At 63.5% G+C, this 57671-nt stretch carries 48 protein-coding genes, 1 tRNA gene and 1 other RNA gene; 12 read left to right on the top strand and 38 right to left on the bottom strand.

The window, feature by feature from the left end; all coding sequences use genetic code 11:
• Nucleotides 1–80 precede the first annotated feature (80 nt).
• Nucleotides 81–157, top strand: a tRNA-Arg gene (locus tag ACFSJC_RS07245).
• Between the two features lie 40 nt (nucleotides 158–197).
• Here ACFSJC_RS07245 and ACFSJC_RS07250 read toward each other — a convergent pair.
• From ACFSJC_RS07250 to queA, 6 genes are all read right to left on the bottom strand, one after another.
• Nucleotides 198–935, bottom strand: a complete 738-nt coding sequence (locus tag ACFSJC_RS07250; RefSeq protein ID WP_386025220.1) for a type III pantothenate kinase — start codon at nucleotides 933–935, stop codon at nucleotides 198–200.
• 2 nt (nucleotides 936–937) lie between these two features.
• Nucleotides 938–1936, bottom strand: a complete 999-nt coding sequence (gene birA, locus ACFSJC_RS07255) for a bifunctional biotin--[acetyl-CoA-carboxylase] ligase/biotin operon repressor BirA (protein ID WP_386025222.1) — start codon at nucleotides 1934–1936, stop codon at nucleotides 938–940.
• Nucleotides 1933–3798 carry a M61 family metallopeptidase gene (locus tag ACFSJC_RS07260; RefSeq protein WP_386025224.1) on the bottom strand — a complete coding sequence of 622 codons (1866 nt, stop codon included), beginning with the start codon at nucleotides 3796–3798 and terminating at the stop codon, nucleotides 1933–1935. The genes birA and ACFSJC_RS07260 overlap by 4 nt, the downstream gene beginning before the upstream one ends.
• 122 nt (nucleotides 3799–3920) lie before the next feature.
• On the bottom strand, nucleotides 3921–4193 hold the full coding sequence (locus ACFSJC_RS07265; RefSeq protein WP_386025358.1) for an RNA recognition motif domain-containing protein: 273 nt from the start codon (nucleotides 4191–4193) through the stop codon (nucleotides 3921–3923).
• Between the two features lie 497 nt (nucleotides 4194–4690).
• Nucleotides 4691–5083, bottom strand: a complete 393-nt coding sequence (locus ACFSJC_RS07270; protein WP_386025226.1) for an H-NS histone family protein — start codon at nucleotides 5081–5083, stop codon at nucleotides 4691–4693.
• Between the two features lie 339 nt (nucleotides 5084–5422).
• Nucleotides 5423–6469, bottom strand: coding sequence for a tRNA preQ1(34) S-adenosylmethionine ribosyltransferase-isomerase QueA (gene queA, locus ACFSJC_RS07275; RefSeq protein ID WP_386025360.1), 1047 nt, complete (start codon nucleotides 6467–6469; stop codon nucleotides 5423–5425).
• A gap of 185 nt (nucleotides 6470–6654) precedes the next feature.
• Here queA and ACFSJC_RS07280 point away from each other — a divergent pair, with 185 nt between their 5' ends.
• On the top strand, nucleotides 6655–7863 hold the full coding sequence (locus ACFSJC_RS07280) for an exo-beta-N-acetylmuramidase NamZ family protein (protein ID WP_386025228.1): 1209 nt from the start codon (nucleotides 6655–6657) through the stop codon (nucleotides 7861–7863).
• Between the two features lie 156 nt (nucleotides 7864–8019).
• Here the strand turns inward: ACFSJC_RS07280 and ACFSJC_RS07285 are convergent, their stop codons facing one another.
• The 3 genes from ACFSJC_RS07285 to ACFSJC_RS07295 all read right to left on the bottom strand — a co-directional run bounded on the left by ACFSJC_RS07285 (nucleotide 8020) and on the right by ACFSJC_RS07295 (nucleotide 11799).
• Entirely contained in the window at nucleotides 8020–9456 is a 1437-nt protein-coding gene (locus ACFSJC_RS07285) for a sensor histidine kinase (RefSeq protein ID WP_386025230.1), read from the bottom strand.
• Nucleotides 9453–10127, bottom strand: coding sequence for a winged helix-turn-helix domain-containing protein (locus tag ACFSJC_RS07290; RefSeq protein WP_386025232.1), 675 nt, complete (start codon nucleotides 10125–10127; stop codon nucleotides 9453–9455). The genes ACFSJC_RS07285 and ACFSJC_RS07290 overlap by 4 nt, the downstream gene beginning before the upstream one ends.
• A 136-nt stretch (nucleotides 10128–10263) precedes the next feature.
• Nucleotides 10264–11799 (bottom strand): DegQ family serine endoprotease, encoded by a 1536-nt coding sequence (locus ACFSJC_RS07295; protein ID WP_386025234.1) that lies wholly within the window; start codon nucleotides 11797–11799, stop codon nucleotides 10264–10266.
• A 236-nt stretch (nucleotides 11800–12035) separates the two neighbouring features.
• On the opposite strand from ACFSJC_RS07295, the gene ACFSJC_RS07300 reads away from it, so the two are divergent.
• Together ACFSJC_RS07300 and ACFSJC_RS07305 are read left to right on the top strand one after the other, a co-directional pair.
• A complete protein-coding gene (locus ACFSJC_RS07300; RefSeq protein ID WP_386025236.1) occupies nucleotides 12036–12368 on the top strand; it encodes a hypothetical protein in 333 nt (110 codons plus the stop codon).
• Nucleotides 12369–12941: 573 nt separating this feature from the next.
• The gene (locus tag ACFSJC_RS07305) at nucleotides 12942–15371 is read left to right on the top strand and encodes a bifunctional diguanylate cyclase/phosphodiesterase (protein WP_386025238.1); all 2430 of its coding nucleotides are present in this window, start codon (nucleotides 12942–12944) and stop codon (nucleotides 15369–15371) included.
• Here the strand turns inward: ACFSJC_RS07305 and glcF are convergent.
• The 5 genes from glcF to ACFSJC_RS07330 all read right to left on the bottom strand — a co-directional run bounded on the left by glcF (nucleotide 15356) and on the right by ACFSJC_RS07330 (nucleotide 19871).
• On the bottom strand, nucleotides 15356–16597 hold the full coding sequence (glcF, locus tag ACFSJC_RS07310; protein WP_386025239.1) for a glycolate oxidase subunit GlcF: 1242 nt from the start codon (nucleotides 16595–16597) through the stop codon (nucleotides 15356–15358). The two genes, ACFSJC_RS07305 and glcF, sit on opposite strands and share 16 nt — an antisense overlap.
• 8 nt (nucleotides 16598–16605) lie before the next feature.
• Complete coding sequence (glcE, locus tag ACFSJC_RS07315) at nucleotides 16606–17691, bottom strand: glycolate oxidase subunit GlcE (protein WP_386025241.1); 1086 nt, start codon at nucleotides 17689–17691, stop codon at nucleotides 16606–16608.
• 230 nt (nucleotides 17692–17921) lie between these two features.
• A complete protein-coding gene (gene ruvA, locus ACFSJC_RS07320) occupies nucleotides 17922–18530 on the bottom strand; it encodes a Holliday junction branch migration protein RuvA (RefSeq protein ID WP_386025243.1) in 609 nt (202 codons plus the stop codon).
• 3 nt (nucleotides 18531–18533) lie between these two features.
• Nucleotides 18534–19082, bottom strand: coding sequence for a crossover junction endodeoxyribonuclease RuvC (gene ruvC / locus ACFSJC_RS07325; RefSeq protein ID WP_386025245.1), 549 nt, complete (start codon nucleotides 19080–19082; stop codon nucleotides 18534–18536).
• A 39-nt stretch (nucleotides 19083–19121) separates the two neighbouring features.
• Entirely contained in the window at nucleotides 19122–19871 is a 750-nt protein-coding gene (locus tag ACFSJC_RS07330) for a YebC/PmpR family DNA-binding transcriptional regulator (RefSeq protein WP_386025247.1), read from the bottom strand.
• A 344-nt stretch (nucleotides 19872–20215) separates the two neighbouring features.
• Between ACFSJC_RS07330 and ACFSJC_RS07335 the strand changes: the two genes are divergently transcribed.
• The 3 genes from ACFSJC_RS07335 to ACFSJC_RS07345 all read left to right on the top strand — a co-directional run bounded on the left by ACFSJC_RS07335 (nucleotide 20216) and on the right by ACFSJC_RS07345 (nucleotide 23392).
• Nucleotides 20216–22192 (top strand): LOG family protein, encoded by a 1977-nt coding sequence (locus ACFSJC_RS07335; protein ID WP_386025249.1) that lies wholly within the window; start codon nucleotides 20216–20218, stop codon nucleotides 22190–22192.
• Between the two features lie 211 nt (nucleotides 22193–22403).
• Nucleotides 22404–23171, top strand: a complete 768-nt coding sequence (gene zapD, locus ACFSJC_RS07340) for a cell division protein ZapD (protein WP_386025251.1) — start codon at nucleotides 22404–22406, stop codon at nucleotides 23169–23171.
• 20 nt (nucleotides 23172–23191) lie between these two features.
• Complete coding sequence (locus ACFSJC_RS07345; protein WP_386025253.1) at nucleotides 23192–23392, top strand: DNA gyrase inhibitor YacG; 201 nt, start codon at nucleotides 23192–23194, stop codon at nucleotides 23390–23392.
• Here the strand turns inward: ACFSJC_RS07345 and ACFSJC_RS07350 are convergent.
• From ACFSJC_RS07350 to ACFSJC_RS07365, 4 genes are all read right to left on the bottom strand, one after another.
• The gene (locus ACFSJC_RS07350) at nucleotides 23366–24358 is read right to left on the bottom strand and encodes a Nudix family hydrolase (protein WP_386025254.1); all 993 of its coding nucleotides are present in this window, start codon (nucleotides 24356–24358) and stop codon (nucleotides 23366–23368) included. The two genes, ACFSJC_RS07345 and ACFSJC_RS07350, sit on opposite strands and share 27 nt — an antisense overlap.
• Complete coding sequence (gene argJ / locus ACFSJC_RS07355) at nucleotides 24327–25538, bottom strand: bifunctional glutamate N-acetyltransferase/amino-acid acetyltransferase ArgJ (RefSeq protein ID WP_386025256.1); 1212 nt, start codon at nucleotides 25536–25538, stop codon at nucleotides 24327–24329. The genes ACFSJC_RS07350 and argJ overlap by 32 nt, the downstream gene beginning before the upstream one ends.
• 12 nt (nucleotides 25539–25550) lie before the next feature.
• Nucleotides 25551–28376, bottom strand: coding sequence for a preprotein translocase subunit SecA (gene secA / locus ACFSJC_RS07360; protein WP_386025258.1), 2826 nt, complete (start codon nucleotides 28374–28376; stop codon nucleotides 25551–25553).
• A 101-nt stretch (nucleotides 28377–28477) separates the two neighbouring features.
• Nucleotides 28478–29185, bottom strand: coding sequence for a M23 family metallopeptidase (locus ACFSJC_RS07365; protein ID WP_386025260.1), 708 nt, complete (start codon nucleotides 29183–29185; stop codon nucleotides 28478–28480).
• Between the two features lie 378 nt (nucleotides 29186–29563).
• On the opposite strand from ACFSJC_RS07365, the gene ACFSJC_RS07370 reads away from it, so the two are divergent.
• Nucleotides 29564–30028, top strand: a complete 465-nt coding sequence (locus ACFSJC_RS07370) for a DciA family protein (protein ID WP_386025262.1) — start codon at nucleotides 29564–29566, stop codon at nucleotides 30026–30028.
• Here the strand turns inward: ACFSJC_RS07370 and lpxC are convergent.
• From lpxC to rsmI, 19 genes are all read right to left on the bottom strand, one after another.
• The gene (gene lpxC / locus ACFSJC_RS07375) at nucleotides 30025–30936 is read right to left on the bottom strand and encodes a UDP-3-O-acyl-N-acetylglucosamine deacetylase (protein WP_386025264.1); all 912 of its coding nucleotides are present in this window, start codon (nucleotides 30934–30936) and stop codon (nucleotides 30025–30027) included. The two genes, ACFSJC_RS07370 and lpxC, sit on opposite strands and share 4 nt — an antisense overlap.
• Nucleotides 30937–31190: 254 nt before the next feature.
• Nucleotides 31191–32354, bottom strand: coding sequence for a cell division protein FtsZ (ftsZ, locus tag ACFSJC_RS07380; RefSeq protein ID WP_386025266.1), 1164 nt, complete (start codon nucleotides 32352–32354; stop codon nucleotides 31191–31193).
• Nucleotides 32355–32619: 265 nt separating this feature from the next.
• Nucleotides 32620–33855, bottom strand: coding sequence for a cell division protein FtsA (gene ftsA, locus ACFSJC_RS07385; protein WP_386025268.1), 1236 nt, complete (start codon nucleotides 33853–33855; stop codon nucleotides 32620–32622).
• A 6-nt stretch (nucleotides 33856–33861) separates the two neighbouring features.
• On the bottom strand, nucleotides 33862–34656 hold the full coding sequence (locus ACFSJC_RS07390; protein WP_386025270.1) for a cell division protein FtsQ/DivIB: 795 nt from the start codon (nucleotides 34654–34656) through the stop codon (nucleotides 33862–33864).
• Between the two features lies 1 nt (nucleotide 34657).
• Nucleotides 34658–35584 (bottom strand): D-alanine--D-alanine ligase, encoded by a 927-nt coding sequence (locus ACFSJC_RS07395; protein WP_386025272.1) that lies wholly within the window; start codon nucleotides 35582–35584, stop codon nucleotides 34658–34660.
• The gene (murB, locus tag ACFSJC_RS07400; protein WP_386025274.1) at nucleotides 35581–36480 is read right to left on the bottom strand and encodes a UDP-N-acetylmuramate dehydrogenase; all 900 of its coding nucleotides are present in this window, start codon (nucleotides 36478–36480) and stop codon (nucleotides 35581–35583) included. Before murB ends, ACFSJC_RS07395 begins: the two co-directional genes overlap by 4 nt.
• Before the next feature lie 207 nt (nucleotides 36481–36687).
• On the bottom strand, nucleotides 36688–38118 hold the full coding sequence (murC, locus tag ACFSJC_RS07405) for a UDP-N-acetylmuramate--L-alanine ligase (RefSeq protein WP_386025276.1): 1431 nt from the start codon (nucleotides 38116–38118) through the stop codon (nucleotides 36688–36690).
• Nucleotides 38115–39215, bottom strand: coding sequence for an undecaprenyldiphospho-muramoylpentapeptide beta-N-acetylglucosaminyltransferase (gene murG / locus ACFSJC_RS07410; RefSeq protein WP_386025278.1), 1101 nt, complete (start codon nucleotides 39213–39215; stop codon nucleotides 38115–38117). Before murG ends, murC begins: the two co-directional genes overlap by 4 nt.
• Entirely contained in the window at nucleotides 39200–40396 is a 1197-nt protein-coding gene (ftsW, locus tag ACFSJC_RS07415; RefSeq protein ID WP_386025280.1) for a putative lipid II flippase FtsW, read from the bottom strand. Before ftsW ends, murG begins: the two co-directional genes overlap by 16 nt.
• A complete protein-coding gene (gene murD / locus ACFSJC_RS07420; protein ID WP_386025282.1) occupies nucleotides 40393–41790 on the bottom strand; it encodes a UDP-N-acetylmuramoyl-L-alanine--D-glutamate ligase in 1398 nt (465 codons plus the stop codon). The genes ftsW and murD overlap by 4 nt, the downstream gene beginning before the upstream one ends.
• Nucleotides 41791–41795: 5 nt before the next feature.
• On the bottom strand, nucleotides 41796–42878 hold the full coding sequence (gene mraY, locus ACFSJC_RS07425; RefSeq protein WP_386025284.1) for a phospho-N-acetylmuramoyl-pentapeptide-transferase: 1083 nt from the start codon (nucleotides 42876–42878) through the stop codon (nucleotides 41796–41798).
• Nucleotide 42879: 1 nt separating this feature from the next.
• The gene (locus tag ACFSJC_RS07430) at nucleotides 42880–44241 is read right to left on the bottom strand and encodes a UDP-N-acetylmuramoyl-tripeptide--D-alanyl-D-alanine ligase (protein ID WP_386025286.1); all 1362 of its coding nucleotides are present in this window, start codon (nucleotides 44239–44241) and stop codon (nucleotides 42880–42882) included.
• The gene (locus ACFSJC_RS07435; protein ID WP_386025288.1) at nucleotides 44241–45809 is read right to left on the bottom strand and encodes a Mur ligase family protein; all 1569 of its coding nucleotides are present in this window, start codon (nucleotides 45807–45809) and stop codon (nucleotides 44241–44243) included. The genes ACFSJC_RS07430 and ACFSJC_RS07435 overlap by 1 nt, the downstream gene beginning before the upstream one ends.
• Nucleotides 45806–47569 carry a peptidoglycan D,D-transpeptidase FtsI family protein gene (locus ACFSJC_RS07440; protein ID WP_386025289.1) on the bottom strand — a complete coding sequence of 588 codons (1764 nt, stop codon included), beginning with the start codon at nucleotides 47567–47569 and terminating at the stop codon, nucleotides 45806–45808. The genes ACFSJC_RS07435 and ACFSJC_RS07440 overlap by 4 nt, the downstream gene beginning before the upstream one ends.
• Nucleotides 47556–47846, bottom strand: a complete 291-nt coding sequence (gene ftsL, locus ACFSJC_RS07445) for a cell division protein FtsL (protein WP_386025291.1) — start codon at nucleotides 47844–47846, stop codon at nucleotides 47556–47558. Before ftsL ends, ACFSJC_RS07440 begins: the two co-directional genes overlap by 14 nt.
• Nucleotides 47843–48781: a 16S rRNA (cytosine(1402)-N(4))-methyltransferase RsmH gene (rsmH, locus tag ACFSJC_RS07450; RefSeq protein WP_386025362.1), complete on the bottom strand. Its 939-nt coding sequence runs from the start codon at nucleotides 48779–48781 to the stop codon at nucleotides 47843–47845. The genes ftsL and rsmH overlap by 4 nt, the downstream gene beginning before the upstream one ends.
• Nucleotides 48782–48846: 65 nt before the next feature.
• Nucleotides 48847–49302: a division/cell wall cluster transcriptional repressor MraZ gene (gene mraZ, locus ACFSJC_RS07455; RefSeq protein ID WP_386025293.1), complete on the bottom strand. Its 456-nt coding sequence runs from the start codon at nucleotides 49300–49302 to the stop codon at nucleotides 48847–48849.
• Nucleotides 49303–49615: 313 nt separating this feature from the next.
• Nucleotides 49616–49983: RNase P RNA component class A (gene rnpB, locus ACFSJC_RS07460), an RNA gene on the bottom strand.
• Between the two features lie 93 nt (nucleotides 49984–50076).
• Nucleotides 50077–50937 carry a 16S rRNA (cytidine(1402)-2'-O)-methyltransferase gene (gene rsmI / locus ACFSJC_RS07465; protein ID WP_386025295.1) on the bottom strand — a complete coding sequence of 287 codons (861 nt, stop codon included), beginning with the start codon at nucleotides 50935–50937 and terminating at the stop codon, nucleotides 50077–50079.
• A gap of 36 nt (nucleotides 50938–50973) precedes the next feature.
• On the opposite strand from rsmI, the gene ACFSJC_RS07470 reads away from it, so the two are divergent.
• Genes ACFSJC_RS07470 through ACFSJC_RS07485 form a run of 4 tightly spaced genes read left to right on the top strand, consistent with a single transcriptional unit; the run spans nucleotide 50974 to nucleotide 55236 of the window.
• On the top strand, nucleotides 50974–52800 hold the full coding sequence (locus ACFSJC_RS07470; RefSeq protein WP_386025297.1) for a penicillin-binding protein activator: 1827 nt from the start codon (nucleotides 50974–50976) through the stop codon (nucleotides 52798–52800).
• Nucleotides 52801–52825: 25 nt separating this feature from the next.
• The gene (locus tag ACFSJC_RS07475) at nucleotides 52826–53191 is read left to right on the top strand and encodes a YraN family protein (protein ID WP_386025299.1); all 366 of its coding nucleotides are present in this window, start codon (nucleotides 52826–52828) and stop codon (nucleotides 53189–53191) included.
• A gap of 37 nt (nucleotides 53192–53228) precedes the next feature.
• Nucleotides 53229–53831 carry a BON domain-containing protein gene (locus tag ACFSJC_RS07480; RefSeq protein WP_386025301.1) on the top strand — a complete coding sequence of 201 codons (603 nt, stop codon included), beginning with the start codon at nucleotides 53229–53231 and terminating at the stop codon, nucleotides 53829–53831.
• The gene (locus ACFSJC_RS07485) at nucleotides 53785–55236 is read left to right on the top strand and encodes an FAD-binding oxidoreductase (protein WP_386025303.1); all 1452 of its coding nucleotides are present in this window, start codon (nucleotides 53785–53787) and stop codon (nucleotides 55234–55236) included. The genes ACFSJC_RS07480 and ACFSJC_RS07485 overlap by 47 nt, the downstream gene beginning before the upstream one ends.
• 42 nt (nucleotides 55237–55278) lie before the next feature.
• Here ACFSJC_RS07485 and ptsP read toward each other — a convergent pair whose 3' ends face one another.
• Entirely contained in the window at nucleotides 55279–57540 is a 2262-nt protein-coding gene (ptsP, locus tag ACFSJC_RS07490) for a phosphoenolpyruvate--protein phosphotransferase (RefSeq protein ID WP_386025305.1), read from the bottom strand.
• Nucleotides 57541–57671 lie beyond the last annotated feature (131 nt).

Consider the following 57671-nt stretch of genomic DNA (forward strand, 5'->3'; position numbering starts at 1 on the left):
CGCCCCGGGAATGGCCCCAGATGGCGCGCTGCGTTACACTGCTTCCATTAAGGCCATCCCAGCCTTCCCGCCTTTCACCCGCCCTCGTAGCTCAGCTGGATAGAGCGATCGCCTCCTAAGCGGTAGGTCACAGGTTCGAATCCTGTCGGGGGCACCATTTCGACATCCCCACCCTATTCCAGCGAAAGACCGCACTCTCATTCGTCACCCTGGGCGATTCGCATCAGGCCACGCAACACCAGATCGGGAACCCGTTCGCAAGGTCTCGATAGCGCGTCCTGAATGCGATCCGCATCGCCTCCGGTCAGAAGCAAACGCGGATCGCTTCCCGCCTCGACCGCAAGACGCTCGAATAGCCGGTCCGTCAGGGCGGCGACGGCCTGCACGCTCCCCGCAGCCACGGCGGTTCCGGTATCCGCTGCCCAGGGCTCGCCACTCGGCTCGGATTGGATGCGCGGAATCTGGGTGCCCGCCAACAGACTGTTCCGCATCATCTCGACGCCAGGCAGAATCAATCCGCCCAGATGGCGCCCGTCGCCGAGCATGAGATCGAAGGTGACGGCGGTACCGGCATCGACGATGAGCGCGGGCCGAGCACCCGAGGCATGGGCCTCGACCAGAGCCAACCAGCGATCGACGCCGAGACGACTGGGATCGACATAGACGGTCCGCAGCCCCCGCCACGACGCCCGCGAGCACACGAACTCGGGTTCGATACCCCAGTAGGCGCGTGCGACCCGGCACAAGGATTCGCCGACCTCCCCTCCACCAACGTTGCTGACGAGCATCCGCGACGGAGGCTCCAGGACCTCCCAACAGGCCAGCAGATCGAGCGGGATCGCACCGCCGTGACGAACGAGTTCCGGCTGAGACAAGCCCTCTGCGGTTGCACGACTCCAGCGCAGGTTCGTATTTCCGATATCGAGCAGCAACATGATCAAGACTCCTGAGCCCGAAGGCTTACCTCGCCGGCCTGGAACGGCACTCGCCCTTCGGACGTCTCCAGAATCAGGGAGCCGTCGGCCGCAATACCCGCGTGCGTACCCTGAATGACGCGATCTCCGAGGATCAGGCGCACCGGTTCGCCATGAAGCGTATCGAAACGACGCCAAAGATCGATGAACGGCGACAGACCTTCGCGTCCATAGCGATCCAACGCGCTCACCAACGCCTCCAGCAAGCGACCGGCGAGCGCGTTGCGGCAACGACCGAGCTCCGGCATCGCTTCCTCGATCGAGGCCCATGGCTGCTCGATCGACGCCCCCTGGGTCGGCTGCATGCGCAGATTGATCCCGAGACCGATCACCAGATGACTCGGCCCCTGGGATTCGCCGGACACCTCAAGCAATAGCCCGGCGAGCTTGCGACGGCGCCAGAGCAGATCGTTCGGCCATTTCAAGGAGAGATCCTCGACCCCCTCCGAACGCAACAGATCGGCAATGACCGCGCCAACGGCGAGGCTCATACCACCCAAGGCGGCGGGCGCCAACGGAAAGCGCCAGAGCAGGGACAGATAGAGATTGACCCCGAAGGGCGAGACCCACACACGTCCCCGGCGCCCACGCCCAGCGGTTTGACGCTCGGCGAGACAGGCCACGCCCGATGGCATGCCAAGCGCGGCCTCGCGCATCAGGTAGGCGCTGGTCGAATCGATCTGATCCTGGATCTCAAGGCGCGTCAAGCCGGCCCGCGCACGCTCCGACATGGCCGCCAGGATCGCCTCGCGATCGAGCAACTCCAGGGGCACCGGCAGCCGGTAGCCGCGACCGCGCACCGACTCGATCTCCAAACCGAATTGATCGGCCGTCCTGCGCAACGCCTTCCACACGGCGGCGCGCGTAACCCCGAGATGCTCGGCGATCGCCTCTCCAGAATGAAATTGACCATCCGCCAACATGCGGATCAATGCGAGATGACGCTCCATCGCTTGACTCATGCCAGACTCGCGAGCCAGGCCCGCCTGGCATGCTCGACTGCCTTGGTAGGCCGGTCAAGCCACATGAGCTCGCAGGTATCGGAGTCGGCGGGTTGCGGGTCGGCTCGCAGCACAAGCAGCTCGTCGCGCCGGAACAGATGCAGCGTGACGCCCGAGTCTTGGGTCGCCGCGCGCCCCAGGAGTCGCCCCAGATTCTCGGCAGTCGCTCGCAAGCCGTCCACGGCAATCAGGGTGTCGCCAGGCGCCAAGCCCGCGCGCTCACCGGCCCCTCCGGTCAGGACGCTCTGAACGACCGCCTCGGAGACACCTGAACGCAAACGGATGGACAGACCATTGCTTGGCACAATCGGGTCGAAGGATTCGACCACGCCGCCCAAATCCTTGTCGCCACGCGAAGGGCGCAAACGCATCCGGATACCGACGGTTTCGAGCAGCGGAGCCAGGTCCAAGTCCTGGGTCGAATCGAGGGCGAGCGCGAAGAACTCGCTCAGATCCAAGCCGGACACCGATTGGGCGATCGCCTCGACTCCACGCTCGGGAACGCCGATCCCAGTTTCGCCATGCTCGCGCCAGAGGGCACGCATGACATCGTCGAGCGAAACGGCACCCTGGGTGCGCTCACGCAAGGTGAGATCGAGCGCCAAGGCGACGAGGGCACCCTTGGCGTAGTAGCTGACGATGGCGTTGGGGGCGTTCTCGTCCTGCTTGTAGAACTTGGTCCAGGCATCGAAGCTCGACTCGGCCAGGGTCTGCACCCCTCGCCCGGGGCCGCGCATGACCCGAGTGATGGTCGTCGCCAACATGCCGAGGTAGGTCTTGGGATCGATGCAGCCGCAGCGGACCAGGGCCAACTCATCGTAGTAAGAAGTGACGCCCTCGAACGCCCAGAGCAAACGGGTATGCACCTCGCGATCGAGCCCGCCTTCCATCAAAGCGGCGGGGCGGATGCGCTTGACCATCCAAAGATGGAAGTATTCGTGGCTACAGAGCCCGAGTAATCGGCCATAGCCATCGGAAACCCCTTCGTCCATCGAACCGGCAAGATCGTCCCGCGCACACATCAGGCTGGTCGAATAACGGTGCTCGAGACCACCATAACCATCGCCGACCACCGTCAACAGAAACAGATAGCGATCGATCGGCAGCACACCGAAGAGCGCCGCGTGCTGGGCACAGATACGCTCCAGATCCTGGATCAGACGAGACTCGCTCACCCAATGGCGCCCGGTGATCGCCACGCCATGACGAATTCCGCCGACATCGAAGGAGAGGGATCTGAATCGCCCCATCTCGACCGGGTGATCGATCAGGTCGTCATAGCCATCGGCCGCATAGAGACCGAATCCATTCGCGTCGGCATTCAGAAGACGCAGACTCGTCGCCACCCGCCAATCCCCAAACCGATCAGAAGGAGGCGGAAGCAGCTCGATTCGACAGGGAAGATGATCGAGACCTTCGGCGCGCAACAACAACGCCGAGCCGTTGAAATAGGCATGGGTCGCATCGAGATGGGCCCCGCGCACGGAGAGATCCCATGCGAAGACCTGATACGACAGGACAAGCGGTTTTCCGAAAGTCTCGCAGAGCCAGGTCTGTTTGTCCGTTTTGTGTATAGGAAGCGCCGCATCCTTTTCATCGACGGCATCCAATTTCAACAGATTTCGGGCGAAATCACGAACCATGTAGCTACCCGGAATCCAGGCGGGCATGGATAGACACAACGGACCAAGCGGCGGATTCTGTATCCGCATCTCGATGCGAAACAGATGGGCATGGGGATTTTCAGGTCGAACCCGGTAACTAACCGCGAAGGAACCGGTAACCTGTTCTGAAGAGGCGCTTTCGGAATGGATATCGAGCATGAGAAGGCATCGGATGATAACAACCAGCCGATAGACTACCAGGCTCGAACGAACAAGATCGATCGGACATACAACACCCGATCGACGCCCCCGGATCAGACCATCCAGGGGCGCTCAACAGTCTACCAGCGAGGTGCGCGGGCCGGACGCGGGCTGCGCGGCTTCGCCTCGTTGACCTTCATGTTGCGCCCCTTGAGGGGAGTTTCGTTCAGTCCCTTGATCGCGGCATCAGCCTCGGCATTGTTAGACATCTCCACGAAGCCGAACCCCTTGGAATTACCGGTGAATTTATCGGTAATCAAGCTCGCGCTGGAGATCTCGCCATAGGCCGAGAACGCCGCGCGCAGGTCTTCTTCGGTGACACTGTAGGCCAAGTTGCCGACATAGATGTTCATCATTCAAATTCCATGGATCGCGCATTGAAGAAAAGTGAGAACGGTCGAAAAATCAATGCACAACTGATTCGACGGTCTTTGCCTCCAACCACTGGAGACGAAGTGTGCTTAGGACTCACGCGCCCGATCCCGCCTCATGATGAAGCCGGGAAAAAGCGGTACCTGAACAACTTGAAACCAGTTGCGGAGACAATGCAGCCTTTGAGGGACTGGAGATCCAGAAAAGGGCGTTCAGAGAGAGAGCCTGTATCTAGAGGAAAGATCTGACGCGACACCCAGAGCCGTCGCGATCGAGTTGGGCGGGAGTTTAAGTGCTCGCCAAACCAAAATCTAGTAGGGAAAAATACGTGACTGAGCGGAGCAACGGCCGGACCTGCCAAGATCGGATCTTGCCGTCTGACGATCGAAACCCCGCTCCAATCCATACCGCATCCATCACGGACGCCTAGCGTAAACCGAATAGGCGACACGGATGCTCAGGCCAGGACAGCCTGTCCTTAGATCTCGCGCAAAGAGTTCGCCTTGAACGCCTCACGGTCTTCTTTCGAAGAAGGATCATATCCCTGGTCCTGCATCTTCTTTTTCATCCAGCCCGGCAGAACACCGCGAACATAGATGTTCTCGGCGTTATCTGGATCCACATAACGCTTATACTGGCGATCACCAGACAGCTTGCGACCAGCGCCACGCCGCCGCTTAGGGGCGACGAGCGGAATGATCTCGTCGTAATCGTATCCGTTACTCTCGATCAAATCCCTGACCTGCTGAACGATATCATCCTTACCTTCCTCTCGACGCGTTTCCAGAAGACGCTTCAACGCGGTCTTTTTGGATTCTGCCTCGTCCAGCTGACGCTGGATCTCTTCGACGCTAAGATTAGCGTACTCCACTTGCGATACCTCCAATAGGTGGGACATAGACGGTCATTCAAAAGCACGACACCAATCGCGCTTCTGAATAATGTATGCATTAACGATTAGATGTCAAGGACACATCGCTTTATTTCGTGACGCATGACGAGAAATCACGCAAAACACCAAGAAAAGAACAACACGAAAGGACGACGGAAGAGATAACGGAGAAGACGACATCAATAATCGCAATGAACCGAGAAGCCAATACGTAAACATATAGATCGCCATTGGCGCGCCAACACGGCCAGGATCACCCCTCGAAAACGCGATAAGGAGAAAGGGAACGCGGGGCTATTCGACCTCGAACCCGAACGCTTAACCGGAGAGATCGCCCTCAACTTCGGCGCGGGTCAGAAACATCGCATCTCCATAGCTGAAGAAACGATATCCCTCGGCAATGGCATGGCGATAGGCGTTCATGATGGCGGCATAACCAGAGAACGCCGCCACGAGCATCAACAAAGTGGATTCGGGCAAATGGAAATTGGTCACCATTGCGTCGACGACTCGGAAACGATACCCGGGCCGAATAAAGAGACGACTCTCGCCCCTGAAAGGCGCCAGCGAACCACCCGCAGCAGCAGTTTCGAGACTCCGAACGCAGGTGGTACCGACCGCGATGACCCGCCCACCCCGCGAGCGCGTCCGCTCGATCTGCGCGCAAACCTCCTCGGACACATCCAGCCATTCGGCGTGCATCTGATGCTGATCGAGATCATCGGTCCGCACCGGCTGAAAGGTTCCTGCGCCGACATGGAGCGTCACCTCGGCCCGCTCGATCCCCATGTCCGCCAGACGCGCCAGCATCGCCTCGTCAAAATGCAGGCCCGCCGTCGGCGCCGCGACAGCACCCTCGTGGCGCGCGAACAGGGTCTGATAGCGAGCATCGTCGGTCTTGTCGTCCGGGCGTTGGATATAGGGCGGCAGAGGAAGATGCCCGTAGGCGTCCATCAGCTCCGCATACCCCAGATCGCACGCACGCAATCGAAACAAGGCGCCCTCTCGCCCCAGCACCTGCAACCAGATACCCTCGGCCAGACGAATACGACTACCTTCGCGCGGTGACTTGCTGGCACGCACATGGGCCAACGCTTCGTCAGGGGCGGTCAGACGCTCGATGAGCACCTCGACACGACCGCCGCTCTCTTTGTGACCGAACAAACGCGCACGCATCACCCGGGTGTTGTTGAACACCAGCAGATCGTTAGGGCGCAGCATCTGGGGCAGATCCCTGAACAGGCGATCGCGGGGCAGCATCGAAGCGCCTTCCAGCATCATGAGGCGCGCGCCGGCACGCTCGACCGGTGGTCGCTGCGCGATCAACTCAGAAGGGAGGTCGTAATGGAAATCGGATCGCCGCATCATTCTTCGCTGGAGTCAGCCAGCCACTCTAGTAGAAGCACTCCGCCCACCCCTAATGGGATTTGGCGAACCGCTCGATTCAATTGGAAAGGTATCCAGCATCATCACGCATTGAGTTGAGGCACGATTCAGGGAGACAATCCCGACCCCACTTGATCGATAGGTCCCGACACAGGTTCTGGAACATGATGAAACTCGGCATCGACCGCCTGCTGGAAAATCCGGAACTGCGCAAACCGCTCTGGGGGCGCCGTATCGCCCTGCTCGGCCATCCGAGCTCGGTCACGTCCCAAGGCCATCACAGCCTAGACGCCCTCATGGCCCTGAACGAGCTCAACATCGTCGCCGCCTTCGGACCCCAGCATGGCATGAGGGGCGACAAGCAAGACAACATGGTCGAGACCCCCAGCACACTCGACCCTCGCTACGGGATCCCCATCTACAGCCTCTACGGCGAGGTACGCCGCCCCACCCAGGAGATGCTCGACAGCTTCGACGTGCTGCTGGTCGACCTGCAGGACATCGGAACGCGGATCTATACCTACGTGACCACCCTGGGCTACCTCATCGACGCCTGTAGCGCGAACGACAAGGGGCTCTGGATTCTGGACCGCCCCAATCCGGCCGGACGCCCGATCGAAGGCAGTCTGCTGGAGTCTGGCTGGGAGAGCTTCGTCGGCGCGGGACCACTTGCCATGCGCCACGGCCTCACCTTCGGCGAACTGGCCAAATGGTTCGTCTCCGATCGCCAGCAGCAGTTGGACCTCCATCTGGTCGCCATGGAAGGCTACGCCCCCTCCGAGGCGCCGGGATACGGCTGGCCGCTTGCCGAGCTGGCCTGGGTCAACCCCAGCCCCAACGCGTCGAGCCTCAACATGGCCCGCTGTTTCCCCGGCACCGTGCTCCTCGAAGGAACCACCCTCTCCGAGGGCAGAGGCACCACGACCCCACTCGAAGTGGTCGGCGCTCCGGACGTCGATTTCGAGCGGGTACTTCGGCGCATGCGCCACGAATGGCCGTCCTGGACCGAAGGCGCCTTGATCCGTCCTTGCTGGTTCGAGCCGACCTTCCACAAGCACATCGGACAACACTGCTCGGGGCTGCAGATCCACACCGACCACGCGGGCTATCGACACGAGAGATTCAAGCCATACCGGCTGGTGGCGCTTCTGCTCAAAAGCCTACGCCTCGAGTATCCCGACTACCCGATCTGGCGAAACTTCCATTATGAGTACGAGACGGAACGTCTCGCGATCGACCTGCTGTCTGGAGGCACCTACCTTCGCGAATGGGTCGACGACCCCGAAGGCCAACCTGGAGACCTCGAACGGCGCCTGAAGGCGGACGAGGAACGCTGGGAAGAGACCACAGCGCCATTGAAGATCTACGCCTGAGAGAGAATCCAATCTCGGTCGATTCGATTCCACAGCATCCATTTGGAAATCGACCAAGCAGGGTAAAATACCCTATTCGCGGCTAAAGCGCACGCCCCGCGTTCATTTTCCGTTCCGGCACTCTCATTATGAGTATCGGCGAGGCGGGGTCCACGCTCATCCAATCTTTAGCGGCGACCGCTCGAAGCGCAGCAGAACCCGTAGACCAGGCGCATTGTCTTCCAACTCGATGGTCGCGTGATGGATCTGGACGATGGCACGCACCAGACTCAGCCCCAACCCACTGCCTGGCGTCGAGCGGCTGTCGTCGATGCGAAAGAAGCGGCGAAAGACCTGTTCGCGCAACGCGCTTGGAATACCCGGCCCATTATCCGAGACCAGTACCCGTATATCGTCGACCGCCTCGACGACCTCAAGATTCACCTGACCTCCGGTCGGGGTGTACTTGATCGCATTGTCGACCAGATTGGCGAATGCCTGAAACATCAGATCGCGATCCCCGAAAACAGGCGCCGCCCCGGCTCGGGTCAGGATAAGAGACTGATCCCGCTCGGCCGCAACCGGCTCATAGAGCTCGACCACATCCTCGATCAGCGGCACCAGATCCAATGTCGCGAATGCGGAGCGGCGACTACCGGATTCGATACGCGCAATCCGCAGCAGCGCATTAAAGGTCGTCAGCATCTCCTCCGCGTCCGAAATGGTCTCTTCCGCCAATGCGCGAGCGGATCCGGCAACCGGCAATTCGGCGCTGAGCAATTCGAGCTTGTTGCGCAGCCGAGTCAGTGGGGTACGAAGGTCGTGCGCGATATTGTCCGAGACCTGACGTACCCCGGCCATGAGCGCCTCGATTCGCTCCAGCATTCGATTGAGCGAGGCCGCGAGCTGATCGAAGTCGTCGCCGCTCCCGCTCAACGGAATACGCCGCGAGAGATCGCCCTCCATGATCTCGCGACTGGTCTGATTGATGGATTCGAGCCGCCTGACCAGACTCGCGCTCATCAGCCAGCCGCCCAGCAGGGCCAATCCGGCCGTGATGGCCAATCCCCAACCGAGCGCCTCAAGGATCACCGACCGAATCGCCTCCAGGTCGCGCACATCGCGCCCCACCAGAAGCCTCAGCCCACTGCGCAATCGGAAGACCTGGGCGCGCGCCTCATGCTCCTCCGAATGATCGGGGCCGCGCTCGCGCAGATGGAAGCTGATCCAACCCTCGGTGTCCGGTAGCTCGACCGGCCAGCGATCCAGATTGCCGACGATGCGGTGCAGGTCGCCGTCGACGAGCAGATAGACGCTGGAGCCCACCGGATCGCGCGCCACGCGCTCGCTGATCACGGCCGTCAGCCCGGTTAGTCCGCGTTGTCGGTATTGCTCGGCGAGACCTCGGATCTCGGCCTGGATGGTGGCCTCGATCTGACGATCCATGTAGCCGGCGGTCGACCAGTAGATGAACGCCAAGAGAATGGCGACCGAAACGCCGAGCAGAAAGACATAGAGCAGCGCCAACCGAAAGGTGGAACTGCGCAGGATGCGGGGCGTGCGCGAGCGCAATTCGCCCCAGGCACCGATGACGGCGCGTGCGGGGGACGTCATTCGGCGCGAATCATATAGCCAGCGCCGCGAACGGTATGCAGCAGAGGTGGGCCGAAGCCCTTGTCGATTTTGCCGCGCAAGCGGCTGATGTGCACGTCGATGACGTTGGTCTGAGGATCGAAGTGATAATCCCAAACCTGCTCCAACAACATGGTCCGGGTCACGACGCGCCCCGCCTGCTGCATCAGGCATTCGAGTAGACGAAACTCGCGCGGCTGGAGCTGAATCGACTGACCGGCACGCTGAACCTCGCGTTTGAGCAGATCCATTTCCAGGTCGGCGACACAGAGACGCGTCGCCGGGGCCTCGGCCGTGCCCCGCCGCAGCAACACCTCGACCCGGGCCTGGAGCTCGGAGAAGGCGAAGGGCTTGATCAGATAATCGTCGCCACCGGCGCGCAATCCCTCGACCCGGTCATCGACCTCGCCGAGGGCGCTCAGGAACAGCACCGGCGTGCGATTGCCCGAGGCGCGCAGGGTGCGCACGATGCCGAGCCCGTCGAGACCCGGCAGCATACGATCGAGGATGAGGATGTCGTAGTCACCGCTGGCCGCCATCAGCAGCCCTTCACGACCATCGCCGGCCAGATCGACCACCGCGCCGGACTCCACCAGCGCCTTGCGCAGATAATCCGCCATCTGACGATCATCTTCGACCAATAGGATACGCATCGACCCTCGACCTCCAACCTCGACCCACGAGAAAATGTCGAAAAGGCCCGTCCACGGACCTTTTCGACTCGAAATCGGGACATCAGGATGCCCCGACTCCTGCATCACGGAAGCTGTCGCTGTGCGCGACACCCGTTCAGGCCGTCAGCGGGACGGCCACGAACAATGCCCGACCATCGCGTTCGACCCGCATGATCACCGCCTTCTGCTTCTCGGCGCTCGCCTTGCGCACCGCCGCCTGAACCTGCGCAGGCGAACTGACCGGATCCGCCCCCACCATCGAAATCAGGCTGCCAGGCTCGATGCCTGCCTCGGCCGCCGGACTACCGGGATCGACCCTGGCGACCAAGACCCCAGCGCTCCCGTCGTCCAGTCCGCGACGCATCCGGAGTTCGGGCGTCAAGGGCGCCAGATAGAGACCCAGATGCGGATTCTCGCCCGACTGGTCGTCGGACCGAGACGCAGAGGCGACACGGTCGTTGTCAGGCATGGCTCCGACCTTGACGTCGATGCGGCGCGGCTTGCCGTCACGCATGATATCCAGCTCCATCTGGCTGCCCGACTTGAGGTCGGCCACCAATCTCGGGAGATCCTTGTAATTCTCGATCCGCTGACCGTCGGCGCTCAGAATGACGTCGCCCGCCCGCAACTCGGTCGCGCTTGCCGGTCCGCCCGGCACCACATCCGCGACCAGCACACCGCGCGCCTCGTCCAAGCCCAGACCTGCGGCCAAATCCTCGGTCACCGGCTGAATCTGGATACCCAGCCAACCGCGCTCGACGTGACCATTCTCGCGCAAATCGGCGATCACATGACTGACCGTCTCAGCAGGAATGGCGAATCCGATCCCCACATTGCCGCCGGTCGGCGAATAGATGGCGGTATTGACCCCGATCACCCGACCGCTGGTGTCGAACAATGGACCACCCGAATTGCCGCGATTGATGGCGGCATCGATCTGCAGATAGTCGTCATAGGGTCCCGAATGGATGTCGCGCCCACGCGCCGAGATGATGCCGGCATTCACCGAGCCGCCCAAGCCGAACGGATTGCCGACAGCCAGCACCCAATCACCGACACGCGCCTTGGCCGAATCGCCGAGCTCAACATAGGCGAGCGGATGATCCGTATCGATCTTCAGGAGCGCCAGATCGGTCTTGTCGTCCCGCCCAACGACCTTGGCCGTATGCGATGACCCATCGTTGAGCACGACCGTCACCTCCGTGGAGCCATCGATGACATGGTTATTGGTCACGATATAGCCATTCGGGTCCACCAGGAATCCGGAGCCTTGACCCTGAATACGATGCGGCACCCCCTGGACGCGCTCGTCGAAATAACGTCGAAAGAACTCGGGGAGCGGCATGTTCTCGGGCATCCCCGGAAGACCGCGCAGCACCATCCCGCCCCCTGCCGCCACCTCGGAGGTCACCTTGACGTTCACCACGGCCGGAGACACACGCTCTGCGACATCGGCGAAGCTGGGCAGCGCCATCGGCTGTCCCGTCGCCGAGTGAAGCGACACCGCCGGAGCTTCGGCGCGAACCATCATGGTTCCGCCCGCAACCAGGGCCAAGGTCACGGCCGTGGCGATGGCCGTGCGCGCCACCCGGCGAGACGCAACCGTCTTGCCCCTCTGCCTTTCGGATTCCATCGATCGATTCGAAGTCATGCTCGCGCTCCTCGTGAGATCAGTTGAATGGGGCAGGATGTCCAATCGGACAACGCAACCCAAGACGTCCACATCAAGGAGCAGTATCCTGGCAACCGCATGTCGGCCGACTTAACGGATTCTTAACTTTCCGTTAGGGAGCGCGCATTCTGGGCATGGGCACCTGGCCCAAGCCGCTGACAAAGAGTAGATGCGAAAAAACGACCACCAGCGATCAACCGACAGAGGACCCAACCATGCGTGCACGCCCCCCCCGCGAGCACCCTGACCGTGCGATCGCGGGCATCATATTGGTCGCCGCCCTGGCCCTGAGCGGATGCCAATCGGACGCCTCACGCGATGAGGATCGAACCTGCAACCTAGTACCCGGAATGACCACAGAGCAACTGGCGAACTGCGGCTGTTTTCCCATCAAGGCGGGCGGAGGCTATTCGGTCGGACTGAGCCAGAAGGATCTCGAGCGGCCCGTCCAGCAGATCAACGTCGTCAACTATCTCTGTCCCTCCAAGACCGCCGGCTTCACCAAGGTGGTCGAAATCAATGGCATCGCCAAGGACGTCTTCCGCTGAACGCCGCGACCGCAGCCTCAGATGCCGGAACACATGCGCCGCAAGCCGAGACGCCCGGCCCTCTCTGAAAGGGATCTCGTCGCAGCGCCCGAGCCTTGGTCTTTTTGATACGACCGATTAGACTGCGCCCCATTCGAAATCGCGCGGCACGCTGCGAGCCTAGTGCTTTCGCTGGATCCAGCGTGGTCCGCACGAAACACCATCGAGAAAAGAGCTGGATCGGCTTGCCATTCGCACTGCGGATCGCCGCATCCTCAGCTCCGGGGCCGGCGCTCACGAAGCGCCTCACGTCGCGAACGCGCCCCTCAATGATCAAGAGACGCTATCCGAGTATGCGCTTAACGCACTACCCGGATGGAACCCAAATCCTCACCGATACAGGACGCGTCCCTTTCCGGCCCACCCTGCGAGTGCGTTCAGCCAACGCACGGCAGCGATATCCGCTGCCATCGGATTTCCATTCAAGGACCTGGAAGACTGAGCGGCGTTAGGACCGACCGCCCAACCGACCTGATATTGCGTATGGAATATCGGCGACATCAGGTAATCAGGCGCGCTTCTGGGCGCAACAGCATGAGAGATATCGAGCAAACCTCGCCCAACCTTTTTCTCAGTCTGCGCTGGAAAGCGCTCATCGCCCTGAGTTTCATCCTGGTCGTGGTCAATGCCTCGCTCGCCTTCCTGGCCAATGCCCAGTCGATTCGACAGTTCGAGTTCCAGCAAACCCAGGTGCGCGCCCAGCAAGCCCGGCAACTGCGCGCCATGCTCAATGAGCGCACCCAGGAGATGTCCAAGCTCGCCAGCTTGGTTTCATTATTGGGTCCCGCGAACGCGCCCAACCTCACAGACAGGCTCGCCAAGGCACTCGACGCAAATGGAGCGATGCTCGATTTGGAATGGGACATCCGTTCGGTCCATTGGGTCGAGACCGACGGCCAGACGCGGCTCTCCTGGCCGCCACGCGGCACGGCCGAACTGCCGCACGCACTGCTGAGCCGAATCGAGCACTCGCCCGAGAGCACCTTCTCGCTGCTCTCCTGCGAATTCGGCTGTGCTCAGTATCTGGTGGCGCCAGAACTCTGGGAGGGACGCTTCGCCGGCTCGCTGGTGCTGGAGCGCTCGCTTTCCGACGCATTGCTGGCATTCAACGCCTTGACCGGCGCCGAGATCGCCATCGACCTGAACCAGAACGACCGACCAGCCGATCCGGCATCGCCAGAACAGGAATCGGAGCCGGTGCCGTCGCATCAGATTCGTTTCCCCGTCATCACCTATCCTGAACGCTCATTGCCCATCTTGCGAACCGCCTGGCCATCCCTGAGCAAGATGACGCTCACCCCGGTCCTGATCGAGATGGATCGGGAGTGGTTCGAGATCTACCGCATCAAAGGACTGTCCGAGGGCGTCAGCGCCTATATCATCAACGACGTCACGGCTCAACAGGAGAGCATCCAAAACGCCTGGCACGACAGCCTGCTGATCGCGATCTTCGGACTGCTGCTGTCCGAGTCGCTGCTTCTGGTGATCATGCAGCCCCCGCTCTACCGACTGCGCGACCTGGCATCCGCCCTGCCGCTGCTCGCCGAACGGCGTTACGCCGACCTGCGCGCGGCCCTTGCGCCCTTCATCCACCTGAACCTGCCACGCGACGAGATCGACCTCATGATCGAAACGGTCGAACATCTGACCGACCGTATGGAGTTGCTGCAACAGGATCGGGAACAGGCCGAAGAGCAACTCGTCTGGCTCGCCGACCACGACCCGCTCACACGCCAGATGAACCGACGCCGATTCAAGGAGGATTTCGGGCGCGTCGTCGACCAAGCCATGCGCTTTGGTCACAGCGGCGCACTGCTATACCTCGACCTCGACGAGTTCAAGGACGTCAACGATCTCAGTGGACATCAGGTGGGGGACACCCTGCTCAAACGTGTCGCCGAGCAACTGAGCGGCATCGTCCAATCGAGCGACCTGCTGGCGCGTCTCGGCGGCGACGAGTTCGCCTTGGTACTGCCCGAGGCCAGCCCCGACGAGGCGCTCGCCTGCGCCGAAACGGCACAGAAGGCCATTCGTGGCATCACCCTGCGAGAGCAGGGCCGCCAGCACCGCATCTCGGCCAGCATCGGCATCGTGATCTTTCCGGACCACGGACGGGACATCCCAGCGCTCATGGCAAACGCCGATCTGGCCATGTACCAGGCCAAGGATCGCGGACGCGGACGCTGGCACCTCTTCTCTCCGCTGGACCCAGGCCGCGAACAACTCAACGACCGTATCCTCTGGAAGGAGGAAATCGCCGAGGCCCTCCACCAAGACCGATTCGAACTCCATTTCCAGCCGATCATCGATCTGGCCACAGGCGCACCCTGCCATATGGAGGCCTTGCTGCGCATGCGCGACCGGGAGGGCGGCATGGTGTTCCCGGATCGCTTCATTCCCATCGCCGAGAAGACCGGGCAGATCCAAATCATCGATCATTGGGTTCTGAGCCAGGTGATCGAGGTTCTGGCCAGTCATCCAGGGCTTCGGATCGCGGTCAATCTCTCTGGGAACGCCATGGTCGATCCGACGATCCTCCGGGAGCTGAAGCGACTCATCCAACTGCACTCACTCACCCCGGAACGCCTCTCGTTCGAGATCACCGAGTCGGTCGCGATCGACAGTCTCACCAGCGCCACACGGCTCATGAAGAGCATCCAGGAGCTCGGCTGCCGCTTCGCCCTGGATGATTTTGGCAGCGGTTATGCTTCCTACGCCTATCTGCGCCAGCTCCCGGTCGACGACATCAAGATCGACGGGGCCTTCATCCGCGACCTGCCCAACAACCAAGAGGATCGCATCTTCGTCAAGGCCATCACCGACATGGCGCACGGCATGGGCAAGCGCGTCATCGCCGAATTCGTGGAAAGCGCGGAGATCCTCGATGTACTGGAAGACATCGGCGTGGACTGCGCCCAGGGCTATTTCTTCGCCCGTCCGGCGCCGCTTCAGGATCTGGAATGACCGGGATCCACGCGGTCCGGATCCAACAGCTCCAGCCAATGCACCACCGGGATCTCGGTCCCGGCATCGAGGTGCAGCTGACAGCCGATATTGGCTGTAGCGATCACCTCCGGCGCTCCGCTGACCAGCGCTGCAAGCTTGTCGTCGCGCAACCTCAGCGACAGCCCGGGCTGGGTGATCGAATAGGTTCCGGCCGAGCCGCAGCAGAGATGGGCATCTGGAATCTGGGTCGGAACGAATCCACAGCGCACCAGAATCGATTCGACGACCGAGCGAATACGCTGACCATGCTGCAGACTACAGGGGGCATGGAAGGCCACCCGGCGACCGCCGCCGGACACGCCGAGCGGCGACAGATCCTCGATCCCGGCCAACAGCTCGACCGGATCGCGGGCCAACGCGGACACTCGGGCCGCCTTGAGCGCATAGCTCGGGTCGTTGGCCAAAAGCTCACCATAGTCCTTCACCATGGCGCCACAGGCGCTGGCATTCACCAGGATCGCCTCGCACCCGGACGCAATCTCGGGCCACCAGGCATCGATATTGCGCTTCATGGCGCGCATCGCGTCCTCGCGGGCGTCCAAGTGATGGGCCACAGCCCCGCAGCACCCGGCCCCGGTCGGCTCGACGAGATCCATCCCGAACCGATCCAGGATGCGCGCAGCTGCAGCATTGGTCGCTGGGGTCGCGGCCGCCTGCACGCAGCCACCGAGGACCAGAACCCGTCGTCGACCGCGTGGACGCGGCCAATGACCGACCGGCCGCGACCGTGGAACCTTGGCCCTCAAGGCGGACGGCAGCAGCGGAGACAGCAGCCGAGCGAGCCCGATCAGGGCGCGAGCACGACCGGCATGCGACAGGGCGAAGACCAGCACACGCCTCAGCCAGCGCTCGAACAGGGGGCGACGCACCCGCTCCTCAACGAGATGTCGCCCGATATCCAGCAGGCGCGCATAGCGCACGCCCGAGGGACAGGTGGTCTCGCAGGAGCGGCAGGTCAGGCAGCGGTCCAGATGGAGCTGGGTCACCCGCGTCGGGAGCTCGCCCTCCAGGACCGATTTGATCTGATAGATGCGACCGCGCGGTCCGTCCAGTTCGTCGCCGAGAAGCTGATAGGTCGGACAGGTTGCCGTGCAGAAACCGCAATGGACGCAGTTGCGCAGAATGGCGTCGGCCTCGCGACCATCGGCCGTGTCGAGGAACTCGGGCAGGATCTCGGTTTGCATGGACCGCCCTAAAACTCGGCGTAGAGCCGGCCTGGATTGAGGATGCCCTCTGGATCGAATGCCTGCTTGACGCGCCGATGGAGTCGCATGGCAGTCTCCGACAACGGATGGAAGACCTCTCCTGAACGATCCCCGCCACGAAACAGGGTCGCGTGACCGCCGACGGCGGCGACCTGACGACGGATCTCCTCGGCCGACCGATCGCTACGCAGCCAACGCAGACATCCGCTCCATTCGATCAGCTGATCTCCAGAGAGCGGCAGCGCCGCCACGGCCGAGGGTAGAGACAATCGCCACAGCGACCCATCGCCGGCGAAGAACGGGTGGGCCTGATCGCGAATCTGATCGCGCCAGAGGATCTCGGCGGTCGACTCGTCCAAGGGATCGCCACCGATCGACTCGGCCGCCGAACTCACGCCCAGCCGCGCACCCGAGAGGCGTACCCACAGCCGCCCCCCGTACCAAGCAGTTGCGCTGATGGGCAATGGCCTGGCGGCCCAGGCTGTCATGCGTTCCAACGCCTCGTCGACACCGACCTCCAGCATCCGGGTGTGGCTGACGACGGGACGCGGCATCACCTTGACGCTGATGTCGAGCAGAATCCCCAGCGTTCCCATGGCACCGGCCATCAGCCGCGAGACGTCGTAACCGGCGACGTTCTTCATGACCTCGCCGCCGAACCTCAGCACCTCGCCGCGCCCGGTCAGAACCCGCACGCCCAGCACCAGATCGCGCGGCGCGCCGGCCTGAGGCCGAGCCGGACCGCCGAGCCCACAGGCGATCGCTCCACCCAGGGTCGCGCCCGCCGCACTCGGCCCGACACAGAAACGGGGCGGCTCGAACGGCAGGTGCTGGCCGTGCTCGGCCAGGGCCTGTTCGATCTCATCAAGCCTGGTCCCGGCGCGCGCGGTCAGCACCAACTCCTTCGGCTCATGATTGAGGATCCCCGCGTGAGCGGACAGATCGAGCGGCTCGCCACGGGGAGCCCGACCGTAGAAGGACTTGGTACCACCGCCGACGATGGACAGCGGGGTGCCATCGGCAATCGCGGCCCCTAGGCGCTCTCGAAGTTCGGTTGTCGAATCCCTACTCACCGCCTCCCCCACTCGTAGAAGATGACGCACGGCGAGACCCGTTCAGCACGATGAGCAGCAGATCTCATCATGACTCGGGTCTGGCCTCGATAGATCGCACTCAGTCGCCGCCAACGGCATGCGGTCGTCACGGCAAGGTGGAGGCTTCGATCCATTCGAACAAGCCACCGATCCGGCGTTCGACCTCGAAGCCGACGCGAGACGCTACCGGGATGGCCGGTATCCCTTCTTCAGGGCGCGCTGACGGAGCGCAATGCGGCGCGGATGATTTCCTCGGAGGTCTTGGCGCCATCGTCGGCGGCACGAGCCATCCGCGTGGCATCGGGCGGACGATAGCCGAGCGCGACCAGCGCACTGACCGCATCGCCGAGCGCCTGGTCCTGTTGGCTGACGGGCGCCGAGGAGGGAGTGAGAGCAACGCCCAGATCGGCCGACAGTCCGCCGAGCCGATCGCGCATCTCGATGATGAGTCGTTCGGCGGTCTTCTTTCCGATGCCGGGAATGCGGGTCAGCGCGGTCGTGTCTTCCTGTTCGACGCACTGGGAAAAGCGGGTCGCGTCCATGCCGGAGAGGATGGCCAATGCCATCTTTGCCCCCACACCGGTCACCTTGAGCAGTGAACGAAAGAGGGCGCGCTCCTGCTCGCGCAGGAAGCCGTAGAGGATATGGGCGTCTTCGCGCACGACCAGATGGGTGACCAGCGTCACCGTTTCGCCAACGGCTGGCAGGTCGAAGAAGGTGGACATGGGCGCCTCGACCTCGTACCCGACCCCGCCGACGTCCAGCAGCAGCAGCGGCGGCTGCTTGAGAATGAGCTGACCACGCAGACGACCGATCATGACTCAGGGTCTCCAATCGCGCCAGGAGGCCGCCGCACGCTTGCGCGCAGGGATCCCCATCGAGTGGGCATGACAGAGGGCGATGGCGAGCGCGTCCGCCTCGTCTTCGGCCGGAAGATAGGACAATGCGAGCAGCACGCGAACCATCTGCTGTACCTGGGATTTCTCGGCCGCGCCAGTGCCCACCACCGCAAGCTTGACCGATTTGGGGCTGTATTCGTGAACGCTCACGCCGCCCTTGAGTCCGGCGCAGAGCACCGCGCCCCTAGCCTGGCCGATCTTGAGCGCAGCGGTGGGATCGCGGGCGAAGATGAGCTGCTCGACCGCCATCTCGTGCGGTTGGTGCTCGGCGACGATCTCCGCCACCTGATCGAAGATGAGTCCGAGCCGGTCGGGCCAGGCATGCTCGCCCACCCGAATGCAGCCGCTGGCGACGCGCACGCTGCGGTGGCCGTCGGTGTCGATGACACCGAAGCCGGTCGTCCGCGATCCCGGATCGATCCCCAGGATGCGGTGACGCAGCGCGGCGGTCCCGGCCGGTCGATTCAGCATCGGTAAGATCGGCTGGGCAGGCGCTCGACTCGCCCCGGATCAGACATCCAGTGCGGCCATGATCTCGTCCGAGATATCGGCGTTGTGGTAGACCTCCTGCACGTCGTCCAGATCCTCCAGCATCTCGACCAGCTTCAGCAGCTTCTCGGCCGTCTCCTGATCGAGCTCGGCCTGGGTCGAGGCGTTGTAGGTGATCTCGGCGACCTCGGTATCGAATCCGGCCTGGGTCAGGGCATCCTTCACTGCGGAGAACTCCTCGGGCGTGGTGACGACATCGAGCGATCCGTCGTCGTTGACGACCACGTCCTCGGCACCCGCTTCGAGCGCGGCCTCCATCACGGAATCCTCGTCGGTTCCCGGCTGGAAGCTGATGATGCCCTGCTTGGTGAAGAGATAGCTGACCGATCCGTCCGTCCCCAGATTACCGCCGCGTTTGGTGAAGGCGTGTCGAACCTCGGAGGCGGTGCGATTGCGGTTGTCGCTCATGCAGTCGACCATGACCGCAACGCCGCCCGGACCATAGCCCTCGTAGCGGATCTCCTCGTAGTTGTCGCCCTCCATGCCGCCGGCACCACGCTTGATGGCGCGCTCGACCGTGTCGCGCGGCATGTTGGCGCCGAACGCCTTGTCCATGGCGAGCCGGAGTCTTGGGTTGGCTGCTGGATCTCCGCCAGCCTCACGGGCCGCGACCGTGACCTCGCGGATCAACTTGGTCCAGACCTTACCGCGCTGCTTATCCTGCGCGGCCTTGCGATGCTTGATATTGGCCCATTTACTGTGACCGGCCATGGGAAAGCTCTCCTCGTATGTGATGCTGTCTGGCGCCTCGCGCCGCAAGAGGTTGGCACGCAGCTGGGGGAAACTCCGCGATCCGCCCGCCGAGCCCCACGGGGACGCGAACGCAGCCGATCGAAAGCCGAGCCAGGCCGGAGACCATGAACCTGCACTGCCAGGTGGTTAGCCGCGCATTCTAGCATCGGCACGAAGCGCGAGGCGAAACCGGCTCGACGCCTCGATCGCGATGCCGCCACACCCCGCGCGGAACCCGAATCCGGTCCACGAACCTTGTGGTAACCTCGGCATCCTGAGGCCATGAGCCGGCCTGCCGCCGACAGGATCCCGAGAACGCCATCATGTACGCCACCCCTGAAACCGGAGACGGCTGGATCACGCGGATCGAGAGCCGTGACGACAGCGGTTTCACCGTCTCCGCCCGCTTCACGCTATCGCAGGGTTTTCGACGCCTGGTTGGAGGGCGCGAGTCGGACCTTGTCTTCGCCGCCCGTAGCCGACTCGCCCGCCTCGGCATCAACATCCTGCCGCTAGGCGCGCCGGATCTGAACGGCCAGTCTTGCGATATGCGCCTGCGGATCGTCGCAGCCATCGCCTCCTACGGCATCGGCGCGCACCTGGAGTGCATCCTCGTACCGGGACTGCGGATTGGCCGGCTGGTCTTCTGTCCGACCGACACCCGTCTCGGCTCATCGGACATCCATCGTCTGATCCGCGACAACCGCCTCCAGGTCCCGGAGGGCTTCTCGCTCGACGGCAACGGCTATCTGATCCTGCGTCCGCAGCGCCAAATCTTCCGCTTTCAGAAACCGCTGACCACCGAAGAGGTCACCGCCATCGCGACCCATGCCGATGGCAAGGACCTGCTCAACCGATTGCAGGTCCGCGAGGAGGTCGACCACATCGAGCTACCGCCGCGAGACGGGTTGGTCACCGCCTGCTCCATGTTCCTGCACAGCCACTATGTGGTGCTGCGCAACCTGGACGAGTCGCTGGGCTTCCATCTCCAGGCAACCGTCCTGGATCCGGTCACGACACGGGGCACCAACGTCTATCTGGAATTCATCAATCGCACCGAGCAGCTCATCATCAACCCGAGCATCGCCGCCTCGGTGCACGAGGCGATTCGCGTGGATCCACGTCCGCGCTATTGGCATGGCCACGAGATCGTCGAACCCTCGCCGCAAGAGGCCGGCGGCCCAGACGCCTGCCGGGCGCTCACCGAGGTCTTCGATCGACTGGAGGCGGCCCCGGTCCGCGATCGCTACTCGCACCGGATGATCGCGGTCTCCCAAAATCCGCACGCACTGCTGGCGGGCGCCGCACCCGACAGGATCTGGACCCAGCCGCTGAGCCCGCATGACCCCAGGGTCGGCACCGACCTCTCGGCGGGCCTGGTCGCCGAGGGCCTGCAATTGGACATTCCAGTCGAATGCGGCACACAGATCCTGGACAACCTCCCGGACGGCGCGCGCGCAACGCTCTTGCTGGGCTATTTTCCCAACCTGATCGAGCACACCCAGATTTGCGCCGCCGCGCTGCGTCAGCGGGTCGGTCGGATCGTCTTCCGCCGCGCCTCTTTCGAGCACGGCCCCTTTCTGTCGTCGCGCGACCACGGCCGGCTCGCCGATTACGAGGGATTGGGTTTGGAAGTCTTCTGGTGCAACGAGACACGCGGACAGGTGGTACGCCATGTCTTCCGTGGCATGCGCGGCTATTTCACCACCCCGGACAAGGTGGACCGTTTCGGCGCCAGTCTCATCTTCGCCATCTATGGTTCCACCAAGCCGCTCAGCGAACGCTCGGCGCACCAAACCGAGCGCCTGCTGAAAAATCTGTGCGGGCTCTTCGGCAGCGACATCGGTATCCTGACGGGCGGCGGTCCTGGCGCCATGCAACAGGTGACGGACATCGCCCAAGGCATGGGGCTCATGGCCGGATCCAGTTTCATCGAGACCATCGACCAGGAGCTCAACCAAACCGCCGAGTTCTATCAGACCTTCCAGGCACGCAGCCGGCAGGCCCGTCAGCGCTGGTTCGAGATCGCCAGCTTCCATCTGTTCCTGATCGGCGGCGTCGGCACCCTGGAAGAAGTCGGGCTCACCCTGACCGACATGAAGCTCGGGGTGATCGAACGCAGCCCGATCGTCTTCTTCGACGGCTCGGGAAACGGATTCTATTGGGAAGGGCTGCGCGAGCAGCTCGCCGAGATGGCCAGACAAGGCCGGGTACCGGCATGGCTGATCGATCAGGTCCTCATGACCACGGACCCCGACGCCGTTCCGAATTTCTACAAGCAGAAGTTGCGCCTGGGATGAAAACAACCGGACTCAAGCGGTCAATCCATATTGGGAGCGAACCGAAAAGGGACAGAGCAAAAACACGCGCACGGGTGACATCCCAGATCGAAACCGGGACAATTCACCAAGACATCCAGCCTACGCGCTCCAGATTCCATCATTTAATCACTTGATCGCCGTGCGGGATGCGTCCATGGGATGCTCATCTCGGCCGATTCGAGAGAAAGCCGTGTCCACACTGATCACTTACGAACATCCGCTCAACGAACGTATCCGCACCTTCCTGCGGCTCGAACACCAGTTCGGGCAGCTCGATCATTTCATTCACCAGGAAGACCCCAAAGCGACCCGCGCCGCCATCGCCGCATTGCTGGAGATCGTCTCCATCACGGCGCGCGCGGACGTCAAGAACGATATCCTCAAGGAGCTCGACCGCCATTCGGGCACGCTCAACCGGATGAACAATCAACGCGGCATCGACCCGCAGGCGCTCGAACAGGTATTGGCCGACATGCGCCGGGCAATTGAAGCCATCCAGAGCATTCCAGGCCCCATCGGACATACCGCGCGCGAAGACGAGTTCCTCAAGGGAATCGCGCAGCGCAGCAGCATCCCGGGCGCCACCTGTAGCTTCGACCTGCCGCATTTCCATCACTGGCTCACCCAGCCGAGCACGGTTCACCAGGAACGCTTCGACAGCTGGCTCCACGACCTGCGCCCAGCGATGGATGGTGTCCGATTGATTCTGATGCTGATCCGTTCGAGCGGTACTTCTCGCCGCATTCTGGCCGAGGGCGGATTCTTCCAGGAGGCGCTCGACGCGCAGCTCCCCGCCCAAATCCTGCGCGTGGGGATCGATGCCGAGACGGGGATCTTCCCCGAGATCAGCGGACACAAGAATCGCTTCAGCATCCGCTTCATGAACGCCGAGCCACGCGGACGCGCCTCTCAGCACAACGAGGACGTGAATTTTCGCCTGACCTACTGTGCCTTCTGACCGAATCCAGCTCCCGATCCATGACAACAATCGTGCCCTGCCCCAACTGCGAAGCCCCGGTGGAATGGAGCGACAGGTCGCCCTGGCGCCCCTTCTGCAGCGAGCGCTGCCGCCTGATCGACCTCGGCGAATGGCTGAACGAGACGCATCGCATCGCGGATCCCACCGACGCTCCGAGCGAAGATCCGCCGCCCTCAGACGATCGATCGACCCCGCATTGACCAGAGGCTGCGGATCGCCGCGACGCCTTGCGCGCCGTGGGCGATGGCCTCATCGAGATGCTCCGGTCCGAGCCCGCCCAGGGCATAGACCGGCAAGGGCGCCGGATCGACCAGTTCGGCGAACGCCGACCAGCCGAGCGGCGTGGTCTCGGGATGCGTCAGCGTGGCGAGCACTGGCGACAGCAGCGCGTAATCGAGCCCGAGGCGTGCGGCATGCGCCAGTTGCCCTGCATCGTGACAGGAGGCGCCGACCAGTTCTCCCGGACGTCCCGGCCGCCGGGTCGATCGCATCAGTCGCCCCGAGGTCAGGTGCAGACCATGACGCGGAAGGTCTTCGACCGCGTCTGGATCGCGGTTGAGCAGCAGACGGGCGCCATGCGGCTCGCACAGGGCGTGCGCGCGACGCGCCAGATCGACATAGCGATCGCGATCCAGATTCGGCGCCCGTAGCTGAACGAGCCGAATCCCCCGCGCGAGCGACTCCTCCAGACGATCCAGGAATACGTCCGGATCCAGCGGATCCGCACCCGTGATGAGAAGCAGCGGCGGCAGACGTAGCGCATTGATGATGGGACGGTCGGCCGCCGGAAACAGATCCGGATCCATCGCCTCGGGCGCAAGCCAGCGCAACGGCTGACCCTCGCGACCTTGCGGCACACCCTCATAGTCGTTGATACGCCGCACGTCGAGCAGGATGTAGCGATCACCGTAATCGTGATGCACCCGGATCAGCGGACGACTACCGAGGACCCGGATGCCTAGCTCCTCGTCCAACTCGCGCACCAATCCGGCCTCGGGCGACTCGCCCGGCTCCAGCTTGCCGCCCGGAAACTCCCACAGCCCGCCCTGATGCACCCGATCCGGACGCCGGGCCACCAGGATGCGGCCATCGGCGTCGGCGATGGCTCCGGCCATCACATGGATGAGCCTCGACTCAACTGCGATACTCGGCGTTGATGCGGACATAGTCGTAGGAGAAGTCGCAGGTCAACACCTGGGCGTCCAGGTCGCCACGTCCGAGCGAGACTCGAATCTCGATCTCGGATTCAGCCATGACGGCGGCTCCAGCTTCCTCGGTATAGCCGGCCGCACGCCCCCCGTCCTCGACGATCAGGACAGCGCCGAGATGGATGCGGATTCGCTCGATGTCCAGATCGGGAACGCCTGCGCGACCCACGGCCGCGAGGATACGCCCCCAGTTCGGGTCGGAGGCGAAGAGCGCGGTCTTGACCAGCGGCGAATGGGCAATGGTATAGGCCACCTGACGCGCCTCGTCCCGGTCGCGCGCCTCCTCGACCAGAACCCGCACCAGCTTGGTCGCACCCTCGCCGTCGCGGACGAGCTCGGTTGCCAAATCGACGCAGACCGTCTCGACCGCCGCCTGCAGCGCCGCGAAGTCCGCCCCGCTCGTCTCAGCGATCGCCGTATTCCCGAGGGCTCCAGTGGCAGCAAGGACGCAGGCGTCGTTGGTCGAGGTATCGCCATCGATGCTGATGGCATTGAAGGAACGATCGGCTGCGGCTTGCAGACAGGCCTGCAGCACCTCGGGTTCGACGGCGGCATCGGTCGCCAGAAAGGCGAGCATGGTCGCCATATTCGGGCAGATCATGCCCGCCCCCTTGGCCATTCCGGTGACCGTCGCCGTGCGTCCGTTCAGCTCGAACCGAACCGAGCGGAGCTTGGGTCGGGTATCGGTCGTCATGATGGCGCGGGCCGCGCGGGGCCAGGCGTCGGCATCGAGCGACTCCAGCAGGGCAGGCAGGGCCGAGGCGATGCGATCCACCGGCAGATGCTCGCCAATGACGCCGGTCGAGAACGGCAGAACCTGCTCGGCCTGACAGCCGGCCAGATCGGCCAACGTCTTGCAGGAAGCCCGAGCATCGGCGAGACCCCGCCGACCGGTCCCGGCGTTGGCATTGCCCGCGTTGATCAGCAAATAGCCGGGCATCGCGGTCTGCAAATGCTGGCGCGCCAGGGTCACGGGCGCGGCGCAAAAGGCGTTGCGGGTAAAGACGGCCGCGCAGTTGGTGCCCCGATCGAACGCCAGCACCACCAGATCGTCCCGTCCTTGATAGCGAATACCTGCCGGCCCGGCGGCGAGACGAACGCCAGCGACGGGCTCGAAGACCAGATCCGAGTCACTCATGAGGATCACCGCCTAACCCAGCTTGCCGTGACACTGTTTGTACTTCTTGCCCGAGCCGCACGGACAAGGCTCGTTGCGCCCGACCTTTCGACCGTCGCGAATGAAGGGCTGATGGGCATCGCTCCCCTCTTCGCCAGAGCCGGCCTGCTCGTCAGGGCCGGACTCGCTCGAACCGAAGCCCTTGAATGCCTCGTGCTTGAACTCGAAGGCGCTCTGAGACGCCCCGGAATCGCGGGCGACGAGCTCGGGGGCCTCCTGCACCTGGACCTCCAGCTTCGCCAACGTCGTGACCACGTCCTGCTTGATGCTGTCGAGCATGGCCGAGAACATCTCGAAGGCCTCGCGCTTGTATTCCTGCTTGGGGTTCTTCTGCGCATAGCCGCGCAGATGAATGCCTTGGCGCAGATAGTCCATCGCAGCCAAGTGATCCTTCCACTGGGTGTCCAGGGTCTGGAGCATCACCGCCTTCTCGATCTGACGCAGATTTTGGACGCCGACCATGGACTCCTTGGACTGATAGCGCTCGGCCAGCAGGTCGTGGATACGTTGGCGCAGCGTCTCCTCGTGCAGGTCGTGATCCTCGTCCAGCCAGCGCCGCAGCGGCCAATCGCCACCGAAATGCTGCGCCAGTGCCTCGCTGAGACCCGGCAGGTCCCACTGCTCCTCCAGGCTCTCGGGCGGGATGTAGCTATCGATCAGGCTCTTGAGCGTATCTTCGCGCATGGCCGTGACGGTCTCGGAGATATCCGTCACGTCCATCAGGTCGCGACGCTGGCGATAGATGACCTTGCGCTGATCGTTGGCGACGTCGTCGTATTCGAGCAGCTGTTTGCGGATGTCGAAGTTGCGTCCCTCGACCTTGCGCTGGGCGTTCTCGATGGCCTTTGTCACCCAGGGATGCTCGATCGCCTCACCCTTCTGCATGCCGAGACGCTGCATCATCCGGCCGATACGGTCGGAGGCGAAGATGCGCATCAGGTTGTCTTCGAGCGAGAGATAGAAGCGCGAGGAACCCGCATCGCCCTGACGCCCGGAGCGTCCGCGCAGCTGATTGTCGATACGCCGCGATTCGTGGCGCTCGGTGCCGACGACATGGAGACCGCCGGCCTTGAGGACGGTTTCGTGACGTTCCTTCCAAACGGCACGGATGGCGTCGCGGTCAACGTCCGGTCCGGCCTCTTCCAATTCGGCATCCAGGTTGCCGCCAAGCACGATGTCGGTTCCGCGGCCGGCCATGTTCGTGGCGATGGTCACGGCACCCGGGCGCCCAGCCTGGGCGATGATGCCGGCCTCACGCTCGTGCTGCTTGGCGTTCAGCACCTCGTGATCGATGCCTTCCTTCTTCAGCAGACCCGAGACCAGCTCGGAGGTATCGATCGAGGCCGTACCCACCAAGACCGGCTGACCGCGTTTCACGCAGTCCCGAATGTCGGCGATGATGGCGTCGTACTTTTCTTGCTGGGTGAGATAGACCAGATCGCCGCGATCGTCTCGAACCATCGGCTTGTTGGTGGGGATGACAACCACCTCCAGGCCGTAGATCTGCTGGAACTCGTAGGCCTCGGTATCCGCCGTTCCGGTCATGCCCGAGAGCTTGGGGTAGAGCCGGAAGAGGTTTTGGAAGGTGATGGAGGCCATGGTCTGGTTTTCAGACTGGATGGACACACCCTCCTTGGCCTCGACCGCCTGATGCAGGCCCTCCGACCAGCGCCGTCCAGGCATGGTCCGCCCGGTAAACTCGTCGACGATGACGACCTGACCGTCGCGCACGATGTATTCGACGTTCTTATGGAACAGCGCATGGGCGCGCAACGCCGCATACACATGATGCATGAGCGCGATGTTGCCTGGATCGTAGAGGCTCGCACCCTCCTCCAGCAGACCGATCTCGACCAGCATCCGCTCGACATTTTCATGACCCTCCTCGCTCAAGAAGGCCTGACGGGTCTTCTCGTCGACCGAGTAGTCGCCGGGACCAAAGTCGGGCTGCCCCTCTTCGTTGGTGATGGGCGCCTGGCGCGTGAGCCGAGGGATGAGGACATCGATCTGCTTGTAGAGATCCGTGTTGCCCTCGGACGGACCCGAGATGATGAGCGGGGTCCGGGCCTCGTCGATCAGGATGGAGTCGACCTCATCGACGATCGCGTAGAAGGGATCGCGCTGTACCCGCTGCTCCGGCGTGAAGGCCATATTGTCGCGCAGGTAGTCGAAACCGTATTCGTTGTTGGTGCCGTAGGTGATGTCGGCGGCATAGGTTTCGCGCCGGGTCGCCGGGCGTAGATGACGGTAGCCCTGAGCGGCGTCGGCCTCGTAGTCCGGATCGAAGACGTAGGAGGCCATATCCGGCCCCTGACCGCCCGAGGAATTGATGACGCCGACCGAGAGCCCCAGGGCGTGATAGAGGCGTCCCATCCAGGCCGCGTCGCGACGCGCCAGATAGTCGTTGACCGTCACCACATGCACGCCCTTTCCGGGCAGCGCGTTGAGATAGGCGGAGAGCGTCGCGACCAGGGTCTTACCCTCGCCGGTGCGCATCTCGGCGATCTTGCCGCTATTGAGCACCATGCCGCCGACCATCTGGACGTCGAAATGGCGCATCCCCAGGACGCGCTTGCCGGCCTCGCGAACCACGGCGAAGGCCTCGGGAAGAAGCGCGTCGAGCGCGGTACCGGCGTCCAGACGTTGACGGAATTCGTTCGTCTTCGCCGCGAGCGCCTGATCCGACAGTGACGCCATCGTCGGCTCGAGCGCGTTGATCTGCGCCACTGTCTTCATCAGCGACTTGACGAGCCGCTCGTTACGGCTACCAAAGATCTTTTGGAACAGATGAGTAACCATCGGATGAGCTAGGACCTGTCGAAGAAATCGGCGGATGATACCGGATTTCGAGGACCGGCGTTGCGGGGCATCCCGCGCCAGCGCCTCTCCGGGATAGGGGGTCAGCCAGACTGATCGGCCGTGTTCTCGGCCACCAAACGGCGCGGCCCGGCCTTCAGATAGGGCATGGGATCGACGTTCTTACCATCCTTCAAGACCTCGAAGTGGACATGGGGGCCGGTGGCCGCCCCCGATGAGCCCACGGAGGCAATCTTCTCGCCTTGATGGACCAGTTGTCCCTTTTTGACGAGGTTCCGGGAGTTGTGGGCGTATCGCGTCACCATGCCATCCAGATGACGGATTTCGATCATGCGACCATAGCCTCCCTTGCGTCCGCTGAAGGTCACGATGCCGTCGGCGACGGCCACGATCGAGGTTCCCCGAGGACTCGCGAGATCGATTCCCTCATGGAAGATACGGGTCTTGCGGATCGGGTGGATACGAAAACCATAGCGCGAGCTAATGTAGCCGGAATGCACCGGCCATCCAGCAGGAAAGGCCTTCGCCGAAAGTTTTTTGTCGAGGATGACGCCCTCAAGGACCTCGAGCTTGCGCTGGCGGTCCTGGACGAGATCGACTATGCCGCCGAGCTCGGTCGCCAGCTCCTTGATGGTGTAGTCGCGGACCGGCCCCGTCTCGGCGCCACCGCGAGGCGGCGAACTTTCGAAATCGAATTCATCGGGATCGAGACCCGACATCTGCACCAGACGCTCGCCGAGCGCATTGAGTCTCATAACCTCCGCCTGCATCTCTCCGAGACGGGCGGCCATCAGGTCCACTTCATCGGTCCCATGTGGCGCGGGTTGCGGCGAGGCAGAGCCCCCCCTCCCGCTGGGTGAGCTTGAAGCCCCGGAAGCTGCGGGGAGAAGGGCGAATTCAGGGAGCGAGGTACTAGCGAATACGAGAGGACCGGAGTATTTTCCAAGCCAGAAACCGAGACCGGCTCCGGCCATGGTGAAGGACAGAACGGCCAAGAGCGTGACAACAGCCTGCCCGCGAACGGCTTTTCTTCGATCGAGGTGCAACATCGTTTTTCTCTGCGGTTGACGTGGTCGAGCAGGCCCGTGCGGTAACGCAGACGAGAGGAGCTGGCAAGGCCGAAAGAGGTCGGATCCGGCTCGTGATGAGCGGCCAATGGGAGTGAAAAAATGCCTGCTGCCAGACTCGCGCACGTTCAGGACCTGCTGAACCAACATGCGACGATCCGCGCGCTAGTCGCCCAGCGCCGACGCGAGATCGAATTGCTGGATGCGGTACGGGCGCAACTGCCCACTCCGCTTCGAGAACACTGCCTGGATGTGAGCATCGCCGAAGACTGCATGACGCTCTTCCTCGACGCCCCGGTTTGGGCAACCCGGATCCGATTCCTGGCCGACGACATCATCGCATCCCTGAATCTCACACGAATCACGCGGATTCGGACGCAGATCCGCGTCGACCAACCCAAGAAACCGGCAGCCGAAAAAAAGACCGGACAGGCCCGGGGACTGACGGCCGACGCTGCACGACATCTGCTCGACGCAGCGGGGGACATGGAGGACCCGACCCTGCGAGAAACCTTCAGGCGGTTCGCGTTGCGGCATATCGAGCACACCGCAACGGACGAAGTTTAAACGACAGGCACCGGTTGCGCATAGCAGATCGGAGCCGCAGCCGAATCCTCGAACACGACCTCTTCCCAAGCCGCAGGCTCGGCAGCGAGCGTGCGCAGTAGCATATTGTTCAAGGCATGCCCGGACTTATGGGCGGTGAAGGCACCGATCAGTGTATGGCCAAGCAGATAGAGGTCGCCGATCGCATCGAGGATCTTGTGCTTGACGAACTCGTCCTCGTACCTGAGCCCTTCCTCGTTCAGCACCCGATACTCGTCCACCACGACCGCGTTGTCCAAACTACCGCCCAGCGCCAGATTCTGTTGACGCAGTGCCTCGATTTCTCTCAGGAAACCGAAGGTGCGAGCACGACTCACCTCGCGCACGAACGAGGATGTCGAGAAATCCACAGTCGCGCGGTTCGCACGCACATTGAATGCCGGGTGGTCGAAATCGATCGAAAACTCGACCTTGAAGCCATCGTAGGGCGTGAAGCGAGCAAGCTTATCGCCGTCGCGCACCTCGATGGGACGCTTGATTCGAATGAATCGTTTGGGACGCGCCTGTTCCTCGACTCCCGCAGACTGAAGCAGGAAGACGAATGGAGCTGCGCTACCGTCCATGATGGGCACCTCGGCGGCGCCGACATCGACATAGGCATTGTCTATGCCCAGCCCAGCGAACGCGGACAAGATATGCTCGATCGTCGAGACCCTCACCCCATTTTGGACCAGGGTCGTTGACAGGCGGGTATCGCCCACGTTAAAAGGCGTCGCCTTGATCTCGACCGGCTCCGCAAGATCCACCCGCCGGAACACGATACCCGTATCCGGCGCAGCCGGACGCAGGGTCAGTTCGACTTTCTCACCCGAGTGCAAGCCGACGCCAGTCGCCCGGATCGTCGTCTTTAAGGTGCGTTGCTTGAGCATCGGTCGGGTTCTCCAATCGCGGTCCACGGCGGCTGACGGCATCCATTGCCGGCTGATCGACTTACCGCTCATGATCCAGCAAACCTTTGCCGAGACCACGGTCGTTGTCCTTTAGCCAAATCGTTGCGCGTCCGCGTCTTTACCGAACGCGCAACGATAGCTTAGGGTTTTCCCGGACGATTTTCAAGCTTAACCTTGAATCAACCGAAAGATCTTTGTTTTTTAACGATTCCTCAACAAAGGGAAAATCCTGATTAATCTGCCTGGCGACGCAAAAACGCCGGAATGTCCAGGTAATCCAAGTCCTTTTCCTCGTTGCTCTCGGTGGTGTTCACGCCACCACCCTTGCGGTAAACCGCCGGGCGGCGCTCCATCTCCCGGTAGTCTGGCGCACCCTCATTCGCATCCGCCACGAGCCGCATCGCCGGCTCCGCCGCGCTCGGACGCTTGACCGTCAAGCGGCGCTCGCCCAGACCAGTCGCCACCACGGTGACACGCAGTTCGTCTTCGAGCTCCGAATCGACCACCGTTCCCACAACGACCGTCGCATCGTCGTCGGCGAAATCGCGCACCGTGTTGCCGACCTCGTCGAACTCACCGATCGTCAGGCTCAGGCCGGCGGTGATATTGACCAGAATGCCCTTGGCGCCAGCGAGATCGATATCCTCGAGCAACGGGCTCTTGATCGCCGCCTCGGCCGCCTCGCGCGCGCGGTTCTCACCAGTCGCGGAACCGGTCCCCATCATGGCCACGCCCATGTTGGACATGACGGTCTTGACGTCGGCGAAGTCGACGTTGATGAGACCACGGCAGGTGATGAGTTCGGCGATACCCTGAGTCGCGTTGAGCAGGACATCGTTGGCCGCCTTGAAGGCGTCGAGCAAACTCATGTCCTTACCCAGTACCGCGAGCAATTTCTCGTTCGGAATGGTGATGAGCGAATCGACATGCTGGGCCAGCTCGGCGATTCCCTCCTCCGCAACCCGGCGGCGCTTGGCGCCCTCGAACGGAAACGGCTTGGTGACGACGGCAACGGTCAGCACGCCCAGCTCCTTGGCGACCTGGGCGACCACGGGGGCCGCACCGGTGCCGGTTCCGCCACCCATGCCTGCGGTGATGAACACCATGTCGGATCCGTCCAGCGCCTCTTGGATCCGATCGCGATCCTCCATCGCGGCATGGCGCCCGACATCGGGATCGGCGCCTGCGCCGAGCCCTTTGGTGATTCCGGCGCCCAGCTGCAGGATGGTCTTGACGTTGGAGCTTTTGAGCGCCTGGGCATCGGTATTGGCGCAGATGAAGTCCACGCCCTCGATGGTCGACGCCACCATATGATTCACAGCGTTGCTGCCACCACCACCGACACCGATGACCTTGATGACTGCATTCTGACTATGGGTATCCATCAATTCGAACATTGATTTCTCTCCTCTAGCGCACGACGTGCGCCAACTGAAACCTCATTCAGCCGCACGCTCCAGCATGCGACCGCCCCCGACACGACCAATACGCCCGACACGTCCTGGCCCCTTGTTGGCCGCTGAGACTGCGCGACCAAACTTCCAGCAAGACCCATCGCGCATGCAATGCAGCCTTGCATTCGACAGCGCTCCGAGCGCCGCCGACCAACTCGATTGCCAGCGCGATGAGCCCGGCGAGATCGACGCTCTGACGTCCAATGCATCAAAAGTTGCCTTGAAACCAATTCCGCATGCGCGTCCAGGTTGCCTTGAGCCCGAGGTTCTCTGACAGCTCGGAACTCCGTGCGAAGCGATGCTGGCGCGCATACATCAGCAATCCGACTCCAGTCGAGTGTATCGGATTAGTGACAACCTCCTCCATACCGAGTACGTATTGAGGAATGCCGAGACGCACCGGGATGTGGAACACCTCCTCCGCCAGCTCGATCAGGCCCTGCATCTTGGCGCTACCACCCGTGATGACCACGCCCCCGGCGATCAGATCCTCAAAACCGCTGCGTCGCAGTTCATTGTGCAACAGCGTAAGAAGCTCCTCGTAGCGCGGTTCGACCACCTCGGCCAACGTCTGGCGAGAAAGATGCCGAGGCGGACGATCACCGATGCTCGGCACCTCGATGGACTCGCCATTGGCGGCCAATTGAGTCAGCGCGCAGGCATGCTGGACCTTGATCTGCTCGGCATGCTGGGTCGGCGTGCGCAAGGCGACGGCGATGTCGTTGGTCACCTGATCGCCCGCGATCGGAATGACCGCCGTGTGGCGGATGGCCCCGTCGGTGAAGACGGCCAGATCCGTGGTTCCGCCGCCGATGTCCACAACGCAGACGCCCAGCTCCTTCTCATCCTCGCCGAGAACGGCGTAGCTCGAACTCAGCTGGGCCAAAACCAGATCGTCGACCTCGAGCCCGCAGCGACGGATGCACTTGATGATGTTCTGTGCCGCGCTCACCGCACCCGTGACCATGTGCACCCGGGCCTCCAGGCGCACCCCGCACATACCGATCGGCTCGCGGATGCCCTCCTGGTCGTCGATGATGAATTCCTGCGGCAGGATGTGCAGGATCTTCTGATCCGCCGGAATCGCCACCGCGCGCGCCGCGTCGATGACGCGATCCACGTCGGACTGAGAGACCTCGACCTCCTTGATGGCCGTGATCCCGTGAGAATTGAGACTGCGCACATGGCTGCCGGCGATCCCCGCATGGACCGAATGGATCTCGCATCCAGCCATGAGCTCGGCCTCCTCGACCGCGCGCTGGATCGACTGGACGGTAGACTCGATATCCACCACCACGCCCTTCTTCAGGCCGCGCGAGGGATGGGTGCCGATGCCGATAATCTCGATCTGGTCGTCGTCCTTGAGTTCGCCCACCAACGCGGCGATCTTCGATGTACCAATGTCCAGGCCGACCAGTAGATTCTTGTCGTTACGTCGCGACATCCAGATTTATCCTCGATTGCCGGACCGCTTGGAGCGGTCCGAATTGGCGCGGACCTGCGGGCCCGCGTCAGATGCCCATTTCACGGCGAACCCATTGCTGTAACGCAGGTCCACCACCAGAGGCCGACCGGCGGCCTCGAGCTGCGGCGCGCTGGCGATGAATCGCGCGAGCCGCTCCTCGACGGGACCGGTGCCAAGCCGCAATTCGGTTCCCATGACCAACACAATGCGCCAATCGCCGCGCGGATCGACCGACAGGCTCTGAATCAGGTGGCCCGCCAGCATCAGGTCGTCGCGCCACTGCTGATAGCGCTTCGCCACCTCGGGCGCCCGCTTGTCGTCGCCTTCGAGCAGCGGCAAACCGGCCGGGATGGTCCGCGACAGCGGATGGAAGACGATCCCATCGGCCGTAACCAAACCATCGGCGTTCCAACGCGCGATCGGCCGATGTTCCTCGACCCGTACCAAAAGGCGATCGGGCCAAACCCTCCGCAAGTTGGCGTGCCCCACCCAGGGCAACTCCTCGGCTGCGGATTTGAGATCGTCCAGATCCGCAGTCAGGATCCCGCCGTGCAGGCGCTCGCTGATCGTCTGCTGCAGCAGCTCCGAGGAGTGGTGATGCAGCCCACCCTCGACCTCGATCACCAGGATCGGCAGCAGACGCGGCTCCCAATACCCGAACAGCCAGACGACAGCCCCCATACCACCAAACAGGGCCAGGCCGACGAAGGCGAGCAGGCGCGAGCGCCAGGGAGCGGGCTCGCTCGCCGATCCGGATTCGACTCGCCGCGTCGCTGTCACGTTAGAGGCTCGTTTCGAGAATGCGCCACACCAGGGTATCGAAATCGATCCCAGCGACACGGGCCGCCATCGGCACCAGGCTGTGATCGGTCATCCCCGGAACCGTATTGATTTCGAGCAGGAAGGGTCGGCCGTCCGCATCGACCATGAAATCGACGCGCCCCCAGCCGCTCGCCCCCACCGCGTCGAACGCGTCCAGCGCCAATTGACGCAGCCGCGCCTCCTCGCCCTCGGGAAGTCCGCAGGGACAATGATAGAGGGTGCTGTCGGCCCGATACTTCGCCTCGAAGTCGTAGAAGGCATGCGGGGTCTCCAGTCGAATCAAGGGCAATGCCTCGTGTCCCAGAATGGCGCAGGTATACTCGGCGCCCTGGATCCAGCGCTCGGCCAGCACCAGCGCATCGAACTCGGCCGCGTTGCGCCAAGCCTGCTCAAGCGCTTCGCGACACTCGACCCGGGCCATGCCAATGCTCGATCCCTCGTGGACCGGCTTGATCATGAGCGGAAAGCCCAACTCGGCGGCGGCCGGCAGATCGTCGGCGCCGCGCAGCAGCACGAAGTCGGCCGTCGGCAGACCACGCCCAGCCCAGAGCAGCTTGCAGCGGTATTTGTCCATTCCCAGCGCCGATCCCAGCACGCCGGCCCCCGTATAGGGCAGACCGATCGTCTCCAGGGCCCCCTGGATCTGACCGTCCTCGCCACCCCGACCGTGCAGGACGATGAAGGCACGATCATAGGCCCCGGCGCGCAAACGACTCAGCACCTCGCCATCGGGATCGAGCGGATGGGCGTCGACACCCGAGCGCAGCAGCGCATCGAGCACCGCCTGTCCGCTCTTGAGCGAAATCTCGCGCTCGGCCGCCGTCCCTCCCAACAGGACCGCGACCTTCCCGAACCGGGCTGCAGATCCAGCCGCATCAATCGTCATGCAGAGTCTCCAGCGACCCGTCGAACCTCGGGGACCAGACGGATTCCGGTGCGAGACTCGACGGCATCTTGTACGTGAGTAATGAGGCAGGCGATGTCCGCAGAGGTCGCTCCACCCGTGTTGATGATGAAATTGGCGTGCTTGTCCGATACCTGAGCGCCGCCGATCCGATATCCCTTGAGACCATGGGACTCGATGAGACGTGCCGCATGATCGCCCGGCGGATTGCGGAACACGGATCCGCAGCTCGGCAGCCCGGTCGGCTGGGTCGCGGCGCGACGCTCCAGGAGCTCGCGGATGCGCGCCATGGCGGCCGTGCCGTCTCCGGGTGTCAGCACCAGATCGACGTCGAGGAACCACTCGCCTTCGGGTCCCTGAACGTGCCGATAGCCGACGCTGAACGCCTCGGGTCCGCGCTCCCGGATTCGCCCCTGGCGATCGATGGTGCGCACGCGCGCCACATGGGACCAGGTTTCCCCGCCCCAGGCGCCCGCATTCATGGCGAGCGCACCGCCCATGGTGCCCGGGATTCCGGCCAGGAATTCGACACCGACCAGATCGAGACGCGCCGCGAACCGCGCCAGCTTCGCGCAAGCCGTACCCGCCTCGGCATAAATGCCCGTCTCGCCGCGACGCTCCAGGGCGGCCAGGCAGCCCTGGGTATGGATCACGGTTCCCGCAAACCCACGGTCGTCGATCAAGACGTTGCTCCCGAGCCCCAACCACAGCAGCGGCTCATCGGGATCCAGTTGCGACAGGAAGCGCGACAGATCCTCGGCGTCGGCCGGACGATAGAAGCGGCGCGCGGGGCCGCCGACCCGCCAGGTGGTATGGCTAGCCAGCGGCTCGTCGAGCCGCAGCTCGCCTCTCAGTCCAGTCGGAGCGGTCGGCGTCATTTCAGAGCCCCCCGTCCAGGGCACGGACCCGTGGGCGAGCGATGCGACACGGTTCCGGACGCGGAGCGCACGAGCGAGACGCCAGCGAGGCACCGCGCTGAGTTGTCGGCGGTTGCCGCGCGCAGGGACTCTCCGCAGCCCATGAACAGACGTCGTATCAGGGACCGTTCGATCATGACCCTCTCCTGCAACGACAACGGCTGGCGCTCATCCGAGTCCCTCCTCCAGCATGGCCGGCAGACGCGCAGCCACGCCACCGATATCGCCGGCCCCGGCCACCAGCAGGATGTCGCCATCCTGGATCAGATTGGCCAGCAGGCCGGGTACCGCATCGATCGTCTGAGCGAAGATGGGCTCCAACTCGCCACGCATGCGAATCGCTCGACTCAGCGAACGTCCATCGGCCCCGGCGATGGGCGTCTCGCCGGCCGGGTAGACGTCGCACAGGATCAAGGCATCCGGGGTCGAGAGCACCTCGACGAAGTCCTCGAACTGCTCCTGGGTGCGCGAATAGCGGTGCGGTTGGAACACCAACGCCAGACGCCGCTCCGGCCAGCCCGCACGGGCCGCCGCCAGGGTTGCTGCCAGCTCGCGCGGATGATGGCCGTAGTCGTCCACCACCAACAGACTGCGCCCCTGGGGATCCGTCACCTCGTTCACGACGAAGCGCCGACCCACGCCCTGGAATCCGTCGAGCGCCCGACGGATCGCCTCCTCATCGACACCCAACTCCAGGGCGACGCAGATGGCCGCCAGTGCGTTCAATACGTTGTGTCGGCCCGGCAGATTCATGTCGACGGTCAGGGGCCGCTCGAATTCGGCGCAATGCACGCGAAAGATCGTCCGCATGCCTTCCTGATGGATATCGGTCGCACGGACGTCCGCCTCTTCGCGGGTGCCATAGGTACGCACCGGACGCGCGACCGTGGGCAGCAGCGAACGGACCTCGTCGTCATCGATACAGAGCACCGCCAGACCATAGAAGGGCAGGTGATGCAGGAATTCCATGAAGGTCTGGCGCAATCGCGCGAAATCGTTCCCGTAGGTAACCATATGATCTGCATCGATATTGGTCACAACGGCGATCATCGGCTGGAGATAGAGGAAGGAGGCGTCGCTCTCGTCCGCCTCGGCGACCAGATACTTAGTGGTTCCCAGCTTGGCATTGGTACCCGCGCTCGTGAGGCGGCCACCGATGACGAAGGTCGGATCCAGACCGCCCTCGGTCAGGATGCTGGCCACCAGACTGGTCGTGGTCGTCTTGCCGTGGGTGCCGGCGATCGCGACCCCGTAATAGAAGCGCATCAGCTCGGCCAGCATCTCGGCGCGGCGCACGATGGGGATACGCAACTCCCTGGCCTGCTGGATCTCCGGGTTGGTCTCATCGATAGCGGTCGAAACCACCACCGCATCGGCGTCGACCACCTGCTCGGCCCGATGTCCGATGAAGATGTCGATGCCCAACCCCTGAAGCCGACGTGTGACATCGCTGGCGCGCAGATCCGAGCCGGCCACCTCGTAGCCCAGGTTGGCCATGAGTTCGGCGATTCCGCTCATGCCGGAACCGCCGATACCGATGAAGTGCAGACGTCGCACACGCCCCATCCGGGCCGCCGTATGTTGCAGGTGAGCGTTCATCGACCAACACCTCCAACGCCCCGCGTCGAAAAATCCAGACAGGTTGCAGCGATCCGCTCGGCCGCTTCCGGCTGCGCCAAACCACGCGCCTTTTCGGCCATGCCGAGCAGCATGGAGCGATCGCCGAGAAGTTCGGCGAGCTGAACGGTCAATCCAGCCGCAGTCAGATCACGCTGAATGATGAGGCGTGCGGCACCAGAATCGACGAGATAACGCGCGTTTCCGACCTGATGGTCGTCCACGGCGAAGGGATAGGGGACCAGGACAGAGGGAACGCCGGCGGCGGCCAGCTCGGACACGGTCAGGGCACCAGAACGGCATACCACGAGATCGGCCCAGGCATAGGCCTCGGCCATATCGCGAATGAAAGGCACCACATCGGCCGCGACCCCGGCCGATCGATAGGCCTCGCGCGCGGTTTCCAGCGTTCGCTCGCCCGCCTGATGGCGAATCTCAGGACGCATCCCGGCCGGCAGACCGGCCACGGCGAGCGGCACCGTTTCGTTCAGCGCCTTGGCGCCCAGAGAACCGCCCAGAATCAGCAGGCGTGGCGCGCCCTCGCGACCGGCGAAACGCGCTCGGGGCTCGGGGAGGTCCAGGATGGACTGGCGCACCGGATTGCCCGTCGCGATCGCGCGACGCCCTGCCGCGAAGCTGCCGGGGAATGCCTCGAAGACCCGATTGGCAACGCGCGCCAGCCACTGGTTGGTCATGCCGGGGACGAAATTCTGCTCATGGATCACCAGCGGCAGACCCAGGGCGCGCGCGGCCAGACCGCCCGGACCGGAAACGAATCCACCCATGCCGAGCACGAGATCGGCCTCGCGCCGCTTGAGTATGCGACGGGCCTGCAACAGCGCACGGGTCAGACGGAATGGTGCACGCAGCATCTGGCCGAGCGACTTGCCCCGCACGCCCTCGATGCCGACCCATTCCATCTCGAAGCCATGGTCCGGAACCAGACGCGACTCCATGCCGCAGTGCGTGCCGATCCAGAACACACGAGCGCCTTGGGCGCGCAGCGTCTCGGCCACCGCCAGGGCCGGAAAGACATGCCCACCGGTTCCTCCGGCCATGACACCTATGCACGGACCCATTTCACCCCCCGTTTCGATTTGGCGTCCGACTCCTGCTCGCGGACGGTGACATCGATGCGCAGCAGGATCGCGATCGCCATACAGCCGACGATGAGGCTGTTACTGCCATAACTGAGAAAGGGCAGGGTCAACCCCTTGGTGGGAAGCAAACCGACGTTCACCCCGATGTTGACGAAGGCCTGCATACCGAGCCACAGCCCGATGCCCTGCGCGACATAGGAGGCGAAACGGCGTTCCAGCACCTCGGCCCGAACGCCGATCGCGAAGGCCCGCCAGACGATAAAGACGAAGGCCGCAATCAGGACCATCATGCCGACCAAGCCGAACTCCTCGCCGATCACGGAGGCGAGAAAGTCGGTGTGCGCCTCCGGGAGAAAGAACTGTTTCTGGATCCCATTGCCGAGCCCCACGCCGAACCATTCGCCGCGCCCGAAGGCGATCAGCGCCTGACTGAGCTGATAGCCGGAATTGAAGGGATCCTCCCAGGGATTGAGGAAGGAGGTCACACGCGCCCAGCGATAGGGCGAAAAGATGACGAGCGCGACCAGTCCGACACCCACGACACCGATGAGAAAGGCGAATGGCAGGATGCTCACCCCCCCCAGGAACAGAAGACCCATGACGGTCGCCAACATGACGGCCGTGGTACCGAAATCGGGCTGCATGAGGATCAGCGCGGCCGCCACGCCAATCAGAAGCATCGGCCGGATGAAGCCGGAGAGATAGTTGGCGACCGAATCCGCGTGACGGACCAGATAGCCCGAGACATAGATGATGGCGAACAGCTTGACGAACTCGGAGGGCTGAATGTTCAGCGGCCCCAGCGGAATCCAACGGGTCGCGCCATTGACGGTACGTCCGATTCCCGGAACCAGCACCAGCACCAGTACCAGCATGCTGATGAGGAAAAGCACCGTTCCTCGACGCTCCCAGGTTTCGAGCGGAATCTGATAGACCAAGAGCCCAGCCGCCAGCGCCAAACCCAAGGCCAGGGCATGACGTGTCACGTAGAAGAAGGGATCGTGGCAACAGTTCTCGGCGATCGACATGGAGGCCGAGGCGACCATCACGAAGCCGAAGGCAAGCAACCCCAGGGCGCAGACCAGCAGCGGGTAGTCCATCGGCGGAACCCGTTCTCGGCGACGCGGTGACGCACGGCGGGTGCGGGCGGCGGCGGTCATGACACAAGCCTCCGAACCTCATCGGCGAAGACTCGCCCACGGTGCTCATAGTTGTCGAACATGTCGAAACTGGCACAGGCGGGAGACAGGAGGACGCAATCCCCAGGCTGAGCGAGCGCGGCGGCCTGCCCCACCGCTTCGGCCATGTCGGAGGCATGAACCAAAGGCACGGCGCCAGCCAGCACGGCCTCGATCAGCGGTGCGTCGCGCCCGATCAGCACCACCGCCCGAGCGGCCCGCTTCACCGCAGGCAGCAACGGCTGGAAATCGGCCCCCTTACCGACCCCGCCCGCGATCAAAACGGCCCGGGCCGAGGTCCCCTCTGCAATGAGCCCGTCGAGCGCCGCGACGGTCGCACCCGGATTGGTTCCCTTGGAATCGTCGTACCAGCGGACCCCATCGCGCTCGCCGACCAGTTCGCTGCGATGCGGAAGCCCCGGGAAGGTTCGAAGCGCCTCGCACGCGGGCTCTCTCGGAATGCCGCAGGCCAGCGCCAGCGCCAAGGCAGCCAAGGCATTGGCGAGATTGTGGCGCCCCGGTATCGCCACCTCGGAGGCCGGCATCAGAGGCTCGTCGCCATGACAGATCCAGAGCGTCTCGGGCTCGGACGCCGATGCGGCAAGCCGACGCAACCCCAGATCGTCCGAGCCGGGCGCGCCGAGGGTGAAACCGATCTCCCGTTTGGACGCGCGCGGCATGGCGAGGACCAGCGGATCGTCCCGATTGACCACGGCGACGCCCGCCCCGCGATAGACCGCAGACTTGGTTTCGGCATAGGCCGCAAGGTCGGGATACCGGTCGAGATGATCCGCCGAGACATTGAGCACCACCGAAACATCGGCCCGCAATCCAGGCGTGGTCTCCAGCTGGAAGCTCGACAGCTCGACCACATAGAGGTCGGCCTGCTGTTCGAGCAGGTCGAGAACCGGCTCGCCGAGATTGCCCCCGACCGCAACACGACGACCGGCCAGCCGCGCCATGAGTCCGACCAGGGTCGTCACGGTGCTCTTGCCGTTGGAGCCGGTGATGGCGCAGATCGGCGCCCGTGCGGCACGCACGAAGAGTTCCACGTCACCGATGACAGGCACACCGCGCGCGATCGCCGCCTGAATCAAGGGCTCGGCAACCGGTACCCCAGGACTCACCACCAGCTGGGTCGCCGCCGCAAACACCTCGGGGTCGAAGCCTCCGACGAAGATCGCCAGCTCCGGCATCTGCGCACGCAAGGTGTCGAGTCCGGGCGGCTGGGAGCGCGAATCGGTCACGGCGGCCATCACACCCCGCGCGCGCAAATGACGCGCGCAGGACAGCCCCGTCTTGCCAAGCCCCACGACGAGGGTCTTGCTCTGGTGTCCCGGCGCCCGATCCATGTCCATCCGCTGTTCGGCGTGCATCTCGATCACCGAATCTTCAGACTTGCCAGACCGATGAGGACCAACACCACGGTCACGATCCAGAAACGCACGATGACACGCGGCTCGGGCCAACCCTTGAGCTCGAAATGGTGATGCAGCGGGGCCATGCGGAAGACGCGCTTGCCGGTCAGTTTGAAGGACATCACCTGCAGCATTACGGACAACGTCTCGGCCACGAAGACGCCGCCCATGATGAAGAGCACCAGCTCCTGCCGCACGGCGACCGCAACCACGCCGAGCGCGGCACCCAGGGCCAGAGCCCCGACATCGCCCATGAAGACCTGGGCCGGATAGGCGTTGAACCACAGGAATCCAAGCCCCGCACCGACCAGCGCGCCACAGAAGATGACCAGTTCACCGACCTCGGGCAGGTGAGGAATCAGCAGGTAGTTGGCGATCTGGGCATGTCCGGACGCATAGACGAAGATGGCCAAGGCGCCAGCGACCAGGACGGTCGGCATGATCGCCAGGCCATCGAGCCCGTCGGTCAGGTTCACCGCATTGCTCGACCCCACGATCACGAAATAGGTCAGGAGGATGAACCAAGGCCCGAGCTGAATCGCGAAATTCTTCGTATAGGGAATCAGCAGTGCCGTCTCCGCCGGGGAAGCGGCCGTCGCATAGAGCGCCACAGCGGCGGCGAAGCCGGCGAGCGTCTGCCAGAAATACTTCCAGCGCGCCGGAAGACCGCGCGGATCCCGCTTGACCAGCTTCTTGTAGTCGTCGACCAGACCGATGCACCCGAACGCCAGGGTGGTCAGCAGCACGATCCAGACGTAATGATTGCTCAGATCGGCCCAGAGCAGGGTCGAAATGCCGACCGCCACCAGGATGAGCGCCCCGCCCATGGTCGGCGTGCCGGACTTGGAGAGATGGCTCTGGGGGCCATCGTCGCGCACCGTCTGGCCGATCTTGTAGACCCGCAGACGACGGATCATGGGACGACCGACCAATAGGGCGATCGACAGGGCGGTCAGGACGCCGAGAATCGCGCGCAAGGTCAGATAGCGGAAGACATCGAATCCGCTATAGATCTCGGCAAGCCATTCAGTCAATAACAACAACATCCTAACGCCCCACCTCGGCGCACAGCGCCTCTACGACCAATTCCATCCGCGCCAAGCGCGAACCCTTGACCAGGACCCGATCATCCGGACCTAGCTCCGAACGCAGGAAGTCGACCAGCGACTCCCGCTGCGAAAAATGCCGTGCCCCCGACCCGAACGCCTCGCTGGCCCCGGCCGTCAAGGTCCCCAGGGTCGCCAGACGCTCGACGCCAGCGGCCAAGGCCATGCGCCCCAGTTCGCGATGCAGATGCTCGGCCTCGGGACCCAACTCGCCGAGATCGCCGAGCACCAGCCAACCGCGCCCGCCGAGCCCAACCAGCACCTCGATCGCAGCCGCGATCGAATCGGGATTGGCGTTGTAGGTGTCGTCAATCAACGAGAGACCACCGCAGGAGTGCGGACAGAGCCGCCCCTTGACCGGGGACAAGGACGCCAGACCTTCGCGAATGGCCGTCTCGTCGATGCCAAGCGCCAGGGCGACCGAGGCGGCGGCCAACGCATTGCGGACATTGTGCCGCCCCGCCAACTGAAGCCGGATGGGGATCGGCACCGAACCCAGCAGTGCGCCGAACTCGGTGCGAAATCCGTCAGCGTCCCAGGCGACGCGAATGGAGGACGGGTCGGCGCACAGATCGGCCGCGCCCGGCGCCATCCCGAAAGCGAAGAGTCGGCGTCCCTCGGCCAGTTCGCGCCATAGCGGCGTGAAGGGCGAGTCGCCGGGTACCACGAAGGTGCCCCCGGACGCCAGACCGCGCGCGATCTCGCCTTTGGCCCGAGCGACACCCTCTAGACTGCCGAATCCTTCCAGGTGCGCACGACCGGCGTTGGTGATGAGCGCCACATCGGGCCGTGCGATCTCGGTCATGTAGCCGATCTCGCCGTGATGATTGGCGCCCATCTCCAGAACCAAAAAGTCCTCGTCACGCGCCCGCAGCAGAGTCAGGGGCATGCCGATATCGTTGTTCAGATTGCCCTGCGTGGCCCGCACCCGACCGGCGCGTTCAAGAATCGCCGCGACCATTTCCTTGACGGTGGTCTTGCCGTTGCTCCCGGTGATGGAGACGACCCGTCCGGTGAAACGGTCCCGCCAGGCGGCGGCCAGGCGACCGAGGCCCAGACGGGTATCCGGCACGACCCATTGCGGCAGATCGAGCGGCAGCGGATGGTCGACCATCGCCGCCACGGCGCCCGAGCGCTGTGCGGCCTCGACATATTGATGTCCGTCGAATCGATCGCCGCGCAAGGCGATGAATAGCTGCCCGGAGCAGTCGGCACGCGAATCCGTGCCGACACTAGTAAAGGATCGGTCCTCTCCCTGGAGGGTTCCGCCCGCCTGGGCGATGGCATCGGCGAGAGTCCACATCAGTGGTGCCCCTCCCGCCATTCGCGCAAGGCCTCGACGACCTGCGCGCGATCGCTGAAATGCACCTTGAGCTCGCCCATATCCTGAATGATTTCATGCCCCTTGCCGGCAACCAGCACGGCGTCCTCGGTGCTCGCCAAGGCGATGGCCCGCCGAATGGCCAGGCCGCGTTGACGCTCCAGTCTCACCTCATCCGGAGCGGACAGCCCGGCGAGAATATCGGCGAGGATGGCATCCCCCGATTCATGGCGCGGATTGTCGTCGGTCAGGATGATGCGATCGCTCAGCTGCTCGGCGATGGCACCCATGCGGGCGCGCTTGGCGCGATCACGGCTGCCGTCGCAGCCAAAGACGCTGATGATCCGCCGATAACCGTGCAGGCGCAGATTCAACAGCACCCGCTCCAGCGCCTCCGGCGTATTGGCGCCATCGACCACGACCTGCGGCGTGGAGTCGGTGCCGAAACACTCCATGCGGCCGGGCACGGGACGCACGCGCGCAACCTCGCGCACCGCACGATCGAGTGAGCCACCACGCGAGCGCAGGACGGCGAGCACGGCCATAAGGTTCGCGGCGTTGAAACGACCGAGCAGGCCCACCTCAAGCACGGCCTCCTCCAGCCCAGAATCATCCGTGCACTGGACACGCATGCGCAGACCGCGCGGCAGGGTCTCGATCGCACGGGCCTGGAGCCAGAGATCGCAGCGCCCCGGCGGATGGGCATCCGGTCGCAGACTGTAGGCCGCAACCGAAACATCAGGGGCCAGGCTGTCCAGAATCTCGTCCGACAAGGAATCGTCGAGGTTCAGCACGGCCCACGCCAAACCGGGAGACGCGAACAGCGCGCGCACGGCCTCGACCTCGACGGAGGCACCGTCATGCGCGACGCGTTGGTTCCGATCCAGGTTGGTAAAGAGGGCATGCGAGACACGCACCGCCGACAAGGAGGAACGCGCAGGCGCATGGCTGGGCATCTCCAGAGTAATACCCCGAGCACCGCGCGAACGCAGGTCCTCCAGCGTCCATTGCAGAGTGAGCGGATCCGATGTCGCGCTCGGCCCGACATGCAGATCCCCGGGAAAACCGTTTCCGATCGACCCGATCAGTGCACAGGAGAACTCGGCCGAACACGCCTGAGCCAGCAGATGACCGAGACTCGTCTTGCCGCTCGCCCCAGCGATGCCAAAGACCTCAAGACGCGCGCTGGGGGTGCCATGGAATCGGTCGGCGATGGCGGCGAGACGCGAGGACAGGGCCGCGACAGGGATCACCGGCAGACCGAGACGCCCCTCCAGATGACGCATCACCTCGACCGGCCACTCGTCGGTGGATTCGGCGAGAATCGCGATCGCACCACGTCGGCGCGCCTCGTCGGCGAAGGAGAGCGCATGAACGCAACGTCCCTGACAGGCGAGAAACAGCGCGCCTGGAATCAGCGTTCGGCTGTCCAGGGCAAGCCCCGAGACCCGAAGGTCCAAGGCCGACTCCGACTCGGGCGGCAGATCGAAAAGTCCCCCGATCAGATCGCCGAGACGCCAGACGTAACCGGGCTGCGCCAATGCCATCATGGCGCCACCTCCTTGCGAGCGAGCAGCATGGAGGACGCAGGGTCGTCGGGCGGCACATTGAACAGACGCAAGGCCCCTTCCATCACCCGCTGAAAGACGGGCGCTGCCACGAGGCCACCGTAATAGGACTTGCCACCCGGCTCGTCGACCATCACCACCATGACGAGCCGAGGCTTGCCTGCGGGCACGAAGCCGGCGAAGACCGCCTGATAGCGATGGCCACCATAGCCTCGGGAACCGGCCTTCTTGGCCGTCCCCGTCTTGCCACCGACGCGGTAGCCGGGAATCTCGGCGCGCTTGGCGGTGCCCTTGTCCGAGACCACGGTCTCCATCATGGCCCGCACCTTGCGCGCGGTCTCCACGCTCAGGACCCGTGTCTCGCCCTCGATCGGATCGCTCGGATCCCGCTTCAGCAGGGTCACCGGACGCTTGATACCATCGGCGGCCAGCACGCCATAGGCCTGGGCGAGCTGCAATGCCGTCACAGAGAGGCTATAGCCGAACGCCATGGTCGCATGCTCGAAGGGCCGCCATTGAGAGTAGTGGCGGAGGCTGCCTCGGATCTCGCCCGGAAAACCGACGCCCGTCGGCTGACCGAACCCGACCTCGCGATACATGTTCCAGAGGCCCGCATAGTCCATCATCTGGGCGATCTTGACCGCTCCGACATTGCTCGATTTGGTGATGACGCCCGTTACGTCGAGCGTCCCGTAGTTGTGCACGTCCTTGACCAGGTTGCGGCCCACCCGCAGGAATCCCGGGCCGGTCGCGATCCGGGTCGTCGGCGCGACCAGCCCCTTCTCCAGCGCGGCCGCGACCACCAGGGGCTTGACGGTCGAACCCGGCTCCATGACGTCGGTCACGGCGCGGTTGCGTCGACGGTCGCTGCTGCCGTCACGATCGCCATTGGGGTTGTAGCCAGGCTGGTTGACCATGGCCAACACCTCGCCAGTAGCCACGTCCAACACCACGGCGGTACCGCCCTTGGCCTTGTTCTCTTTCACCGCCTTCAGGAGCTCGCGATAGGCGAGAAACTGCAGCCGGCGATCGAGACTCAGCTCCAGATCCTTGCCGGGATGCGGGGGACGAATCTGCTCGACCTCTTGGACGATGCGATGACGCCCGTCGCGAATGACCCGATGCAGCCCCGGAACGGCCTTGAGCTGGTCGTCGTATTCGAGTTCCAGCCCCTCCTGTCCTCGGTCCTCGATATTGGTGAAGCCGATGACGTGCCCGAAGACCTCGGCCCCCGGGTAGAAGCGCCGATACTCGGTCTCGAAATCGACACCCTCGATATCATGTTCCGCGATCGCTTCACGGACGGCGCGCGCCTCGCCGAAGGAGATCCGGCGTTTGATGTAGAGGAAACCGCGCTCGCGATTGTCGAGGATCTTCTGACGCAGACCGGCTGCGTCGAGCTTGAGCGCTGTGGCGAGCGGCCCGATCGCATCCAGATTCAGAACGAGCTTGCGCGGCTCCGCCCATACCGTCTCGACCGGCGTGCTCACGGCCAGCGGCTCGGCGTTGCGATCGGTGATCATGCCGCGACGCGCAGCGATCTCGCCGTCACGCAGATAACGCCGCTCGCCCTCGGTGCGCAGGAAATCCGTTTCGATGACCTGACGGAAGAACACGGCCCCCGCCAGCACGACGAAGGCAACCGACAGCGCCCCCACGAGCAACTGACGGCGCAGTCGCAGATTCGGCTTTGCCTTGGGTGTCGGCGCGGTCCGCCGCGTGCGGCGATTACGGCTGGCCATGACCCGCCCCCTCGATCAGAAGTACATCGCTCAAGCGAGGAGTGAACATTCCCAGCTGCTGATGCGCCTTACTTTCGACGCGTGCATGCGTGGACAACGCCGCCTCTTCGAGGCGCAGCCGGTTCCACTCCACATCGATCGCGTCGCGCTGTGCTCGCAGGTCCTGCAAATGGGCGAATTGGATCCTCGTCAGATACTTGACGTGCACCACCTCGACCGCAGAAAGGATCACCACCAGCGTGAGTAGCGCGAGCATGACGACACCGTTGCGGCTCATGACAGACGCTCGGCGATGCGCATCACGGCGCTTCGGGCGCGCGGATTCGCAGCCACCTCCTCATCGCTGGAACGAATCTGCTTACCGACCGCGCACAGACGCCCCCGAGTTGCGACCGCCTGGACCGGCAAACCCTTGGGCAGTTGAGGACCGCGTGACTCATCGCGGATGAAACGCTTGACGATCCGATCCTCCAGCGAATGGAAACTGATGACGACCAAGTGTCCGGCAACCGCGAGAAGGTCACAGACCTGATCGAGGCAGAGACGCACCTCGTCCAGCTCCTCGTTGACGCGAATGCGCAGCGCCTGGAAGGTCCGGGTCGCCGGGTGTTTTCCCGGTTCACGGGTGCGCACGCTGCGGGCGACCAGATCGGCGAGCTGGCTGGTCGAGAGGATGGGCGTCTCAGCACGCGTCGTGACGATGGCGCGCGCGATCCGCCTGGAAAAACGCTCCTCGCCCAATTCATGGAGCACGCTGGCGATTTCAGACTCGTCCGCCCTAGCGAGCCAATCGGCTGCGGACAACCCTCGCTCGGGATCCATGCGCATATCGAGCGGACCATCCGCGCCAAAGCTGAAACCGCGTTCAGGCGAATCCAGCTGCGGCGAGGACACACCGAGGTCCAAGAGGATTCCGCTCAGCTTGCCCGCAACACCGGCCTGACGCGCGACCTCGCCGATGGAGGAGAAGCGGCCATGGTGGATGCTGAAGCGCGGATCCCGCGCGGCCAGCAATTTGCCCTCGGCGACGGCCTCCGGATCGCGATCGATCCCGATCAGGCGACCGGCACGACCGAGTCGAGCAAGAACGGCACGACTGTGCCCACCCCGACCAAAGGTGCAATCGATATAGACGCCATCCGGATTCCAAACCAGGGCGGACACGCTTTCCTCCAGCAGGACTGGCAGATGCAGCGGAAGATCGCCAGACAAATCGTTGCGAAGCACGTCGGTCATTATTGAGTTTCAAGTGGGCTAACAATTGCGCCGCATCGAACCTAAAGCGTCAGTGAGCCGAGCCCGTTCGCCTGGGCCAAGTCGCCGATCGCCGCATCGTTCAATGCCGCTTCGTTTCGCGTCGTCCAGGCGTCTTCGTCCCAGAGTTCGAATTTGATGCCTTGCCCCACGAAAGCGACCCGCTTATCCAGAGTGGCGAAATCGCGGAGATACTGGGGAATCAGAATTCGACCTTGGGCGTCAACGTCCACATCCTGTGCGTTTCCGACATACAGACGCTGGAGAGAACGTGCTGTGGGATCAAGCGCGGGGAGCGCGGCGAACTTGCGCTCGATGATTTCCCATTCGGGCTCTGGATAGAGGAGAAGACAACGGTCGCGGTCTACCGTGATGACCAGATGCGAACCGCAGGCCTCCTGCAAACGCTCACGATGCTTGGACGGAATCGCGAGACGCCCCTTGGCATCCAGATTGACGATGGAAACCCCCCGAAACACCGGCATCCCCCTGGCCAGTCGCCGCCTGGTGGTTTTCCCCCCCCGACTACCCACTCAACCCCACGCACTCCCACTTGCCGACCATGTTAGAGGTGCCCCTGGACATCGTCAAGAAACCACTGACCTTTATTCTTGACAGTCAGCAACTTAGAGGCGGAAGTTATGCAGACATGACAACTTCGGCAAAGCGTCTACTTTTCAAGGATATGGGAAAGAAAGCTCAAGTTATGAGCGAACCAGCGAGACCAAGTCGCAGATGGACTTCGATGGCATGCGGTGAAGCGAGGGGAGGGAAATGACTGCGGAGGAAGGAGAAGAGAGTCAGCCGATAAGCCGGGTTCTGTCGAGGACAGCCATTCATCTGGGACATGCGTCACCGCATGCCTCAAGCGACCTACCCGGGAACACACGCGGGCCGCGTGCTGCAGAGTGAACTGCGCGTTCCCCTATTTGGTCTTGCTCCGGGTGGGGTTTACCCTGCCACTGATGTTGCCACCAGCGCGGTGCGCTCTTACCGCACCATTTCACCCTTACCGCCCGCCGCGAGGCGGGGTTGGCGGTATCTTTTCTGCGGCACTTTCCGTGGACTCGCGCCCCCCAGGCGTTACCTGGCACCCTGCCCTATGGAGCCCGGACTTTCCTCCCCTTCCATACGCAAGGAGCGGCTGCCTGGCTGACTCTCAAGCCGACCATTATACATGGGTTACGCAACCATGACGTCGCCCGAATTCGATGCCAAACGAAGAAAGGAATGAGTGTTTTGCGAGGCGAGAGTCAATCTCCCTCCCCGCCAAGCCCCAGTTCAAGACCCAACCGATAGAGCGGATTCTTCTTGGCGCCGGTCAGTCGAGCGGCCAACGCCGCCGCCTGACTCAGAGGCAACGACTCAGCGAGGACGCGAAGAACCCGTTCCTGCTCCTCGCATCCATCCGCGTCACCCCCAACACCCCGTCCCTGGATCAGGATCACCAACTCACCGAGTTGCTGCTCCGCGTCCTCATCGACCCGACGCATGAGTTCGGCGGCCGAACCAAAGAGAAAGGTTTCGAACCGCTTGGTCAGCTCGCGGGCCAGAACGACGCGCCGCGCATCGCCCAGGGTCTCGGCGATATCGGAGAGCGTTGCCACCGTACGCTTGCCGCTTTCGTAGAGGATCAGGGTTCCTGGCTCACGGGCAACGTCCTTCAGCCACGCCTGCCGCTGCGATCTTGAGCGCGGGGGGAAACCGAGAAAGAGAAAACGGTCGCTGGGAAGTCCTGCGGCAGAGAGTGCGCAGATCAGGGCGCTCGGACCCGGAATCGGAACGACGGCGAAACCTTGCTCCCGAGCCGCCGAGACCAGACTGTAACCGGGGTCGCTGATGAGCGGCGTTCCCGCATCCGACACCAGGGCGACATCCCGCCCATCCTCCAGCGCGCTCAGCAGACGGCGCGAAACGCTCGCCTCGTTGTGATCGTGACAGGCGATCAGGTTCGCTGAAATCCCGAAATGATTGAGCAAGCGCAGGGTTTGCCGCGTATCCTCGGCGGCGATCAAATCCACATCCGTCAGGACCTTGCGTGCACGCTCCGTCATGTCCGCGAGATTGCCGATCGGCGTCGCGACCACGTATAGTACCCCACCAGATTGCTGCATCTTGCGCTCCTGACAGCCTTCGAACGGAACGGAATCATGCCCAAGCATTGCGTTGCCCGCACCTCCCTGTCCATCACCTATTGGTTGACGGCCATTCTGGCCGCAGGTCTTCTGACCGCCTGCGCGGTCAATCCGACCTTCGACGAGGCCCAGATCCTGGCTCCAGTCGCTCAGTCGGACCTGGAGCGCGCAGCCACTGCGGAGCACCAAGGCAAACAACGAGAAGCGGCCGAAACCTATCTGCAACTCGCGACCCAGGCGCCGCAACCCGCACGCGCCCAGTTGCAGCTGAAGGCGCTCCACGCCTATCTGTCCGCCGGGCGGACAAATGAAGCCGCAAAGCTGGTCGCAACGCTCTCCGCCAGCCCCCTGACACCCCTGCAACAGCAATTGCTTCTGCTCGAACAGGCGGACCTCGCCCTCTTGTCGGATCATCCAAAGGAGGCGATCGCACATCTCGAACGGATGCAGCCGCGCGCGCTCCCCAAGACATTCCAGGTGCGCCGACTGGGCACCCTAGCCTTCGCGCAACGCCTCGCCGATCGGCCGATCGCAGCCGCCGAATCGCTGGCCCAGCTCGACCGGGTGCTCGACGGCGAGAACGCGCGCCTGTCCAATCAGGTCTCGCTCGTCTCGGCGCTCGCATCGCTGCCCCAATCGCAATTGCAGACGCTGACCCGAAACGGTAGCGGAACGATGAAAGGCTGGGCAGGAGCCGCGCTCGCACTCAAGGGTGCGAACGCCTCTCCCGAACGATTGGAAGCTAGCTATCGAACCTGGAAAGACAAGCATTCGGGACATCCGGCACTCCCCGACTTAGGGCATGCCTACGCCGACAGGCTGACCGGAGGCTATACCGATGGCGACCAGGTCAGCGTCATGCTGCCGCGTAACGGTCGTTTCGCCGCTGCGGCCAAGGCGGTAAGAGACGGCATCGAGGCCGCCAAGCGCGCGGATGCACGCAACCGGACGCCAACGCTCAAGTTCGCGGACAGCACCAATGCGACGCGCGTGACAGCGATTCACGCCAAGGCGGTCCAATCCGGTGCCGATTACGTCATCGGTCCACTGGAGAAACCCGCCGTCGATGCACTCCTGAGCAAACGCCACCTGTCGCTCCCGACACTGGCACTGAACGAAGCGACCCGCAGCGACCGACGCGCCGAAAACCTCTTCCAATTCGCCCTGTCGCCGGAGAACGAGGCGACCGAGGCCGCCAATACCGCATTCACCATGGGCTCGCGACGCGCGCTCATCCTCTATCCGCAAGGCGCCTGGGGCAACCGCATGGCCACCGCCTTCCGACGTCAGTGGCGCAATCTCGGGGGCAGCCTGCTCGGACAGGCGACCTACAACCCGACGCGGCCGCGCTACGAGGCGACGCTGCGCACGCTGATGGCGGATTCGAGCGCCGACCTCCTCTTCCTGGTCGCCACCGCAGAGCCGGCGCGCCGCATCCATCCGTACATCCAGTCGCTCGCGCCCGCCGGATTGAAGGTGGTCGCGACCTCGCATGTCTACTCGGGACGTTTCGACACCGTGCGCGACAAGCCGCTGATCGGGCTCTATTTCGTCGACATCCCCTGGATGCTCGACATGAACGCCGACGACCCATTGTCGCGGAAGCGTCTCATGGGCACCTCGACGAACGCGGCGGGTCCGCTGGCGCGACTCTATGCGATGGGGATCGACGCCTACCGGCTGACGCCACATCTCACCGATCTATCGCAGAATCCCGGCGCCTTTTATCCAGGACAAACGGGCGGACTCTCGATGGACGCACTGGGCCGAATCAAGCGGCAGCTCACACTCGCGCGCTTCACCGCTCAAGGCCCGCGACCCGCCGACGAAACACCGGATTGAGCGACGGGAACGCCCGAACCTCCTGATGAAATCACCGAAGGACACGAGCGGAATCGGCGCCGAGGCCGAGCGGCTTGCCGAGTCCTTTCTGAACGGACAGGGCCTCGAAACGATGGCCCGCAATCACCGTTGCCGGTATGGCGAGATCGATCTCGTCATGCGCGATGGTGCGGTCCTCGTCTTCGTTGAGGTACGATTCCGCCGTTCGAACCAGTTCGGCACACCGGCCGAGACCGTCGACAGACGCAAGCAGCAACGCCTCATCACGACCGCCCGACACTACCTAAAGACCAACCCCAGCACCCTGCCTTGCCGCTTCGATGTCATCGCCATCGACGGCCAGAATCGCATCCAATGGATCCAACATGCCTTCGCCGTCGAATCGAGCTAGACCCTCAGTAGAGGTCGCAACGACTTCCAACATCTCGATGCACCGAGCCCGACCAAAACACGCCCCAAGGGTCGCCATCGCCTTGGCGATGGCGCTCGTCGCCACCTCGCTCGGCGGTTGCGGCGCAGTGATCGTCGGAGGGGCCGCCGTCGGCGCATCGGCGCTCTACGATAGACGCGACCACCTGACCTTCATCGCAGACCAGGAGATCGAGCTGACGGCGACCCATGCCTTGCAGCAGGACACACAGATCGAGGGCCATTCGGGCATCTCGGTCACCAGCTACAATCAAAGCGTTCTTCTGACCGGCCAGGCGGAATCAGAGAAGGTCGCCCATCATGCGACCCAGGTCGTCAGCCAGATTCCCAGAGTCAAACGGGTGATCGACGAGATCAGCATCGGTCCCAACATCAGCCTGACCCAGGAGTCAGAGGATCTTTACATCACCTCCCGCGCCAAGCTGACCCTGACCGGCGTGAATCTACCCGGTTTCAACCCGACACGGATCAAGGTGGTAACCGAGAACCGTGTCGTCTATCTGCTTGGACTCGTCAGCCCGGAAGAAGCGGATGCCGCAACCGAAAAGGTCCGCTATGTCCCAGGCGTCGAGCGTGTGGTCAAACTCTTTGAATACAAATAACCCCGCCCCACTCGCCATCCCGGACCTTTCGGAGGGATTTCGTCGAGCACTGGCACGCATCGCGGGCGACGGGCACCTGCTCACGGATCCGGCCGACTGCTGGGCCTACGGCTACGACAACAGCCGCCGCCACGCCCTACCTCAGGCCGTGGTCTTTGCCTCGGACGAGGAGCAGATCGTCCATCTGGTGGGGCTCTGTCGTGACGCGGGCGTGCCGCTGACCGCCCGCGGCCGAGGAACCGGAACGACCGGTGCCACAGTTCCCGACCGAGGCGGCGTCGTGCTCTCACTGGAGCGCATGGACCGCATTCTTCGAATTATCCCCGAGGACCGACTGGCGATCGTCCAACCTGGCGTACTCAACGCCCAGTTACAGCAGGCGGTCGGCGATCTGGGATTCTTCTGGCCGCCCGATCCCACGAGCGCGGCGACCTGCACCATCGGCGGCAACCTCGCCTACAACTCGGCCGGCCCGAGGGCGGTGAAATACGGCACTGCCCGCGAAAGCACCCTGGGACTGAGGGTAGTGACCGGACGGGGCGAGACGCTACGCACCGGCGTCATGACCACCAAAGGCGTCGTCGGTTACGACCTGACCCGTCTCATCGTCGGCTCGGAAGGCACCCTCGCTATCATCACCGAGGCCACGCTCAAGCTGACCCCCTTGCCCGAGACCAAGCGCACGCTCCGCGCGACCTATACAGATATCCATACCGCAGCGGCTGCCGTCTCGGCCATCATGGCCCAGCCGGTCATCCCCTGCGCGCTGGAGTTCATGGATGCCTCCGCCATCGCGACCGTCCGTCACTACGCCGAGTTCGACCTACCGGACGGGGCCGGCGCGGCGCTCATGATCGAACTGGACGGATCGGCAGCCTGCATCGAGGAGTCCGTGTCGGCGGTCAGTGCCGCCGCCCGTAACGCAGGCTTGCTGGAACTGCGACGCGCCGAGAGCAAGGAGGAGATTGCAGCCTTGTGGAAGACGCGCAAGGCGCTATCGCCGACGCTGCGTCACATTGCACCCAAGAAGATCAATGAAGACGTCGTAGTCCCGGTCTCGCGCATGGGCGAGTTCATCGAAGGACTCGAACGGCTCTCGCAGACCACCGGCATCCGTATCGTCAACTTCGGCCATGCAGGAAACGGCAACATCCATGTCAATCTATTGATCGACCCGGACGACCCGGACGAGGTCGCCAGGGCCGCCGAGTGTCTGGACTCGGTCTTCGCCCTGGTTCTGCGTCTGAACGGAACCCTATCCGGTGAGCACGGCGTCGGAATCGAGAAGCGCGACTTCGTCGGTCAGGAGCTTGGCCCGACGGCGCTCGCGCTCATGGCGGATATCAAACGCTGCTTCGACCCGGCCGGCATCCTGAATCCCGGCAAGGGCTTTCCATCACCCTGATACACTGAAGCCCGACCAGGGAGCCGAGCGCTTCTTCGCCGGTTACTTGCCGGGCCGCACCAAGGCGCCAAGCCCGACGCCATCCAGCGCATCCAGGAGCAGCCGGCGCACCGCGCCGGCATCCTCGCACTCGAGCGCGACCTTCAGAACCTCACGCGCCCGCGCCCGGCTGATACTGCGAATAACCCGTTTGACCCGCAGCAGACTGCCCGCCCCCATGCTCAGGCTGTGCACGCCCATACCGAGCAGCAGGAAGATCGCTAGGGGATCGCCAGCCATCTCTCCACAGACGCTCACCTCGCGCCCATGCAGCTTGGCCCCGGTCAGGATCTGCAGTAGCGCGCGCAGAACCGCCGGATGGTATTCGTTGTAGAGCTTGGCGACGTGGGGGTTGTTGCGATCGACGGCCAGCAGATACTGGGTCAGATCATTGGTCCCGACCGAGAGGAAATCGACGCGCCGAGCCAGGGCCTCGGTCTGATAGACGGCAGCGGGCACCTCGATCATGACACCGATCGGCGGCATCTTGACCTGATAGCCCTCCTCCAACAGCTCGTCATGGGCTCGGCGAATCAGCAGAAGGGCATCGTCCACCTCGCCGACCGTGCTGACCATGGGCAAGAGCAAACGCAGATTGTCGAGCCCGATCGCCGCGCGCAGGATGGCCCGCACCTGGGTGAGGAAGATTTCTGGCTGATCGAGCGTGATGCGGATACCGCGCCAGCCCAAAAAGGGATTGGCCTCCTGCATCGGGAAATAGGGCAGCGGCTTGTCGCCACCGATGTCCAGGGTGCGAATGGTCACCGGACGCGGCGCGAACAGTTCCAAGACTTGGCGATAGTTCGCCATCTGGGCTCCCTCGCCCGGGAAGCTGTCGCGCACGATGAAGGGAAGCTCGGTGCGATAGAGGCCGACGCCAGCCGACTCCTCGATCCCCAGCGGACGCGCCTCCGACACCAGACCGGTGTTCAGATAGAGCGGCACCAGATAACCATCGGTGGTCTCGGCCGGCAGGTGTCGAAGGGTCTGCAGCTCGCTCGTCAGCGCGGCGTCGTCCTCGGCGAGCCGCTGGTACTCGGAGCGCACCGCCGGTCCCGGTGAGACGTAGACGCGCCCACGGTAGCCGTCGACCACCATCTCGCGCCCCTCGATCCGGCTGACCGGCAGATCCGAAACGCCCATGGCGGCCGGAATACCCATGCCCCGAGCCAGAATACCGACGTGCGAGGCACCCGAACCCGTCGTCGAGACGATGCCGACCAAACGCTCGCGAGGAACGTCGGCGATCTGCATCGCACTGATCTCCTCACCGACCAGGATCGTCCGGGGCGCGTACTCGACCGGACCGGCCGCCTGATTCTGTAGATGCATCAGGATGCAGCGTCCCAGATCCCGCACGTCCGAGGCACGCTCGCGCAGATAGGCATCGTCCATGTTGTCAAAGACGCGGGCGTGCTCGGTGATCGTCTCGCGCAGGGCGCCAGGCGCCCAATTGCCGGCGCGGATCCGCGACAGCGTCCCATCGATCAGGGTGTCGCTTTCGAGCATCAGACGCCAGGCGTCGAACAGGGCCATGTCCTCGGCGCGCAGATGATTCTGGGTACGCGCCGCGAAGCGCTCCAGATCCTGGATGACATCCCCTACCGCGCGGCGGAACTCATGCACCTCGACCTCGGGGTCGTCGGGACGGCGATCCGGCACCGCATTCAGATCGGCTGGGGGATAGACCACCACGGCCTCGCCGATACCGATTCCGGACGAGGCGGCCAGCCCGGGAAGGAAGCGCTGCGGGATACCGTCGTCTTGGAGACGGGCGAGTTCGCCGCTGGTGCGCGCAAAGGTGATGGCACCGGCCAGCTGCGAGGCGAGGGTCATGACGAAGGTGACCTCGTCCTCCCCGAAATGACGTCGACGACGCTGACGCAGGACCAACACGCCCAGCACCTTGCGGTTCTGGATGATGGGCGCACCGAGGAAACCGTGATAGCGCTCCTCGCCCGTGTCGATGATGCATTCGTAGCGCGGATGATTGGCTGCGTCGTCCAGATTGATAGGCTCGGCCCGTTCGCTGACCAGACCGATCAAACCGCGCCCCAATTCGAGACGCACGCGCCCGACGGCATCCGGACGCAGTCCCTCGCTCGCTTGCAAAACGTGGCGGTGATTCTCGAAATCGTTGAGATAGACCGAGCAGACATCGGCGCCCACCGCCTGTTTGACGCGCCGCACGATGATGTCGAGCGCCAACTGGAGATCGGGGGCGTTGTTGACCTCCTGCACGATACGCCGGAGCGACTCCAACATGCTCGGTGGAGCCGGCTGATGGGGTGTAGCCTGTTGGCTTGGTGAGGGATCGGACAAACTCTTGCCTGAATTCAGCTGAGATGAAAAAAGGCCGCCGCAATAGGGCGAGGTCGATGACCGATCGGCAGAAG

Origin of the sequence: Thiorhodococcus fuscus, assembly GCF_042682685.1 — a bacterium.
Taxonomy (GTDB): Bacteria; Pseudomonadota; Gammaproteobacteria; order Chromatiales; family Chromatiaceae; genus Imhoffiella; species Imhoffiella fuscus.

What these genes read in the sequence shown, in the direction of transcription:
- ACFSJC_RS07345 (WP_386025253.1), top strand. Translation starts at nt 23,192, where the DNA reads ATGACAACAATCGTGCCCTGCCCCAACTGCGAAGCCCCGGTGGAATGG.
- ACFSJC_RS07480 (WP_386025301.1), top strand. Translation starts at nt 53,229, where the DNA reads ATGCACCGAGCCCGACCAAAACACGCCCCAAGGGTCGCCATCGCCTTG.
- ACFSJC_RS07485 (WP_386025303.1), top strand. Translation starts at nt 53,785, where the DNA reads ATGTCCCAGGCGTCGAGCGTGTGGTCAAACTCTTTGAATACAAATAAC.
- ACFSJC_RS07280 (WP_386025228.1), top strand. Translation starts at nt 6,655, where the DNA reads ATGATGAAACTCGGCATCGACCGCCTGCTGGAAAATCCGGAACTGCGC.
- birA (WP_386025222.1), bottom strand. Translation starts at nt 1,936, where the DNA reads ATGAGTCAAGCGATGGAGCGTCATCTCGCATTGATCCGCATGTTGGCG.
- mraY (WP_386025284.1), bottom strand. Translation starts at nt 42,878, where the DNA reads ATGTTGTTGTTATTGACTGAATGGCTTGCCGAGATCTATAGCGGATTC.
- ruvA (WP_386025243.1), bottom strand. Translation starts at nt 18,530, where the DNA reads ATGATCGGTCGTCTGCGTGGTCAGCTCATTCTCAAGCAGCCGCCGCTG.
- ACFSJC_RS07395 (WP_386025272.1), bottom strand. Translation starts at nt 35,584, where the DNA reads ATGACGATTGATGCGGCTGGATCTGCAGCCCGGTTCGGGAAGGTCGCG.
- ACFSJC_RS07305 (WP_386025238.1), top strand. Translation starts at nt 12,942, where the DNA reads ATGAGAGATATCGAGCAAACCTCGCCCAACCTTTTTCTCAGTCTGCGC.
- murD (WP_386025282.1), bottom strand. Translation starts at nt 41,790, where the DNA reads ATGCACGCCGAACAGCGGATGGACATGGATCGGGCGCCGGGACACCAG.
- lpxC (WP_386025264.1), bottom strand. Translation starts at nt 30,936, where the DNA reads ATGCTCAAGCAACGCACCTTAAAGACGACGATCCGGGCGACTGGCGTC.
- murB (WP_386025274.1), bottom strand. Translation starts at nt 36,480, where the DNA reads ATGACGCCGACCGCTCCGACTGGACTGAGAGGCGAGCTGCGGCTCGAC.
- murG (WP_386025278.1), bottom strand. Translation starts at nt 39,215, where the DNA reads ATGGGTCCGTGCATAGGTGTCATGGCCGGAGGAACCGGTGGGCATGTC.
- ACFSJC_RS07295 (WP_386025234.1), bottom strand. Translation starts at nt 11,799, where the DNA reads ATGACTTCGAATCGATCGATGGAATCCGAAAGGCAGAGGGGCAAGACG.
- queA (WP_386025360.1), bottom strand. Translation starts at nt 6,469, where the DNA reads ATGCGGCGATCCGATTTCCATTACGACCTCCCTTCTGAGTTGATCGCG.
- ACFSJC_RS07300 (WP_386025236.1), top strand. Translation starts at nt 12,036, where the DNA reads ATGCGTGCACGCCCCCCCCGCGAGCACCCTGACCGTGCGATCGCGGGC.
- ACFSJC_RS07365 (WP_386025260.1), bottom strand. Translation starts at nt 29,185, where the DNA reads ATGGCCGCCCGTCTCGGAGAGATGCAGGCGGAGGTTATGAGACTCAAT.
- ACFSJC_RS07435 (WP_386025288.1), bottom strand. Translation starts at nt 45,809, where the DNA reads ATGATGGCATTGGCGCAGCCCGGTTACGTCTGGCGTCTCGGCGATCTG.
- ACFSJC_RS07440 (WP_386025289.1), bottom strand. Translation starts at nt 47,569, where the DNA reads ATGGCCAGCCGTAATCGCCGCACGCGGCGGACCGCGCCGACACCCAAG.
- glcF (WP_386025239.1), bottom strand. Translation starts at nt 16,597, where the DNA reads ATGCAAACCGAGATCCTGCCCGAGTTCCTCGACACGGCCGATGGTCGC.
- ftsA (WP_386025268.1), bottom strand. Translation starts at nt 33,855, where the DNA reads ATGTCGCGACGTAACGACAAGAATCTACTGGTCGGCCTGGACATTGGT.
- ACFSJC_RS07350 (WP_386025254.1), bottom strand. Translation starts at nt 24,358, where the DNA reads ATGTCCGCATCAACGCCGAGTATCGCAGTTGAGTCGAGGCTCATCCAT.
- ACFSJC_RS07335 (WP_386025249.1), top strand. Translation starts at nt 20,216, where the DNA reads ATGTACGCCACCCCTGAAACCGGAGACGGCTGGATCACGCGGATCGAG.
- secA (WP_386025258.1), bottom strand. Translation starts at nt 28,376, where the DNA reads ATGGTTACTCATCTGTTCCAAAAGATCTTTGGTAGCCGTAACGAGCGG.
- ACFSJC_RS07250 (WP_386025220.1), bottom strand. Translation starts at nt 935, where the DNA reads ATGTTGCTGCTCGATATCGGAAATACGAACCTGCGCTGGAGTCGTGCA.
- ACFSJC_RS07290 (WP_386025232.1), bottom strand. Translation starts at nt 10,127, where the DNA reads ATGCGTATCCTATTGGTCGAAGATGATCGTCAGATGGCGGATTATCTG.
- ACFSJC_RS07265 (WP_386025358.1), bottom strand. Translation starts at nt 4,193, where the DNA reads ATGAACATCTATGTCGGCAACTTGGCCTACAGTGTCACCGAAGAAGAC.
- argJ (WP_386025256.1), bottom strand. Translation starts at nt 25,538, where the DNA reads ATGAGTGACTCGGATCTGGTCTTCGAGCCCGTCGCTGGCGTTCGTCTC.
- ftsZ (WP_386025266.1), bottom strand. Translation starts at nt 32,354, where the DNA reads ATGTTCGAATTGATGGATACCCATAGTCAGAATGCAGTCATCAAGGTC.
- ruvC (WP_386025245.1), bottom strand. Translation starts at nt 19,082, where the DNA reads ATGCTGAATCGACCGGCCGGGACCGCCGCGCTGCGTCACCGCATCCTG.
- ACFSJC_RS07430 (WP_386025286.1), bottom strand. Translation starts at nt 44,241, where the DNA reads ATGTGGACTCTCGCCGATGCCATCGCCCAGGCGGGCGGAACCCTCCAG.
- ACFSJC_RS07330 (WP_386025247.1), bottom strand. Translation starts at nt 19,871, where the DNA reads ATGGCCGGTCACAGTAAATGGGCCAATATCAAGCATCGCAAGGCCGCG.
- ACFSJC_RS07475 (WP_386025299.1), top strand. Translation starts at nt 52,826, where the DNA reads ATGAAATCACCGAAGGACACGAGCGGAATCGGCGCCGAGGCCGAGCGG.
- ACFSJC_RS07285 (WP_386025230.1), bottom strand. Translation starts at nt 9,456, where the DNA reads ATGACGTCCCCCGCACGCGCCGTCATCGGTGCCTGGGGCGAATTGCGC.
- ACFSJC_RS07260 (WP_386025224.1), bottom strand. Translation starts at nt 3,798, where the DNA reads ATGCTCGATATCCATTCCGAAAGCGCCTCTTCAGAACAGGTTACCGGT.
- ftsW (WP_386025280.1), bottom strand. Translation starts at nt 40,396, where the DNA reads ATGACCGCCGCCGCCCGCACCCGCCGTGCGTCACCGCGTCGCCGAGAA.
- rsmI (WP_386025295.1), bottom strand. Translation starts at nt 50,937, where the DNA reads ATGCAGCAATCTGGTGGGGTACTATACGTGGTCGCGACGCCGATCGGC.
- murC (WP_386025276.1), bottom strand. Translation starts at nt 38,118, where the DNA reads ATGAACGCTCACCTGCAACATACGGCGGCCCGGATGGGGCGTGTGCGA.
- ACFSJC_RS07470 (WP_386025297.1), top strand. Translation starts at nt 50,974, where the DNA reads ATGCCCAAGCATTGCGTTGCCCGCACCTCCCTGTCCATCACCTATTGG.
- ftsL (WP_386025291.1), bottom strand. Translation starts at nt 47,846, where the DNA reads ATGAGCCGCAACGGTGTCGTCATGCTCGCGCTACTCACGCTGGTGGTG.
- ptsP (WP_386025305.1), bottom strand. Translation starts at nt 57,540, where the DNA reads ATGTTGGAGTCGCTCCGGCGTATCGTGCAGGAGGTCAACAACGCCCCC.
- ACFSJC_RS07370 (WP_386025262.1), top strand. Translation starts at nt 29,564, where the DNA reads ATGCCTGCTGCCAGACTCGCGCACGTTCAGGACCTGCTGAACCAACAT.